The organism is Mesorhizobium sp. M0587 (assembly GCF_040320945.1).
Taxonomy (GTDB): Bacteria; Pseudomonadota; Alphaproteobacteria; order Rhizobiales; family Rhizobiaceae; genus Mesorhizobium.
Genome location: NZ_JAMYQP010000016.1, coordinates 55,275 through 110,805, shown reverse-complemented (window position 1 = coordinate 110,805; position 55,531 = coordinate 55,275). Strand labels below are relative to the sequence as shown.

Annotated in this window: 56 protein-coding genes and 1 tRNA gene (2 of these 57 only partly in view); 37 read left to right on the top strand and 20 right to left on the bottom strand. The window is 63.2% G+C overall.

Features of this window, described 5'->3' with window-relative positions; all coding sequences use genetic code 11:
• Both NKI49_RS16855 and NKI49_RS16850 read left to right on the top strand, forming a co-directional pair.
• Positions 1-1,141, top strand: partial view of a DUF6504 family protein gene (locus tag NKI49_RS16855; RefSeq protein ID WP_352603028.1) — the 3' portion only. 335 nt of this gene lie to the left of the window's left edge; the window shows 1,141 of its 1,476 coding nt (coding positions 336-1,476); its start codon lies off the left edge, out of view; it ends in the stop codon at positions 1,139-1,141.
• Positions 1,138-4,497 (top strand): error-prone DNA polymerase, encoded by a 3,360-nt coding sequence (locus NKI49_RS16850; protein WP_352603026.1) that lies wholly within the window; start codon positions 1,138-1,140, stop codon positions 4,495-4,497. The genes NKI49_RS16855 and NKI49_RS16850 overlap by 4 nt, the downstream gene beginning before the upstream one ends.
• A 57-nt stretch (positions 4,498-4,554) precedes the next feature.
• Here NKI49_RS16850 and NKI49_RS16845 read toward each other — a convergent pair whose 3' ends face one another.
• The 4 genes from NKI49_RS16845 to NKI49_RS16830 form a co-directional block, all read right to left on the bottom strand.
• On the bottom strand, positions 4,555-4,797 hold the full coding sequence (locus tag NKI49_RS16845) for a Trm112 family protein (protein WP_027025704.1): 243 nt from the start codon (positions 4,795-4,797) through the stop codon (positions 4,555-4,557).
• 73 nt (positions 4,798-4,870) lie between these two features.
• Positions 4,871-5,542 carry an LON peptidase substrate-binding domain-containing protein gene (locus tag NKI49_RS16840; protein ID WP_352603023.1) on the bottom strand — a complete coding sequence of 224 codons (672 nt, stop codon included), beginning with the start codon at positions 5,540-5,542 and terminating at the stop codon, positions 4,871-4,873.
• A 155-nt stretch (positions 5,543-5,697) separates the two neighbouring features.
• Entirely contained in the window at positions 5,698-6,690 is a 993-nt protein-coding gene (trxA, locus tag NKI49_RS16835; RefSeq protein WP_352603021.1) for a thioredoxin, read from the bottom strand.
• An 81-nt stretch (positions 6,691-6,771) separates the two neighbouring features.
• A complete protein-coding gene (locus tag NKI49_RS16830; protein WP_352603019.1) occupies positions 6,772-7,269 on the bottom strand; it encodes a prolyl-tRNA synthetase associated domain-containing protein in 498 nt (165 codons plus the stop codon).
• A gap of 214 nt (positions 7,270-7,483) precedes the next feature.
• On the opposite strand from NKI49_RS16830, the gene NKI49_RS16825 reads away from it, so the two are divergent.
• A tRNA-Gly gene (locus NKI49_RS16825) sits at positions 7,484-7,558 on the top strand.
• A 172-nt stretch (positions 7,559-7,730) separates the two neighbouring features.
• Here NKI49_RS16825 and socB read toward each other — a convergent pair.
• The 3 genes from socB to NKI49_RS33390 all read right to left on the bottom strand — a co-directional run bounded on the left by socB (position 7,731) and on the right by NKI49_RS33390 (position 9,376).
• Positions 7,731-8,441 (bottom strand): type VI toxin-antitoxin system SocB family DNA replication inhibitor toxin, encoded by a 711-nt coding sequence (gene socB, locus NKI49_RS16820; protein ID WP_502899527.1) that lies wholly within the window; start codon positions 8,439-8,441, stop codon positions 7,731-7,733.
• The gene (gene socA / locus NKI49_RS16815; protein ID WP_352603015.1) at positions 8,422-8,970 is read right to left on the bottom strand and encodes a type VI toxin-antitoxin system SocA family antitoxin; all 549 of its coding nucleotides are present in this window, start codon (positions 8,968-8,970) and stop codon (positions 8,422-8,424) included. The genes socB and socA overlap by 20 nt, the downstream gene beginning before the upstream one ends.
• A 76-nt stretch (positions 8,971-9,046) precedes the next feature.
• Positions 9,047-9,376, bottom strand: coding sequence for a helix-turn-helix domain-containing protein (locus tag NKI49_RS33390; protein ID WP_502899526.1), 330 nt, complete (start codon positions 9,374-9,376; stop codon positions 9,047-9,049).
• A 666-nt stretch (positions 9,377-10,042) separates the two neighbouring features.
• Between NKI49_RS33390 and NKI49_RS16805 the strand changes: the two genes are divergently transcribed.
• From NKI49_RS16805 to NKI49_RS16790, 4 genes are all read left to right on the top strand, one after another.
• The gene (locus NKI49_RS16805) at positions 10,043-11,134 is read left to right on the top strand and encodes a hypothetical protein (RefSeq protein ID WP_352603013.1); all 1,092 of its coding nucleotides are present in this window, start codon (positions 10,043-10,045) and stop codon (positions 11,132-11,134) included.
• Between the two features lie 959 nt (positions 11,135-12,093).
• Positions 12,094-12,732 carry a DUF1326 domain-containing protein gene (locus tag NKI49_RS16800; RefSeq protein WP_352603011.1) on the top strand — a complete coding sequence of 213 codons (639 nt, stop codon included), beginning with the start codon at positions 12,094-12,096 and terminating at the stop codon, positions 12,730-12,732.
• Positions 12,733-12,792: 60 nt separating this feature from the next.
• On the top strand, positions 12,793-13,593 hold the full coding sequence (locus NKI49_RS16795) for a DUF2182 domain-containing protein (RefSeq protein WP_352603009.1): 801 nt from the start codon (positions 12,793-12,795) through the stop codon (positions 13,591-13,593).
• Between the two features lie 261 nt (positions 13,594-13,854).
• Positions 13,855-15,099, top strand: coding sequence for a M24 family metallopeptidase (locus NKI49_RS16790; protein WP_352603007.1), 1,245 nt, complete (start codon positions 13,855-13,857; stop codon positions 15,097-15,099).
• 44 nt (positions 15,100-15,143) lie between these two features.
• Here the strand turns inward: NKI49_RS16790 and NKI49_RS16785 are convergent, their stop codons facing one another.
• From NKI49_RS16785 to NKI49_RS16750, 8 genes are all read right to left on the bottom strand, one after another.
• The gene (locus NKI49_RS16785) at positions 15,144-15,671 is read right to left on the bottom strand and encodes an NADPH-dependent FMN reductase (protein ID WP_352603005.1); all 528 of its coding nucleotides are present in this window, start codon (positions 15,669-15,671) and stop codon (positions 15,144-15,146) included.
• Between the two features lie 31 nt (positions 15,672-15,702).
• Positions 15,703-16,323, bottom strand: a complete 621-nt coding sequence (locus NKI49_RS16780) for a pyridoxamine 5'-phosphate oxidase family protein (protein ID WP_352603003.1) — start codon at positions 16,321-16,323, stop codon at positions 15,703-15,705.
• 11 nt (positions 16,324-16,334) lie between these two features.
• Positions 16,335-17,009: a septation protein A gene (locus NKI49_RS16775; RefSeq protein WP_352603001.1), complete on the bottom strand. Its 675-nt coding sequence runs from the start codon at positions 17,007-17,009 to the stop codon at positions 16,335-16,337.
• Between the two features lie 57 nt (positions 17,010-17,066).
• Positions 17,067-18,608: a signal recognition particle-docking protein FtsY gene (gene ftsY, locus NKI49_RS16770; protein ID WP_502899525.1), complete on the bottom strand. Its 1,542-nt coding sequence runs from the start codon at positions 18,606-18,608 to the stop codon at positions 17,067-17,069.
• A 389-nt stretch (positions 18,609-18,997) separates the two neighbouring features.
• Positions 18,998-20,293 (bottom strand): tRNA (N(6)-L-threonylcarbamoyladenosine(37)-C(2))-methylthiotransferase MtaB, encoded by a 1,296-nt coding sequence (gene mtaB / locus NKI49_RS16765; protein ID WP_352602997.1) that lies wholly within the window; start codon positions 20,291-20,293, stop codon positions 18,998-19,000.
• Positions 20,293-21,177 carry a diaminopimelate epimerase gene (gene dapF, locus NKI49_RS16760; RefSeq protein WP_352602995.1) on the bottom strand — a complete coding sequence of 295 codons (885 nt, stop codon included), beginning with the start codon at positions 21,175-21,177 and terminating at the stop codon, positions 20,293-20,295. Before dapF ends, mtaB begins: the two co-directional genes overlap by 1 nt.
• A gap of 218 nt (positions 21,178-21,395) precedes the next feature.
• On the bottom strand, positions 21,396-21,557 hold the full coding sequence (locus NKI49_RS16755; protein ID WP_027025692.1) for a DUF1328 family protein: 162 nt from the start codon (positions 21,555-21,557) through the stop codon (positions 21,396-21,398).
• Between the two features lie 88 nt (positions 21,558-21,645).
• Complete coding sequence (locus NKI49_RS16750; protein WP_352602993.1) at positions 21,646-22,665, bottom strand: MBL fold metallo-hydrolase; 1,020 nt, start codon at positions 22,663-22,665, stop codon at positions 21,646-21,648.
• 343 nt (positions 22,666-23,008) lie between these two features.
• On the opposite strand from NKI49_RS16750, the gene NKI49_RS16745 reads away from it, so the two are divergent.
• The 14 genes from NKI49_RS16745 to lpdA all read left to right on the top strand — a co-directional run bounded on the left by NKI49_RS16745 (position 23,009) and on the right by lpdA (position 37,123).
• A complete protein-coding gene (locus NKI49_RS16745; protein WP_352602991.1) occupies positions 23,009-23,548 on the top strand; it encodes a protease inhibitor Inh/omp19 family protein in 540 nt (179 codons plus the stop codon).
• 89 nt (positions 23,549-23,637) lie between these two features.
• On the top strand, positions 23,638-24,831 hold the full coding sequence (zapE, locus tag NKI49_RS16740; protein ID WP_352602989.1) for a cell division protein ZapE: 1,194 nt from the start codon (positions 23,638-23,640) through the stop codon (positions 24,829-24,831).
• A 345-nt stretch (positions 24,832-25,176) separates the two neighbouring features.
• Entirely contained in the window at positions 25,177-26,145 is a 969-nt protein-coding gene (gene mdh, locus NKI49_RS16735) for a malate dehydrogenase (RefSeq protein WP_352602987.1), read from the top strand.
• Positions 26,146-26,174: 29 nt separating this feature from the next.
• The gene (sucC, locus tag NKI49_RS16730; RefSeq protein WP_352602985.1) at positions 26,175-27,368 is read left to right on the top strand and encodes an ADP-forming succinate--CoA ligase subunit beta; all 1,194 of its coding nucleotides are present in this window, start codon (positions 26,175-26,177) and stop codon (positions 27,366-27,368) included.
• A 4-nt stretch (positions 27,369-27,372) separates the two neighbouring features.
• On the top strand, positions 27,373-27,744 hold the full coding sequence (locus tag NKI49_RS16725; protein ID WP_352602983.1) for a cupin domain-containing protein: 372 nt from the start codon (positions 27,373-27,375) through the stop codon (positions 27,742-27,744).
• A 2-nt stretch (positions 27,745-27,746) separates the two neighbouring features.
• A complete protein-coding gene (locus tag NKI49_RS16720; RefSeq protein ID WP_352602981.1) occupies positions 27,747-28,244 on the top strand; it encodes a DUF1579 family protein in 498 nt (165 codons plus the stop codon).
• Positions 28,245-28,323: 79 nt separating this feature from the next.
• Entirely contained in the window at positions 28,324-28,629 is a 306-nt protein-coding gene (locus NKI49_RS16715) for a hypothetical protein (protein WP_140492797.1), read from the top strand.
• On the top strand, positions 28,556-28,972 hold the full coding sequence (locus tag NKI49_RS16710; protein WP_352602979.1) for a PIN domain-containing protein: 417 nt from the start codon (positions 28,556-28,558) through the stop codon (positions 28,970-28,972). Before NKI49_RS16715 ends, NKI49_RS16710 begins: the two co-directional genes overlap by 74 nt.
• A 27-nt stretch (positions 28,973-28,999) precedes the next feature.
• Complete coding sequence (sucD, locus tag NKI49_RS16705; protein WP_027025573.1) at positions 29,000-29,902, top strand: succinate--CoA ligase subunit alpha; 903 nt, start codon at positions 29,000-29,002, stop codon at positions 29,900-29,902.
• A 127-nt stretch (positions 29,903-30,029) separates the two neighbouring features.
• The gene (locus NKI49_RS16700) at positions 30,030-33,017 is read left to right on the top strand and encodes a 2-oxoglutarate dehydrogenase E1 component (protein WP_352602976.1); all 2,988 of its coding nucleotides are present in this window, start codon (positions 30,030-30,032) and stop codon (positions 33,015-33,017) included.
• A gap of 47 nt (positions 33,018-33,064) precedes the next feature.
• Positions 33,065-34,345 carry a 2-oxoglutarate dehydrogenase complex dihydrolipoyllysine-residue succinyltransferase gene (odhB, locus tag NKI49_RS16695; RefSeq protein ID WP_352602974.1) on the top strand — a complete coding sequence of 427 codons (1,281 nt, stop codon included), beginning with the start codon at positions 33,065-33,067 and terminating at the stop codon, positions 34,343-34,345.
• Between the two features lie 115 nt (positions 34,346-34,460).
• Positions 34,461-34,940, top strand: a complete 480-nt coding sequence (locus tag NKI49_RS16690) for a hypothetical protein (RefSeq protein WP_352602972.1) — start codon at positions 34,461-34,463, stop codon at positions 34,938-34,940.
• On the top strand, positions 34,937-35,692 hold the full coding sequence (locus NKI49_RS16685; protein WP_352602970.1) for an SDR family oxidoreductase: 756 nt from the start codon (positions 34,937-34,939) through the stop codon (positions 35,690-35,692). The genes NKI49_RS16690 and NKI49_RS16685 overlap by 4 nt, the downstream gene beginning before the upstream one ends.
• 24 nt (positions 35,693-35,716) lie before the next feature.
• On the top strand, positions 35,717-37,123 hold the full coding sequence (gene lpdA / locus NKI49_RS16680; protein ID WP_352602968.1) for a dihydrolipoyl dehydrogenase: 1,407 nt from the start codon (positions 35,717-35,719) through the stop codon (positions 37,121-37,123).
• A 502-nt stretch (positions 37,124-37,625) separates the two neighbouring features.
• On the opposite strand, the gene NKI49_RS16675 is transcribed toward lpdA, so the two are convergent.
• Positions 37,626-38,693, bottom strand: a complete 1,068-nt coding sequence (locus NKI49_RS16675) for a TraB/GumN family protein (protein WP_352602966.1) — start codon at positions 38,691-38,693, stop codon at positions 37,626-37,628.
• A gap of 351 nt (positions 38,694-39,044) precedes the next feature.
• Positions 39,045-39,983: a tyrosine recombinase XerC gene (locus NKI49_RS16670; protein ID WP_352602964.1), complete on the bottom strand. Its 939-nt coding sequence runs from the start codon at positions 39,981-39,983 to the stop codon at positions 39,045-39,047.
• A 246-nt stretch (positions 39,984-40,229) separates the two neighbouring features.
• On the opposite strand from NKI49_RS16670, the gene rimM reads away from it, so the two are divergent.
• Both rimM and trmD read left to right on the top strand, forming a co-directional pair.
• The gene (gene rimM, locus NKI49_RS16665; protein ID WP_352602962.1) at positions 40,230-40,829 is read left to right on the top strand and encodes a ribosome maturation factor RimM; all 600 of its coding nucleotides are present in this window, start codon (positions 40,230-40,232) and stop codon (positions 40,827-40,829) included.
• Positions 40,826-41,524, top strand: coding sequence for a tRNA (guanosine(37)-N1)-methyltransferase TrmD (gene trmD / locus NKI49_RS16660; RefSeq protein WP_027025583.1), 699 nt, complete (start codon positions 40,826-40,828; stop codon positions 41,522-41,524). Before rimM ends, trmD begins: the two co-directional genes overlap by 4 nt.
• Here the strand turns inward: trmD and NKI49_RS16655 are convergent.
• The gene (locus tag NKI49_RS16655) at positions 41,506-42,258 is read right to left on the bottom strand and encodes a sulfite exporter TauE/SafE family protein (protein ID WP_352602960.1); all 753 of its coding nucleotides are present in this window, start codon (positions 42,256-42,258) and stop codon (positions 41,506-41,508) included. The genes trmD and NKI49_RS16655 overlap by 19 nt on opposite strands.
• A gap of 309 nt (positions 42,259-42,567) precedes the next feature.
• Between NKI49_RS16655 and rplS the strand changes: the two genes are divergently transcribed.
• The 8 genes from rplS to leuC all read left to right on the top strand — a co-directional run bounded on the left by rplS (position 42,568) and on the right by leuC (position 48,737).
• Positions 42,568-43,107 carry a 50S ribosomal protein L19 gene (gene rplS / locus NKI49_RS16650; RefSeq protein WP_027025585.1) on the top strand — a complete coding sequence of 180 codons (540 nt, stop codon included), beginning with the start codon at positions 42,568-42,570 and terminating at the stop codon, positions 43,105-43,107.
• A 158-nt stretch (positions 43,108-43,265) separates the two neighbouring features.
• A complete protein-coding gene (locus NKI49_RS16645) occupies positions 43,266-43,679 on the top strand; it encodes an organic hydroperoxide resistance protein (RefSeq protein WP_027025586.1) in 414 nt (137 codons plus the stop codon).
• The gene (locus NKI49_RS16640) at positions 43,676-44,176 is read left to right on the top strand and encodes a MarR family winged helix-turn-helix transcriptional regulator (protein ID WP_352602957.1); all 501 of its coding nucleotides are present in this window, start codon (positions 43,676-43,678) and stop codon (positions 44,174-44,176) included. Before NKI49_RS16645 ends, NKI49_RS16640 begins: the two co-directional genes overlap by 4 nt.
• Before the next feature lie 177 nt (positions 44,177-44,353).
• Complete coding sequence (locus tag NKI49_RS16635) at positions 44,354-45,151, top strand: transporter substrate-binding domain-containing protein (RefSeq protein WP_352602955.1); 798 nt, start codon at positions 44,354-44,356, stop codon at positions 45,149-45,151.
• A 107-nt stretch (positions 45,152-45,258) separates the two neighbouring features.
• Entirely contained in the window at positions 45,259-46,071 is an 813-nt protein-coding gene (locus tag NKI49_RS16630) for an amino acid ABC transporter permease (protein WP_352602953.1), read from the top strand.
• A gap of 53 nt (positions 46,072-46,124) precedes the next feature.
• Positions 46,125-46,760 (top strand): class I SAM-dependent DNA methyltransferase, encoded by a 636-nt coding sequence (locus NKI49_RS16625; protein ID WP_352602951.1) that lies wholly within the window; start codon positions 46,125-46,127, stop codon positions 46,758-46,760.
• 370 nt (positions 46,761-47,130) lie between these two features.
• Entirely contained in the window at positions 47,131-47,256 is a 126-nt protein-coding gene (locus NKI49_RS16620; RefSeq protein WP_352602949.1) for a hypothetical protein, read from the top strand.
• Positions 47,257-47,327: 71 nt separating this feature from the next.
• Positions 47,328-48,737 (top strand): 3-isopropylmalate dehydratase large subunit, encoded by a 1,410-nt coding sequence (leuC, locus tag NKI49_RS16615; protein WP_027025591.1) that lies wholly within the window; start codon positions 47,328-47,330, stop codon positions 48,735-48,737.
• A 141-nt stretch (positions 48,738-48,878) separates the two neighbouring features.
• Here leuC and NKI49_RS16610 read toward each other — a convergent pair whose 3' ends face one another.
• A complete protein-coding gene (locus NKI49_RS16610) occupies positions 48,879-49,196 on the bottom strand; it encodes a hypothetical protein (protein ID WP_352602947.1) in 318 nt (105 codons plus the stop codon).
• Between the two features lie 148 nt (positions 49,197-49,344).
• Here NKI49_RS16610 and NKI49_RS16605 point away from each other — a divergent pair, with 148 nt between their 5' ends.
• Together NKI49_RS16605 and NKI49_RS16600 are read left to right on the top strand one after the other, a co-directional pair.
• On the top strand, positions 49,345-50,541 hold the full coding sequence (locus NKI49_RS16605) for a GGDEF domain-containing protein (protein ID WP_352602945.1): 1,197 nt from the start codon (positions 49,345-49,347) through the stop codon (positions 50,539-50,541).
• A 72-nt stretch (positions 50,542-50,613) separates the two neighbouring features.
• Entirely contained in the window at positions 50,614-51,810 is a 1,197-nt protein-coding gene (locus tag NKI49_RS16600) for a GGDEF domain-containing protein (protein WP_352602943.1), read from the top strand.
• Positions 51,811-51,957: 147 nt separating this feature from the next.
• On the opposite strand, the gene NKI49_RS16595 is transcribed toward NKI49_RS16600, so the two are convergent.
• Positions 51,958-52,320: a hypothetical protein gene (locus tag NKI49_RS16595; RefSeq protein ID WP_352602941.1), complete on the bottom strand. Its 363-nt coding sequence runs from the start codon at positions 52,318-52,320 to the stop codon at positions 51,958-51,960.
• Positions 52,321-52,546: 226 nt separating this feature from the next.
• Here NKI49_RS16595 and NKI49_RS16590 point away from each other — a divergent pair, with 226 nt between their 5' ends.
• The 4 genes from NKI49_RS16590 to sdhA form a co-directional block, all read left to right on the top strand.
• Positions 52,547-52,774, top strand: coding sequence for a hypothetical protein (locus tag NKI49_RS16590; RefSeq protein ID WP_352695686.1), 228 nt, complete (start codon positions 52,547-52,549; stop codon positions 52,772-52,774).
• A gap of 164 nt (positions 52,775-52,938) precedes the next feature.
• On the top strand, positions 52,939-53,358 hold the full coding sequence (gene sdhC / locus NKI49_RS16585; protein WP_352602937.1) for a succinate dehydrogenase, cytochrome b556 subunit: 420 nt from the start codon (positions 52,939-52,941) through the stop codon (positions 53,356-53,358).
• Between the two features lie 2 nt (positions 53,359-53,360).
• Entirely contained in the window at positions 53,361-53,756 is a 396-nt protein-coding gene (gene sdhD, locus NKI49_RS16580) for a succinate dehydrogenase, hydrophobic membrane anchor protein (protein WP_352602935.1), read from the top strand.
• 1 nt (position 53,757) lies between these two features.
• Positions 53,758-55,531 carry the 5' portion of a succinate dehydrogenase flavoprotein subunit gene (gene sdhA / locus NKI49_RS16575; RefSeq protein ID WP_352602933.1) on the top strand. Its footprint extends 62 nt past the window's final position, so the window shows 1,774 of its 1,836 coding nt (coding positions 1-1,774); its start codon is at positions 53,758-53,760; its stop codon lies beyond the right edge, outside the window.

The following is a 55,531-nucleotide window of genomic DNA, read 5'->3' as shown; positions in this document are numbered from 1 at the left end:
TGCCGCGACACCGGGCGCGGCCTGGGCGGCGGCACGCTTCTCCGGTGACCGCATCGTCGATAGCGGCGAGGAGGAAGCGCTGCTCGCACCCTTGCCGCTGGCCGCGTTGCGCATCGAACCAGCGATCCGCACCAGCCTGGAAAGCGTCGGCCTGCGCACGGCGGGCGCCGTTATGGCGGCGCCGCGCGCGCCACTCGCCCGCCGCTTCGGCGCCTCGCTGCTTTTGCGCCTCGACCAGGCGCTTGGCCATCTCGACGAAGCGGTGTCGCCGCGCCTTCCCGTCGCGCCGCTTTCGGTCGAACGCCATTTGGCCGAGCCCGTCACCCTGACCGAGGATATCGAGCGGCTGGTGGGCATGCTGGCGGCGACATTGAAGACCGACCTCGAGCGTCGCGGCGAAGGTGCCAGGACGCTGGCGCTGCTGCTCTTCCGCGTCGACGGCGCCGTCAGCCGCATCGCGCTTGGCACCTCGCGGCCGATGCGCGAACCCATGCTGATCCAGAAGCTGTTTCATGAACGGCTGGCCGCGCTCGAACAGGATATCGATGCCGGCTACGGCTTCGACCTGGTACGGCTTTCGGTGCTGTCGGCCGCCGCCTTCGACATGCAGCAGGCCGACCTTGCCGGCGAGGTGACCGACGACGGCGCCGATATCGCGCTGTTCGCCGACCGCATCCGCGCCCGGCTCGGCGAGGGCGCGGTTCTCAGGCCGGTCGTCGTCGAAAGCCATCTGCCGGAACGCGCCGTCGTCACGATCCCCTTCACCGAAGCCCCGCGCCGCACCACGCCGCCGAAAAAGCCGGACAGGATACAGGCACCCACGACTATCTTCCCGCCGGAGCGGCCGATCCGGCTTTTCCGCTCGCCCGAACCCATCGAGGTGCCGGTCACCGAAATGCCTGAGGGGCCGCCGCTGAACTTCCGTTGGCGGCGCGCGCTCTACCGGGTGACGCGTGCCGAAGGGCCGGAGCGCATCGCCGCCGAATGGTGGCGCGAGGCGCCAAGCGACGAAGCGGCATCGACGCGCGATTATTTCCGCATCGAGGATGCCGACGGCCGCCGCTACTGGCTTTACCGGCAAGGCCTTTACGGCGGTTCGCAGCTGCCGCCGCGCTGGTTCCTGCATGGGGTTTTCGCATGAACGCGCTGGCCGTCATTCCCTATGCCGAATTCGGCATCCAGTCGAATTTCTCCTTCCTGCGCGGCGCCTCCAAGCCGGAGGAGCTGGTGGTCGCGGCCAAGCTTCTGGGCTTTTCAGCGATCGGGCTCGCCGACCGCAACACGGTGGCGGGCGTGGTACGCGCCTGGCAGCAGGCCAAGGTCGAAAAACTCTCCTATCATCCCGGCTGCCGGCTGGTTTTCTGCGACGGCACACCCGACATCCTCGCCTATCCGCAGGACCGCAAGGGCTGGGGACATCTGTGCCGCATGCTCACCCAAGCCAATCTGCGCGATGAAACCGAGAAGGGCGCCACGCTTCTCCAGCGCGGCGACCTCTTCGAATGGGGAGACCTGATGTCGTTGGCGGTCCTGCCCAACCTGACGGCGGGCGCGGAAGATGTCCTCGACCTGCTCCGCGAACTCAGGGACCGCTTCGGCAGGAGCCTGCGCCTTGGCGTCTCGCCCGATTATGCCGGCAATGACCGTTTCCGGGTCGAGCAGGCGGCGGCGATGGCCGAGAGTGCCGGCATCCCGCTGATGGCGACCAACGACGTCCTCTACCACACGGCCGAACGGCGTCCGTTGCAGGACGTGCTGACCGCGATCCGCCTCAACACGCCCGTCGCCGAGGTCGGGTTGCAGCTGGCCGCCAATGCCGAGCGCCACCTGAAGCCGCCCCTGGAAATGGCGCGCCTGTTCCGCCGGCATCCGCAGGCGTTGGCCGAGACGCTGCGTTTCGGGGAAGAGTTGACCTTCTCGCTCAGCGATCTCCAGTACAATTATCCCGATGAGCCGACGGAATCCGGCCTCGGGCCGCAGGCCGAACTGGCAAGATTGGCAAGGGAAGGAGCGGTCAACCGCTATCCGGCCGGTGTCCCCGAATCCGTGACGAAGCGCATCGAGGAAGAGCTCGCTCTGATCGAGCGCCTCAACTACGCCCGCTATTTCCTGACCGTCTACGACATCGTCAAGTTCGCCCGCAGCCAGGACATTCTCTGCCAAGGCCGTGGGTCGGCCGCCAATTCGGTCGTTTGCTTCTGCATCGGCATCACCGAAGTGGGACCGGAGAAAATCAATTCGCTTTTTGAGCGCTTCATTTCCGAGGAGAGAAACGAGCCGCCTGACATCGACGTCGATTTCGAGCACGAAAAACGCGAAACCGTCATCCAGTACATCTACGAGAAATACAGCGGCAAGCGCACGGCCCTTGCGGCAGCCGTCATCAGCTATCGCGGCCGCTCGGCGCTACGCGAAGTGTCCAAAGCGATGGGCTTGTCCGAGGATGTCAGGGCGTCACTGTCCGGCTCGATCTGGGGTTGGTCGACCTCGGAGCTTGGCGAGAAGGAAGCCCGGGCCGGAGGGCTCGATCGGAGCGATCCCATATCGCGGCATGTGATGGAACGGGCCAACGAGATCATGGGCTTTCCCCGTCACCTCTCCCAGCATGTCGGCGGCTTCGTCATCACCAGGGACCGGCTCGACGAGATCGTGCCCATCGTCAAGACGGCGATGGACGAGCGCAAGATGGTCGAATGGGACAAGGATGATCTCGACGCGGTCAAGATCCTGAAAGTGGACGTGCTGGCGCTCGGCATGCTGACCTGCCTGAAGCGCGCCTTCACTTTGCTCACGAACCACTATCCGAAGGCAAGGGACCCGTATGGACAACCCTATGTGCTCGCCACCTTGCCGGACGAGGACTCTCGCGTCTATGACATGATCTGCCGCGCCGACACGCTCGGCGTCTTCCAGATCGAATCCCGCGCCCAGATGTCAATGCTGCCACGGCTCAGGCCGCGCGAGTTCTACGACCTCGTCATCGAAGTCGCGATCGTGCGCCCAGGCCCGATTCAGGGTGACATGGTCCACCCTTATCTGCGCCGCCGGCAAGGCAAGGAAGAGGCCGAGTATCAAAAGCCGGAGCTGAAAGCGATCCTCGGCAAGACGCTTGGCGTGCCGCTGTTTCAGGAACAGGCGATGAATATCGCCATCGTCGCCGGTGGTTTCAAACCTGGCGAGGCTGACGAATTGCGCCGCGCCATGGCCACCTTCAAGCGCACCGGCACGATCGGCAATTACCGGCGGCGCATGATCGACGGCATGGTCGGCAAGGGCTACACCAAGGACTTCGCCGAGCGCTGCTTCAAGCAGATCGAGGGCTTTGGCGAATATGGCTTTCCCGAAAGCCATGCCGCCTCCTTCGCGCTGCTCGTCTATGCCTCCTGCTGGTTCAAGACCTTCTATCCCGACGTGTTCTGCGCCGCGATCCTGAATTCGCAGCCCATGGGTTTCTACCAGCCGGCCCAGCTCGTGCGCGACGCGCGCGACCATGGCGTCGATATCCGCGACGTCGACGTCAACTTCTCCGTCTGGGATTGCACCTTGGAAAAGGCGCCTTTCGACCCGGCCAGGATCCTTCCGCGCCATGCCGAAATGCGCGGTGTCATCGCAACGGATCACGCGCTGCGGCTCGGCTTCCGCCAGGTCAAGGGCCTGTCCGAGGAACGCATGGGGCTGTTCGTCGAACGGCGCGGCTCAGGCTACGAATCCGTCAGGGACGTCTGGCTGCGCTCCGGCCTCGATGTCGGCGAGATCGAGAGGCTGGCGCAGGCCGACGCCTTTCGCTCGCTTGGCCTCGACCGCCGCGAGGCCTTGTGGGCGGTGCGCGCGCTCGATGGCAAGAGTGCCGCCGAGAAGCTGCCGCTGTTCGACCAGCCGGCGCTACGCCTGCGCGAGCTGGAGCCTGAGACCAGGCTGCCGCAAATGCCTCTAGGCGAGCATGTCATCCACGACTACCGTTCGCTCGGCCTGTCCTTGAAGGCGCATCCGGTGGCGTTCCTGCGCGAGCGGCTCGACCGGGCCGGCGTCACGCCCAATGCCAACCTTCATTCGGTGCGCGACGGCAGGCGGGTCTCCGTCGCCGGGCTCGTGCTGGTGCGGCAGCGCCCCGGCAAGGGCAATGCGATCTTCCTGACGCTGGAGGACGACAAGGCCGTCGCCAATGTCATTTTCTGGCAAAGAACCTTCGACCGCTACCGGCCCATCGTCATGGGCGCGCGGTTCGTCCGCGTCACCGGCAAGCTGCAGTCGGAATCGGGTGTCGTCCACATCGTCGCCGAGAAGATAGAGGATCTGACGCCCTGGCTGACCGTGCTTCTGGAGAAGGTCGGCGCGGCCGGGCTGCCGGTCGCCGGTGCTCCTGGACACCCAGAGAGGCAAGAGGGGCCGGATCGCTCCGGTCGATCCGCGACACGGAGCGCACCGATCCGGCAGGATTTGGCGACGCTGTCGGAAGAAGCGGAAATGGTGATGCCCAAGGGGCGCAATTTTCAGTAGGTCTGCGTTCCGCGCCGAGGAATCCAGGGATGACGAAGTGGTGGGTGGCTCTCCTGCTCAAGACGACCCGCTCAAACGTGGCGGCGACAACACGTCCTCGGCCGAAATGGCCCGTGCCTCCGATGGCAGCATGATCGGGATGCCGTCGCGCACCGGATAGGCGAGCTTGGCGAGCCTCGAGACCAACTCACCGCGTTCCGGATCCCAGGCCAGCGGCCCCTTGGTCAGCGGGCAGGCCAGGAGCTCCAGCAGCTTGGGGTCGACATTGGTCTTCTTTCCGTCACGTCCGTCCGCCGCCATCGTGTCCTCTTCCCAGTGCCCAAGATGTGTTGAGGTTCAGGTCAGGCCGGCTTCACCTGAATAGCGGCACATCCTACTGCAAACTCGAACCGAAATCCTCATTCTCGCGCGCCAGCGCTATTTCGGTGATGGCGATCAGCGTCTCGGCCCGGGTCTTCAGATCGGCCGCCTCGAGCAGCGCCTGTTTCTCGGCGGGGCCGTAGGGCGCCATCATCGACAGGGCGTTGACCAGCATGGCGTTCTCGGCCCTGCTGACGCTTTCCCAGTCGGCTTCCAGGTCATTGGCCTGCAGATAGGCGCGAAACGCCCTGAGCAGCGCCGGGCGGTCGATTTCGTTCGCGGCCTGGTCCTCGTCGAGATCGGCGAGGAACGGCGCCAGTTTGCCCTGGCGAAACGGCGTCTTGACCGCCAGCTCATGGGTGATGCGGAACCGGCATACGCCTTGCAGCGAAATCAGGTAGCGGCCGTCACCGGTCTCGGACAAGGCGATGATGCGCCCGGCGCAGCCGACATTGCAGAGCTCCGGCTCGCCGTCGTGGCGCAACGCGCCATCGAGGCTGGGCTGGATAACGCCGATCAGACGCGGCCCTGCGACCGCCTCGTCCACCATCTGCAGATAGCGCGGCTCGAAGATGTTGAGCGGCATGCGGCCGCCCGGCAGCAAAAGCGCACCCTCCAGCGGAAAGATCGGAATCGTCGACGGCAAATCCTTGGCGAGCCGGTAATGCGCGTTTCCCGCTTGCACCTCATTCCTCCCGATCGCTTCGTTCAAGAAGCGCGTCCATGCCGCGATCCGGCTTTTGCCCCAGCGGCAAACACAACCGGACCTGCCAGGCCGGCCCTCCTAATCTGGTGCAGTCACGGCCCGCCGCAAGCCCGTGCGACGAAACAGCAACCGGCTCAGGAAAACAGCAGCGACGACAATTTGCGCCGCGCTGCCAGCGTCGCCTCGTCGGTCATGCCCCATGCCTCGAAGAATTGCAGCAATTGCGCCTTGGCGCCGTCCTCGTTCCAAGTGCGATCGGCCTTGATGATGGCCAGCAGATTGTCCGCCGCCGCCGTGCGCTCGCCTCTATCGTTCTGGATCATGGCCAGATCGAAGCGCGCCTGGTGATCTCCGGGGTTCTCGGCCAGGCGTCGCTCGAACTCGGCCGGGTTGCCGAGTTCGGCCGCTTGCGCGGCCAGCGCCATCTTGGCGCGGAGCGCCGCGAGCGCCGGCGCATCCTTCTTGGCCTCCGGCGCCGTCGCCAGGAGCGCTTCGGCGCCTTCGGTGTCGCCGGCCTCGAACAAGATCTCGCCCAGCCCGGCGATCGCCTCGACCGTCTCCGGCGCCTGCGCCAGGACGGCGTCATAGATGTCGGCGGCGGTCTGCATGTCGCCGGCGTCGCGCGCCTCGGTCGCCGCCGTCAGCGCCTCGGCCACTGCCGGGGCACCGTTGCCCTTGCCACCGACCTTGGTGATGAATTCAGCGATCTGGCTCTCCGGTATGGCGCCCATGAAACCATCGACAGGCTGGCCGTCCTTGAAGGCGATGACCGCCGGAATGGACTGGATGCCAAGCTGGCCGGCGATCGAGGGATGGTCGTCGATGTTCATCTTGACCAGCTTGACCTTGCCGCCGGCGGCCTTGACCGCCTTCTCCAGCTGTGGGGTCAGTTGCTTGCAAGGGCCGCACCAAGGCGCCCAGAAGTCAACCAGCACCGGCTGCTGGCGCGATTCCTGGATCACGTCGGCGGCGAAGCCGGCGGTCGTCGTGTCCTTGATGACGTCGGCAGGCGCTTCGCCGAGAGCGCCTTTCGCCCGCGCTGGCTCGGTTCCACCATACTGCACGGTAGCGGCATACTGGCCGCCACTGCCGCCGAATGACCCGCCAAACGGATTGTTGTCGCTCATCTCGTCATCCTTTCGGTCGCCGCCGGCCGGCGGGTCGGCGCAATGTCTCTCATGGAAGTCGGTTCGCCATCCATGTGGCGATCATGCCGAGACTTTCAAGATAGCAGCATCGTGCCCCGTTGCCTCGACGAATCTGATCAGGTCGTCCGCGGCGATCGACGTCGTTGCCTCGTTGGTCAGCGGATGCGCATTGATGACCGCATGCTCCATCAGCGCCGCGTCGAGCACGACCTTGACCCTTCCCGCCGTATCGTTGATGACGCCAAGCACGGTGACCGCGCCCGGCGCGACGCCCAGAAGCTCCATCAGCATCTCCGGCTTGCCGAAGGAAACGCGGCTGGCGGCGCCGATCACCTGGTGGATCTGCTTGAGATCGACGATTGCGTCTTCACCGACGGTGACCAGGAAGAAATTGTCCTTCTTGTCCTTCAGGAACAGATTTTTCGTATGCCCGCCGGCGATTTCGCCGCGCAGCGCCTGCGAATCGGCAACGGTGTAGAGAGGCGGATGCCGTTTCGTCGAAACGGCGATGCCGAGTTCGGCAAGGAAGGTCATCAATTCGGCTTCTGTCTTCGGCATCGATATTCTTCTTCGTCGGTTTCCTGCCATGCCCGTTTACGGCCAATCGTGCGGCCGACACAAGACTATCGCACGACGAGGCGCAAATCCGGGCTGGCGTCGGGCAGGCCCGCCGGCAGCCTAGCGTCACGTCAAAAAAAGGCTGCGATTTCCCTGTTGCAATCGCCGCGCTCTTCAGCCATATAGGCCCGGCTTGCGGCTAAGGGCCGTGTGAGCGGGTGTAGCTCAGGGGTAGAGCACAACCTTGCCAAGGTTGGGGTCGAGCGTTCGAATCGCTTCACCCGCTCCAATTTCCTTCCGGGAAATCAAGCATCGAAAAGCCGCGGTTCGCCGCGGCTTTTTCGCATTTGGAAGCGCGCGAAATCGCAGCTACCGGATATGTTTCGGAAGGTCAGGTTGCAACGTGGGTTACCTGTTTAGGGCTCTAACGCAACGCTGAGGTTCGCGGCTATGCGGCGAGTTCAAATTAACGAGCCCGTACCCGTTCCTTTGCTGCGGGTATCACGTTCGCGGTCCTCACAAACTTGCCGCCACATCTCGTAGGTGGACGAGACCATACTTTCCAGTTCGCCGAGATCATAAAGGTCGACGCCTTCATCAGTAAACAAGCGAACGGCACGCTTGTCGCCTTCCGAGTCTCCGAAACGCACGATGGCTAGCTTTAACCCAGCGAAATCCTCATCTGCAGCTCTAATCCGCTCATGCATCATGGAGAAAGCGAACCGTCTACCCTCGGCAGTTAACCCCCGAGTACGGCGAGGCTCTACGAAAATAGCGTGGGGCTGGTCTTCAATAGCCACAACCATCGGCAGCCAAAACGTGACCTTTCGTCCAATGCTCATTGCTAGCGGAAAGAATTCTTGCCTTCGGCTCATAACACGCATTTCGGAAGCAAACTCATACAGGCCGCGCGCTACTCGTTTGTTGTGTTCCAGCTCGTCGTCGGACTTGCATTGCCGTATGAGTTCTTTTTGGATTCTCGACCATTCCGTCCGAGCCGTTTCTCCAAACATCTCAGGCTGAAGGTTGAAAATATCTCCAAAACAACTGCGGACAGGCCTGTAGGAGAACGGAGGTCGCCCCACCCTCATCGCCTCCAAGCTCTTGCGCTTCATGTAATCGGGCTGCGGTGCTATCCGCGCTAGATCGATATCAGGCAAAGGGCGTATCATCACCAGGTTCTCCTGAGCGAGGTTCCGCACCTACGGATATTTTGTGATGCCGGAATCGGTCCAAGATCACAGCATCCGAGATTCTAAATCCAAAAGCAACGTCCGTTCTCGCTTTGTCCGCAATATACGCCCAAGGAGAATCCTTTGCATGGGAGAGGTCAACGAGACGACCAGGCGACATCCGACCGTAGGAATTAAGTACCTGCTGCAAAAGGGCAGTTAGACTGAGGTCGTCTAGTTTTTTGAGATCCCTCGGCTTTCCAGTTAACGGATCTTGGCCGGTAGCACGAGAAGTGATTGGTGCCGAACCACAATCCTTGAAAGCCCGATACGCTGCCGGATGAACAGGCCCGTACTGCCAAGCCTCGAAATAACCTGAGACCAGTGGCTTCTTAGTCCGCATCAGGTGAATTGCATGTGCGAAATAAAGCAGCTTCTGAAGTGCAAGGTTTGTGATTTTGATCCCAAGCCGGTCCGCTTCGTCGAGCATGAGGTTTGCAACCGCTCTTGGATCGTACGTATTGCTCATCGCTTCATGTCCAGCGCCTTATGTTCCTGATTTGTTCGCACTATGCGCGTGGCAAAATCATTTGACAAGGAATGCCCTAAGTGCGGGCTGTTGCCAACGCCTCAATCATAATGGCAACACGTTCCAGATCGTCGTTGCCAAGCGCCGCTGAGGCAGCTGCTATTCTGGTTCGGGCGAAATTCTCCGGTGATTGCTCGGCTCTGCCTGGACGCTCCATTAGCAGGTCGTTTGGCGTCGTCGCCAACACTGCGGCAATTCTCACTAGCGTCGTAAGGTCCGGTTCGCGCCGCCCACTAACGTAATTACCGTATCGTCTTTCGCTCAGCCCGGCGCGTCGTGCCACCTCCGCGTCGGAAATGCCGAGTTCCTCCGCACGCATTCTGGGGTTTGTGGCGAACAGTTCCATGCGAACGAAATGTTCATGGCATATCCACGGGTCTATGTTCGGTATGGCGTGGCGACACACGACTGGGGCACAGTGAAGCATCAACACGTTGGCGACATCAGCGACTGCCGGAAATATGCCCTGCTTTCCGAGGATCGAGCGGCGCGCTTTCATCGCGTCATGCGCCGACCGCCTCCGGTCCGTAGCTTCCGGCGCCGCGATTTGGACGTTCACCACGGCGCATGTGGTGTTCTTCCTGCTTGTCCACTCAGACAGCCGAGCACGGTTGGCCATCGCGGCGATTGAGGCCTGTGGCCAGTGGGACGTGAGCTTCATCAAAGGCGAATATCTCGGGTCGAACCACATAGCTGTCGGATAATTGACAGCAGATTCAAACTGACGACTGGCGATTGCACATCACACAGTAGGGGGAGAAGCTCTCCCGGTACGCTGTTGCGACCATGGCTGTAGACGGGCAAAGTCCATCTTGCAGGGTTCGACATCGCAGTTGTCGCAAGTGTATTGTAGTTATACTTCGCGTCTTCACGGAATCTCACCCCAAAGGGCTCTGCTCTGTGCTATATATATTCTCGACCAAATGGGAGGGCGTTTGAAATAGAACGGAAGCTCATCCATAGGGTCGTAACAATAAGCTGAACATCCGCTAATCATGGGGGATATGGGGAAATGCTGGACGTCGCATCTGCCGAAGGTCGAGCGAACATTAAGCACGTGCTTATAGCCGTTCACGGGATACGGGATTTCGGTACCTGGCGCGACGCGCTCGCACAGGCGCTCGCGCAGCACGGAATTCAGGTAGCCGGTGTACACTATGGTTTCTTTGACCTGTTTCGATTCTTGTTCCCGCTCCCCTGGTTTCGCCGAGCAGCAATTCGCAAGGTCGAAAGAAAAGTCCTCGGAATAGTGAAAGACTTTCCTAACGCGAAATTCTCGTATCTTGCACATAGCTTCGGGAGCTATGTCGTGGCGCATATGCTGCTGAATAACCCCACTTTTCAGGCGCACCGCATAATTTTGTGCGGCAGTGTTCTAAGATATAACTTTCCAATTTCCCAACTTCGATGCAACTACGAACCGCCTGTCATCAACGAAGTTGGAACACGAGACATCTGGCCCATGATCGCATCAAAGGCGACATGGGGCTACGGTTCGGCGGGCACAACCGGCTTTGGCGTCACCAACGAGGTAGTCGACCGTTGGCACGACAAAACACATGGGGAATTCCTTACCTCCCAGTTCGCTGAAAAATATTGGGTTCCGTTTATCTTGGAGGGAGTAATCGCGCCGGGCGCCGCCAAGAAAGCGAAGCCAATGCTGGCCGCTCGGATACTCGCCGAAATTCCTGTCAAATTGTTGGTTCTGTTCGTCCTGGCTGGGTTCTTGGGCTGGTTTGGATGGACCAGACCGGACCTCAGCTGCCATGAGCGCTGGCTCGGTAGCGCCGAGTTCGACAAGTGCTTTACCGCCAGTGCTGATCTGAGTCTATTTCCAATCCAGCTCGAAGCTCGGCGCAGCTTGTTCGGCTTAGGAAGCGACGACGTGTATAAAGGGGACTGGGTTTGGACACCCAGTAAAGAATGCTGGTATACGCACTCCCGCATGCGGCGTGCGGACTATCTCAGTTTCCAAGATAAATACTCGACGATGGGCTATGATTTGGTCTCCCTCCACAAGTTCGTCTCAGCCGAGGGAACCGAGCGCTTTCAAGGGACGTGGCTCTATCGCGGTACGACGCCAAGCGGTTACGAATGCTCATAATGCTTCGGGTTACCGCGGTCACCGTCTCGAGGGTGCGCGGAAATTCACGACAGTCGGCTCAAGTTCTGCACCGTTACCGATTGCTCAATGCAGGAAGTGCGTTCGCTGCCGCATTGTGGCAAGCAGCACTGAACTGCCTGCAATTCCTCGGACGCCCGGTTCTTGCCTTGAGCAGAGGTCGCGTTCTCGCGCACTTGGGAGGGTATAGAGAGTACTGCCGTGAACCCCTTGGACGGTATAATTTGTCCCTTGCCAAGGTTGGGGTCGAGCGTTCGAATCGCCTCACCCGCTCCAAATCTTCTTTAGATTTGAAAAGCATAAAGGGGCCCAGGTAACCGGGCCCCTTTGCTGTCTGGGTCCGGGGGGCGCTGGGGGAGCATTGTGCAGCCAACCTCTCTTGCCGTGTTCGCATGGCGCCGCAAACTCTCGAAACGCTGAGCCAACTGCGCCACGATGCCTTTTCCGCCCACCGGGGACGTACGGGTGGCAGCCGCATGTTTGAGGAACGCTATGCGCAACCACAGTCTCGCGGTCATCGAGGCACTCTCTATGACCTTGTGACGGCTGGCGGACATAGTGGCAAAGTCCGCGACGCTGAAGCCGATACGTTCTCGGTCGATGGATCGCTTGAACAAAAGACCGAAGCGGATTGCGTCGCGGCCAGAAATCCCCATGAGGTCACAGACGATAAGAGGGCTACACCCAGGCTCGCGGCCAAGAACACTGCGGTAAGGCCGAACAGAAGCTTGCGCGACATTCCCAACCTCACATGCCGGTGTCGATCTGGAACAGCGTCTTTGCGCCCGGCGTGCCTGAAACTACGACAGCAAGAACCGTGCCACGCAATCGCGGGGCTGGGGTTCCGGATTCAGCGGGGGATCGGCGGGCGACGCACGAACTTCTGGAGTGCGCCCAGCCTTCGATGTATAAATGGCCCTGGATTTCGAGGAGGAAGAGCCATGAATGCAGTGCCTCAATGGCGGCTCGCAGGCGACTGGTTCGACATCTGCAGCTGCGACATCCCTTGCCCTTGCGAGTTCGCCCAGCGGCCGACCGGCAATCACTGCCAGGGCGTGCTCGCCTGGCATGTGCGCGAGGGTCAGTATGGCGACGTGAAGCTCGACGGCCTGACGCTGGTGGCGCTCGGCGAGTTCGAGGGCAATCTATGGGCCGGCGAGGCAAAGGCCGTGATGGGCATGTACCTCGACGAGAAGGCGAACGAGCGGCAGCGCGAAGCCCTGCAGGCGATCTTCGGCGGCCAGGCCGGCGGCTGGCCGGCGGGCTTTGCCGCCAATATCGGCGAGATGCGTGGCATGGAGTTCGTGCCCATCACCTTCGAGGTGGCGGGCGACCTCGCTACCTGGCGGGTCGAGATTCCTGGTCTCGTCGTCGGGCGCGCGGAAGCGCTTTCCGGTCCCACAACACCACCCGGCAAGCGGGTGCAGACGATTAACCCGCCAGGCTCGGAGGTCGGCCCAGGCCAGGTTGCCACTTGGGGGCGTTCTGTCGAGGCGAGCACCAAAGGCTTCGGGCTTGACTGGACGGGTACGGCCCGCTCAAGCAAGCACATTCCGTTCGATTGGACCGGCCCCAACTAGGGCGTGCCGATGCCTGATGCGTTGCCCAGGAAATCGTGGCGGCTCCGGAATTTGAATGGCATGCCGCTCGGCCTTCTCGCATCGCTCGTCGTGCTGACAGCGGCGGCGTGGGCGCTTACCCTCTACCAGACCTTCAGCATGGATATGCCCATGGGCATTGCGGTGCGCGGCGGGATGGAGGGTATGGAAGGCATGGCCGGCATGGCGATGGCCGGAATTGCCGCCGACGGCTGGTCACTCGCCGGCGCAGCCGTCTTTCTCGCTGTATGGACGGTGATGATGGCGGCTATGATGCTGCCGGCCGCGGCGCCCATGATCTTCATGTTCGCGGCGGCGCAAGCCAGGCGCGAACGGCACGTGGCCATCCCGACATGGGTGTTCGTCGCAGGCTACATGCTGGTCTGGTCGGCGGCGGGCCTTCTCGTGTATGTCCTGGTCCAGTTCGGCAGCGAGTTTGCGACGAGCCTCGATCCGCCTCAACGTTCGAAATGGGCGCCGCTCGCGCTCGGTGCCACGCTTGGCGTCGCCGGACTCTATCAATTCACGACCCTCAAGCACATTTGCCTCAGCCATTGCCGTTCGCCGCTCGCTTTCGTTGCGCAGCACTGGCGCGACGGGCGGGTTGGCGCGCTCAAGATGGGGCTGCACCACGGGCTCTATTGCTTTGGCTGCTGCTGGGCGCTGTTTGCCGTTCTGGTCGCGGCGGGCATCATGAGCGTCGCCTGGATGCTGCTTTTGACGCTGGTCGTTTTCGTCGAGAAGCTGATGCAGCGAAACCGCCGCTTCGAAGGTGCTTTGGGCATTGCGCTAATAGCCCTCGGAATCATTGTATCGTTCGGGGCGATCGGGATGTCTGGATGAGCCGCTAACGGCTCCCATTCTCGCCAAACCGCGCCCAAGAGGTAGCTTTAGATAAATCCGGCGCGCGGGCGCCACCTACCGAACCGTCCTGCCGCATACCGGGGGCGAGCTTTCGAAGCGCCGATGCTCGGGAGAAGCTGACGGGGGGCAATTCGAAGCCTGAAGTGATTGCCCTTGCGTCCCGCGGCGGCTCGTCATCTTGCCGCTTGATTGTCCATACCCGGAATGCTCCGTTGCCGCTTTGGACATTCGGAGAAAACCATGACGGGCTTTGTCGACCGCGAGCGCGCCACGCAGCTGATGAACCGCGCCGGCATCGAGGCGCTAATCCTGTGCGCGCCCGAGGCGTTCCATTATGCGACCGGGTCATGGATCGGGCCGGCGGGGCTGTTCCGGCGCGCGGGCGCCGGCTTTGTCGTCATCCCCGCCCGGCACGACCTGCCGATCGGGGTCGTGGTGGCGGACTTCAATGCAGCTCAATTGCGAACCGTCGCGCCCGAGGCAGTCGTGCGCGCGCACCCGATCTGGATCGAATCGGCACCGGTTGAGATGGCAAGCCCAGGGAGTCCCTTGGCGGAACGCATCGAGGCAGGCCTGGCCACGCTTGCCCGCGCGCCGGATTTCGCGCGTCCCGCCACCTTCGATCTCGCGAGTTCGGTGCGCCAGCTGCAAGCCATGCTTGCCGAATTCGGACTGGGGCGCGCAACGCTCGGCATCGACCTCGACTTCATCCCGGCCGCCGATTTTGCCGCCATGCAGGCGTTGCTGCCGGACTCTTCGATGGTCGACGGCTCGGCGGTCCTCGACAGGCTGCGCGCCATCAAGTCGCAACGCGAGATCGAGCTCCTTCAGCAAGGTATCATCTTGTCGGAAGCCGGGCTCGACCGGCTGCGGGTGGATGCCATGGCCGGCATGCGCCAGGCCGACCTCATCGCGCTCTATCGCGAAGGCGTCGCCGCGGCCGCGGCAGGGCTGTCGCATCCTGTCTCGACGGCCGAATATGTGACGCTAGGCGCCCGGGCCAAGGGTGCGGATGCAAAGGCAATGCCCGGCGATCCGCTGAAATGCGACATGGTCTGCACCGTCGGCGGCTACGCCTCCGACATGTCGCGCAACTTCACCTTCGGTCCGCCATCCGCCGACCAGGCCGACCTGCACGCCATGGCCGAGCGCGCCTTCGAGGACGGGCTGGCGGCACTTGTGCCGGGAAATTCGCTCGGCCATGTGCACCGCGTCGCCACCGAAAGCCTGGCGCGCCAAGGCCTGCGCTCCTATCGCCGCGGCCATTTCGGGCACGGCGTCGGCCAATCGGTGTTCTCCGAACAGTGGCCGTTCATCGCGGCCGGCAGCGATGTCGCGATCGAGGCCGGCATGGTGCTGGCCTTCGAGATCCCGCTCTACATGGACGGCCTCGCCAGCTTCAACCTCGAGGACCAATTCCTGATCACGCCGGACGGACCTGTCGCCATGAACCGCCTGCCGCGACGGCTGGAGACGATCGGATAGCCGGGTTCGGGCAGAGGCGACGAACAGGACGTCCTGGCGGCCGCTCAGCGGCTGGCGATGAAATCCGCGAAAGCGGACAGCGCGTCGCGCATCGCCAGCTGGTTTTCCCGCAGGACGGCTTCCACGTCCGGTGGCTTGTTGCCGAGCAGGGCGATCTCGAGCGGGACTCCGTCATAAAGCGCGAACGACATGGTGCGCATGATCTCGGCCAGGGCGGCGCGGGCAAACAGCGAGCGCGGCGAGGCATGCACCAGCATGGCCGGTTTGTCGACGGCGGCGTCGCGCGACACCAGCCAGTCGAGGGCATTCTTCAGCCCGCCCGGCACGCCATGGGCATATTCCGGGCAGGAAACGATCACGCCGTCGGCGCGGGTGACCGCGTCGATCAGCTCGGCTGGTTCGAGCGGTGTCCGTTCGCCCTCCTCGTCGGGGTTGAAGATCGGCAAGCGACCCAGCCCGTCATAGACGGTTACGCGGCAACGGGATGGCGCGTTGCGCGCCAGTGCCGCGACCAGGGCGGAATTGGTGGAGGCGGCGCGCAGGCTGCCCGAAATGGCGAGGATGTTCAGCAAGGGAAATCCGGACGAATCGTGTCCGCGAAGTTTACCACATGCTCTGCTTGTAGCTGTCGTCCAGCCAGCGGTCGGTCGCCTCGGCGGTATCGGCCAGCGCCAACTGGTCGCGCAGGATCTGGCCGAGCGTTGGCAGCGTCGCGCGGTCGTACCAGGTTTCCGGCTTCCACAGATCGGAGCGCATGAAGGCCTTGGCACAATGCATGTAGGCAGCCTTGACGGCGACCACGACGACGCTTTGCGGCTCCTTGCCATCGACAGCGAGGCGCTCGCGCAATCCGGCGTCGACGGTGATGCGGGCGTCGCCATTGACGCGCAGCGTCTCGTTCATGCCGGGAATGAGGAAGAGCAGCCCGATCGACGAGTTGAGGAGGATGTTCTCCAGCGTATCCAGCCGATTGTTGCCGGGCCGGTCGGGAATGGCGATGGTCCTGTCGTCGAGCACGGTGGCGAAGCCAGGTCTGTCGCCCTTCGGCGTCACGTCGGCATTGCCGGCGCCGTCGGACGAGCCGATCAGCACGAAGGGGCTTTTGCCGATGAACGAGCGGCAGTGGCCGTCCAGTGCCTTCAATTCCTTGCGGATCGAGCCGTCGGTCGGCCGTGGCGTCTTGTAGATCGTCCTCAGCTCGTCGCGCGTGGTGACGAATTCCATGGCCCTCTCCCCTATTTGCCGGCCTTCTCCTGCCCGCCGGCCTTGTCGTCCAGCGAATGGCGCAGGATCAGCGGCATCTGGCTGAAGGTGAACAGAAGCGTGATCGGCATGATGCCCCAGACCTTGAAGGTAACCCAGGCATCGGTGGAGAAATTCCGCCACACCACCTCATTGACGAGGGCCAGGAACAGAAAGAACAGGCCCCAGCGGAAGGTCAGCTTCCTCCAGCCTTCGGCATCGAGCCTGAAGGCGGAATCGAAGACATAGCCGAGCAGCGACTTGCCGAAGAAAAGGCCGCCGAGCAGCACACCGCCGAACAGCGTGTTGACGATGGTTGGCTTCATCTTGATGAAGATGTCATCCTGGAGATAGAGCGTCAGCGCGCCGAAGATGAAGACGACGACGCCCGACACCATCGGCATGATCGGCAAGGTGCGGATCAGCAGCCACGAGGCGATCAGCGCGATGGCGGTGGCGGCCATGAACAGGCCGGTGGCGACGAAGATCGGACCGCCGAATTCGCCGAGGGCCGGGAATTTCTGCACCAGCCATCCACCGCGCGCATTGGCGAAGAAGAACACCATCAACGGCCCGAGCTCCAGCACCAGCTTGAGCAGCGGATTGACGCCTTCCTTCTTCTCTTTCTGCGGGTCGGACGGATCGCGTTCGAGAATGGGTGGGTTCATGATCTTCCTTCTTACGCACGATCCAATCGAAGGTCTGCAACCTTCGGGATCATGCCGTTACGCAACTCCAGCGATCGCCCTGGCGAATTCGCTTGCCGAGAAAGGTTCGAGGTCGTCGACCTGTTCGCCGACGCCGATGAAATAGACCGGCAGCCTGTGCTTTGCCGCGATCGCCACCAGAATACCGCCGCGCGCCGTGCCGTCCAGCTTGGTCATAACCAGGCCGTTGACGCCAGCGACATTGCGGAAGATCTCGACCTGGTTCAGCGCGTTCTGGCCGGTCGTGGCGTCGACCGTCTGCAAAACGGTGTGCGGCGCTTCCGGATCGAGCTTGCCAAGAACACGGACGATCTTCTCAAGCTCCGCCATCAGTTCGGTTTTGTTCTGCAGGCGGCCGGCGGTGTCGATGATCAGCACGTCGGAGCCGGCCTCCTTTGCCCGTTCGAAAGCATCGTAGGCGAGGCCGGCGGCATCGGCGCCGAGCTTGGAGGCGATAACCGGCGATTTCGTCCGCTCGCCCCAGATCTTCAGCTGTTCAATGGCGGCAGCGCGAAAGGTATCGCCGGCGGCGAGCATTACCGACAGGCCGCCATCGGTGAGCTTGGCCGCCAGCTTGCCGATCGTCGTGGTCTTGCCGGTGCCATTGACGCCGACCACCAGGATGACGTGCGGCTTGTGCGAGAGATCGAGCTCCAGGGGCATGGCGACAGGGGTCAGCACCTTTTCCACCTCGGCAGCCATGATGGCGCGCACCTCCGTGTCGGAAACGTCCTTGCCGTAACGGCTGGCGGCCAGCGCGTCGGTGACGCGCAAGGCCGTCTCCATGCCGAGATCGGCGCGGATCAGCACATCCTCCAGGTCCTGCAGCGTGTCTTCATCCAGCTTGCGCTTGGTGAACACGCCGGCAATGTTGCCGGTGAGTTCGCGGGAAGAACGGGCAAGCCCCTCCTTCATGCGCTGGAACCAGGAGCGCCTCGGCGCCGGTTCTGCCGCCTTCTGGGGTGCGGCCTTCTGCTCGACCTTCTTGGTGACGGTCACCTTGCCAGGCGCGGGTTGTGGCTCGGGCAGGGGTTGTGGTTCGGGCTTTACCTCTCCCTCGACAGGAGACGTCCCGAGCGCAGCTCGGGGGTGATCGGCGTCTGCGCTATCACCCCGCCCAGCCGCTTCGCTGCGACCCTCATCGAGGGGAGGGTGAGGGGCCGGCGCGGGTTCGAGTTCGGGCGCGATCTCGGCGATGATTGGCTGTGCTTCAACCGGCGATGGCTGGCGGATGGCCGGCGCGATTTCCGCAGCCGGAGCTTCCTTGGGCGCTGACTCAGCTTTGGCAATCGCAGCGGCACTCTGCGCCGGTCGGCGCTGCCCCTCACCCTTACCCTCTCCCCGTGAAGGACGGGGAGAGGGGGGCGTCGGCGTCGAGGCCTTTTCTTCAAGGTTCGCGAGAGGCGTCGCGGCGTCGCGTTCAGCTTTCTTCTCCCCGTCACTATACGGGGAGAAGGTGCCGGCAGGCGGATGAGGGGCAGCGCCAACCTCTGAGGATGGCTGCGTGACCGGCGGCACTTCGACCGGCTCGGGCTCGGGCTCCGGAGGGGGCGCAACGATCTCCGGCTCATCCGGTGCGGGCTCCGGAACCGTAGGAACGGCAGGACTCTCTTCGACCACCGGCGCTTCGGCGGGTGTCTCGGGAGTGGGTTCCTCCAAAGGCTCTGGTGCCGGCAGAGGCTCCGGCTCGGCCGGAGCGGTCGGCTCCGCTGTGGGCGGGGTGGCCGGAGCGGGCTCGGGCTTCGGCTCCTCGGGCGCAGGATGGGGGGCGGCTTCCGCCTCGCGCTTCAGGAATTCCGGAACGGTCTGCTCGGCCGCCGGCTTCAGCGTCTCCAGCGCATCCCATTTGATCGGCGGCAGCGGGGCGGTTTCGTCGACGCGCTCCTCGACAACCTCTTTCTTGCCGAACGAAAATATCTTCTTGAAAAAACCAGCCATGCTTTGCGTTCTCAGGCGGCGCGGGCAAGGGGCGCCGCGATCAGGCGGCCGTCATCGTGACCGGTGATCTCGGCCTCGACGATTTCGCCCGGCACGCCGGCGCCGAGTGCGGTCAGGGTGAACCCTTCGGTGCGGCCAAGGCCGTCCCGCTCGATCAGGATCGACTGGCGCGTTCCGGCGAGTGACGACAGGTGCCTGCCATAGGCGGCCTCGCCGGCGGCGCGCAGTCGGGCGGCGCGCTGCTTGACCAGTTCGCGGCGGACCTGCGGCATGCGCGCGGCGGGTGTGCCTTCGCGGGGGCTGAACGGGAAGACATGGAGATGGGTCAGGCCGCACTCCCCAACGATTTTTTCCGAGTTCTCGAACATTTCGTCGGTCTCGGTCGGAAAGCCGGCGATGATGTCGGCGCCGAAGACGATGCCGGGGCGCAGCTTGCGCACATCCTCGCAGAAGCGGATCGACTGGTCGCGCAGATGCCGGCGCTTCATGCGCTTCAGGATCATGTCGTCGCCCGATTGCAGCGACAGATGCAGATGCGGCATCAGCCGTGGCTCGGTGGCGATGGCGTCGAGCAGGTCGTCGTCGGCCTCGATCGAGTCGATCGACGACAGCCGCAGGCGCCTCACGTCGGGCACTTGCTTCAGGATGGTCTTCACCAGCTTGCCGAGTTTCGGCGCGCCCGGGAGGTCGGCACCGAAGCTGGTCATGTCGACACCGGTCAGCACGATCTCGGCATAACCGTTGCCAGTGAGCCGCTTGACCTGTTCGACCACGGCGCCCATCGGCACCGAGCGAGAATTGCCACGGCCGTATGGGATGATGCAGAAGGTGCAGCGGTGGTCGCAGCCATTCTGCACCTGGACGAAGGCGCGCGCGCGGCCTTCGATGGCGTCGACCATGTGGCCGGCGGTCTCACGCACCGAAAAGATGTCGTTGACGCGCGCCTTCTCGGTGTCGTTGACGCCGAAATCCGGCAGAGCGCGGTAAGAGTTCGCCTTCAGCTTCTCCTCATTGCCGAGGACCAGATCGACTTCGTCCATTGCGGCGAAATTCTGCGGCTCGGTCTGCGCGGCGCAGCCGGTGACGATGATGCGCGCCCGCGGGTTGTCGCGGCGCGCCTTGCGGATCGCTTGCTTGGCCTGGCGCACGGCCTCGCCGGTGACGGCGCAGGTGTTGAAGATCACCGCGCCGCCATCAAGCGCGCCGAGGCCGGCGGTTTCGGCCTCGCGCCGCATCACCTCGGATTCGTAGGTATTCAGCCGGCAGCCGAAGGTCACGATGTCGACACCCTTGGACAGAGCCGACATCAGGCCGCGCTTTCGGTATCGCGAGCCCATGCCCCGGTCGATGGGTCGAAGCTGCCGGAAAACTCCCATTCGGCGGCACCGGTGAGGATGACGTGATCGTCCTCGCGCCATTCGACATGCAACGTGCCGCCGCCGGGGGTCAGCAGGCTGACGCCGCGGCCGGTCCGCTTGGTACGGGCGGCAGCAACCACGGCGGCGCAGGAGGCTGTGCCGCAGGCCTTGGTCAGGCCGGCGCCGCGCTCCCAGGTGCGGATGACCATGGTTTCGGGCGACGTGACCTGGGCAATGGTGATGTTGGCGCGTTCGGGGAAGATCGGGTGGTTCTCGAGCAGCGGGCCGAAGCGGTCGAGCTCATAGGACCAGACGTCGCGGTCGACCCAGAAGATGGCGTGCGGATTGCCCATCGAGACGACCGATGGCGAATGCAGTACCGGCGCGTCGATCGGACCGATCTGCAACTCGATCATGCGGGTGTCGCGAAACTCCTCGGCCAGCGGGATGTCCTGCCAGCCGAAGCGCGGCGTGCCCATGTCGACCGAGATCGACCCGTCGACATGCTCGCGCGCGTTGAGGATGCCGGCCACGGTCTCGAAGGTGAAGGTCTTCTGGCCGGTTTCGGCGGCGAGCGCCTGGACGACGCAGCGCATGCCGTTGCCGCAGGCCTGCGCACCGGAACCGTCGGAATTCAATATATCGATGAAAAAGGCGGTGCCCGGCGTCTTCGCGTCATGGATCGCCATGATCTGGTCGAAGCGGGTCGCGGCATCGGCGTTCAGCGCAATGGCCGCCGCCGCCGTCACCCGATCGGCACGGCTGCGCATATCGGCGACGATGATCTCGTTGCCGATGCCGTTCATCTTGGCGAAAGGGGCCGTGCTTGCCATTGCTCCGCGAATTCCGTGTCCGTTTGGCGCTATATGGCGGAAACGGGCAGGAATTACCAGTGCGCAGCCGCCTTGGAGAGGGCTTCGAAATTCACTCCGGCTAGCCATATGGTGGTGGTTTCCAAAACCGGAGCGCAGCGGACGTTCGATCGGTGGGCATCAGAGGCGCTGGAGACGCCTCCAGATGGTCGAAGTGCAGATTTTCCAAACGGTCTCTCTCAGGTCACCGCGAAGACCCCAAGCACCACCAGCAGGAAGATGATCAGGACGATGCCGATGAGAATGCGCGCGCCAGTGGCGGCGGCTCCGGCCAGCGCCGGCATGCCAAGCAGGCTCGCCGCGGCGGCGATGATAAGAAGAATGACGATCCATCTGATCATTGGAATGCCTCGCAATCGACAGATTCGAAATCGTATGACAAACGCGGCTGTCGCGCTTTCGGTTCCGTTGACCGCGGGCCGATTCAATTCAGGATGTCGCCGTTTCCGGCACGTCCCAGACTTCTCCCGGCCGCAAGGCGCGAAAGTGCTCTCGCGGGATGCCTTGCCCGTCAAGCGCCTCGGCCAATTTGCGGACCGGCTCGTCGAACGGTTCGTCGGTGAGCTGGAAGGTGCCCCAGTGGCAGCCGGCGGCATGGGCAGCATTGCACAGCCTCATGCCTTCCACGGCCTCTTGCGGGTTCTGGTGCTGCGGCGCCATGAACCAGCGCGGCTCGTAGGCACCAATCGGCAGGATGGCGAAGCGGAAGCCGCCGTGCTTTTCGGCCATCAGTCGATAGTTGATGCCATCGTGGAAACCCGTATCGCCGGCGAAATAGATATTGCCGGCCGGCGTGCCGATGACGAATCCGGCCCACAAGGCCATGCGCCGGTCGCGGGCGCCGCGCGCCGACCAATGATGCGCCGGCTCGACATGGACGAAAACGCCGTTGCCGAGCTCGACCCTGTCGCCCCAGTCATGCGCCGACAGCCGCATGCCGGGCACGGCGGCATCGATGATGGTGTCGTTGCCGAACGGTGTGATCACCAGCGGATCGTGGCCGGCCTTCAGCTGCTTGAGCGTGGCGAGGTCGAGATGGTCGTAGTGGTTGTGGCTGACCAATACGAGATCGATCGGTGGCAGATCGGCGAAGGCGATACCTGGCGGAGCGACACGTTTTGGTCCGGCGAAGGAAAACGGCGACGTGCGCAGCGACCATACCGGATCGGTGAGGAAGTTCAGGCCGGCCGTCTGGATCAGCAAGGTGGAATGGCCGACCATGGTCACCTTCAGGTCGGAACCGTCGACCCGCCTGGCCGGCTTTGCCTGCGGCAAGGGGCTCGGGTCGGTGACCGGCCACTTCGAGCGTTGGCCGCTCAACTGCCATTTCAGCAGGTCGGAAAAACGCCCTGGTATCTGGCCATCGGGGTTGAAGAACAGGTTGCCGTCGAAATGATCGCTCGGCGGGCCGCTGTAATAGCGATTGGCGGCTTTCTTTCTGGCTGCCAATTTCAAGCTCCGGCGGGTTGCGTTTGCTAGACATAAGCCGTGTTCTTGCTGGCGCAAGCGTTTGCCGGCGCGGATCCCGATGCGGCAGAGGCAGCCGCGCTGGCTCACCACCACATCGTGCTGGCCGGAGCGATCGACAAGCCGCAAGGGCTATGTCGTCGGATCCGGCGAATATGTGTTCGTGCCCAGCGCTGCTGGTGCGGTGAGTGCGATAAATTTGCAACATTCTTGCCGCAAACCCTATTTTAACCATATCAGGTTGAAATTTCGCCACCTTCTCCATCTTGGTGGAGGTGATATTGCGCGGACGGCTTCCCCCCAGCCGGATCCGACGGAGGTTGGTATGACTTTTTCGAAAAGCGGCCTGGTGGCCGTATCGCTGGCGGCGCTCGTTGCAAGCGGCTGCTCGACCTCACGATTCTCGTCGATGGACGACCAGCAGCCGGCACCGCTAGAGGCCGCGCCCGCCGGCAAGGTGACCGCGAATCAGCTGCCGCCGCCAGCTTCGCCCGGCACCACCGACCCATCGCAGTTCCCGACCGCACCGGCGAATACCCAGGTAGCGTCATTGCCGCCGGACGGTTCGGCGCCCGCCGGAGCCTCGGATCTCAACGCCGCCAGTGTCGCCGGTGTCTGGAACGCCAGTGTTTCGGGCCAGAGCTGCAAGGTGGCGACACCGCAGACCAAATTCGGCGCCGGCTTCCGCGCTGGGCCGCTGCATTGCCCGCCGCCGATCGACGGCATCAAGTCGTGGAACGTCGCTGGCAAGCAGCTGACGCTCTATGACGAGAATGGCGGTTCGCTGGCGCGGCTTTATTCCTCGGGCGGCTCGAAGTTCGACGGCCAGACTTCCAACGGTCAGCCGATTTCGCTTACAAGATAGACCGACCTTCCTCTTGTTTGTTTTTGCAAAATTCCGGACGGAAAACCGCTACACACTTTTCCTGGAATTGCTCCAGAACGACGTGACCGATGCATCTGCGTGACGGCCTCCAGACCCATGCGACCGTCAGGCAGCGCTACGACCATCTGGTGGAAGGCGCCGCCATCGAACGCGATCCGGCACAGGAACGGATCGCGGCCGCGCTCGACCGGCTGATCGACGAGATCTCGGCCAAGCGGCTGGCGCATAAGTCCAGCGCGCTTGGCTGGCTGTTCGCCCGCAAGCGCGAGACGCATGAAGCCGTCAAGGGTCTCTATATCCACGGCGGCGTCGGCCGCGGCAAGACCATGCTGATGGACATGTTCTTCGAGCTGGTGCCGGTCAGGCGCAAGCGCCGCGTCCATTTCAACGATTTCATGGCCGAGGTGCAGGACCGTATCCAGAAGCACCGGCAGGCGCGCAAGGATGGCACGGTCAAGGCGGACGATCCGATCCCGCCGGTAGCCAAGGCGCTGGCCGAGCAGGCTTGGGTGCTGTGCTTCGACGAATTCTCGGTCACCGACATTGCCGATGCGATGATCCTGTCCAGGCTGTTCTCAGCGCTGTTCGCCAGCGGCGTGGTGCTGGTCGCCACCTCGAACGTGGCGCCGGAAAATCTCTATCGAGACGGGCTCAACCGCCAGCTCTTCCTGCCGTTCATCGCCATACTGGAACGGCACGCGCATGTGCTGTCGCTCGACGCCGACAAGGATTACCGGCTGGAAAAGCTTGCCCGCATGCCGGTCTATGTCACACCGGCCGACGCCGCGGCGGACCAGGCGCTCGACCAGGCCTGGCAAACGATGACGCGAGGCGCGCCGACGGTCGGGACGTCGCTGACCCTCAAGGGGCGGCAGGTCGCCGTGCCGGCTGCTGCCGGCGAAGCGGCGCGATTTTCCTTCGCCGATCTGTGCGAAAAGCCGCTCGGCGCGCGAGACTATCTGGCGATTGCCGGGCGCTTTTCGACCGTTTTCATCGACCATGTGCCGGTGCTGGGCGAAGGCAAGCGCAACGAGGCCAAGCGCTTCATCCTTTTGATCGACACGCTCTACGATCATCATGCGCGGCTGGTGATGAGCGCCGAGGCGGCGCCGCAGGCCCTTTACGCGGCCAAGCGGGGCGTCGAGGTCTTCGAGTTCGAACGCACGGCGTCGCGACTCGTTGAGATGCAGAGCCGCGACTGGCTGGAAGACTGGGCGGAGCGGCGGATGGCCAGGGCCGATGCGCAGCAGGCACAGGCCTGAAGACAGGTCAGCCTCGGCGCGTTCGATCTGCCTGGCAGCCGAAGAATTTCCCGGCAACCGGCATCACAAGGGCGTCATCGCCGCAAAGAGCCTTCTTATCTCCATCCTGGTTGTGTAAGTTCTCTTCAGTCGGCTCACAAACTTTGACGTTTACGTAAGTCCAAATGCCTCTAACCGATTGAAAATGCTCACCCCAAAATAATCGTTTGAATTTACTTTGCGCTGGAGCTATTGGGTGCGGCGAAATCTCACGGTCTCCCGCAGCATTCCGGCCTCTTCCTCGGCCCCGTCATCAAGTCGTCAAAGATTTGGGCGCAGTCACAGACAAAGGGAAAACATCCTCACATGGCACGCAACAAGATAGCGCTTATCGGCTCGGGCATGATCGGCGGCACGCTAGCCCACATGATCGGGCTCAAGGACCTCGGCGACGTGGTGCTGTTCGATATTGCCGAGGGTATTCCGCAAGGCAAGGGGCTTGATATCGCGCAGTCGTCGCCGGTCGATGGTTTCGATTCCCGGCTGACCGGCGTCAATGACTATGCCGGCATCGAGGGTGCGGACGTCTGCATCGTCACCGCCGGCGTGCCGCGCAAGCCGGGCATGAGCCGCGACGACCTTCTGGGCATCAACTTGAAGGTCATGGAACAGGTCGGTGCCGGCCTGAAGAAGTATGCGCCGAAGGCCTTCGTCATCTGCATCACCAATCCGCTCGACGCCATGGTCTGGGCGCTGCAGAAGTTTTCCGGGCTGCCCAACAGCCATGTCGTCGGCATGGCCGGCGTGCTCGACAGCGCGCGCTTCCGCTATTTCCTGGCCGAGGAGTTCAAGGTCTCGGTCGAGGACGTTACTGCTTTCGTGCTCGGCGGCCATGGCGATTCGATGGTGCCGATGATCCGCTATTCCACGGTATCGGGCATTCCGCTGCCCGACCTCGTGAAGATGGGCTGGACCTCGAAGGAAAAGCTCGACCAAATCGTGCAGCGCACCCGCGACGGCGGCGCCGAGATCGTCGGCCTGCTCAAGACCGGCTCGGCCTACTATGCGCCTGCGGCCTCGGCCATCTCGATGGCGGAAGCCTATCTCAAGGACAAGAAGCGCGTGCTGCCCTGCGCCGCGCACCTCTCCGGCCAATATGGCGTCAAGAACACCTATGTTGGCGTTCCCGTGGTGATCGGCGCCGGCGGCGTCGAGCGCATCATCGAGATCGAGCTCAACAAGAGCGAACAGAAGATGTTCGACTCCTCGGTGGCGACGGTGCAGGGCCTGACCGAGGCCTGCGTCAAGATCGCGCCGCAGCTCGCCTCGAAGTAAACCCAGCAGCCGATCTGGAGACGATCCATATGAATATCCATGAGTATCAAGGCAAGGCGCTGCTGAAGGGTTTTGGCGCACCGGTGGCCGAAGGCGTGCCGGTGTTCAAGGCGAGCGAGGCGGAAGCCGCCGCCAAGGCGCTGCCGGGTCCGCTCTATGTGGTGAAGAGCCAGATCCATGCCGGCGGCCGCGGCAAGGGCAAATTCACTGAACTTGGCCCGGACGCCAAGGGCGGCGTGCGGCTGGCGAAGTCGGTGGCGGAAGTCGTTGCCAACGCCAACGAAATGCTCGGCAACACGCTGGTCACCAAACAGACCGGCCCGGCCGGCAAACAGGTCAACCGCCTCTACATCGAGGACGGCGCCGATATCGAGCGTGAGCTGTATCTATCGATCCTGGTCGACCGTTCGGTCGGCCGCGTCGCCTTCGTCGTTTCGACCGAAGGTGGCATGGACATCGAGGCGGTCGCGCATGACACGCCGGAAAAGATCATCACCGTCGCCATCGATCCGGAAAAGGGCGTCACATCTGCTGACCTGAAGGCGCTCAACGGCGCGCTGAAGCTCGACGGCGACGCGGCCAAGGATGGCGATACGCTGTTCCCGATCCTCTACAAGGCCTTTGTCGAGAAGGACATGAGCCTGCTCGAGGTCAATCCGCTGATCGTCATGAAGAACGGCCGGCTGCGCGTGCTCGACGCAAAAGTGTCGTTCGACAACAACGCGCTGTTCCGCCATCCCGATGTGCTCGAACTGCGCGACACCACCGAAGAGGACGAGAAGGAGATCGAGGCGTCGAAATACGACCTCGCCTATGTCGCGCTCGACGGCAATATCGGTTGCATGGTCAACGGCGCCGGCCTCGCCATGGCGACGATGGACATCATCAAACTCTACGGTGCCGAGCCGGCTAACTTCCTCGATGTCGGCGGCGGCGCATCGAAGGAGAAGGTGACGGCGGCGTTCAAGATCATCACCAAGGATCCGGCGGTCAAGGGCATCCTGATCAACATCTTCGGCGGCATCATGAAGTGCGACATCATCGCCGAGGGCGTCATCGCCGCGGTCAAGGAAGTCGGCCTGAAAGTGCCGCTGGTGGTGCGCCTGGAAGGCACCAATGCCGAACTCGGCAAGAAGATCATCAACGATAGCGGCCTGAACGTGGTTTCGGCCGACGATCTCGACGACGCAGCCAAGAAGATCGTGGCGGCGGTGAAGGGCTGAGCGGATGCCTCCGCGCAAGATAAACCTGGTCGAGGCCGCGGACGCGAAGATCACAAAGGTCTTTGATCCGCACATTGCCGGCGACGTGAACGACAGCCAGGCGAAAGTCGCCAAGTTCGGCGAGGTCTTCGACTGGCACGCGCATGAGAACGAGGATGAAGCCTTTCTCGTGCTGCGCGGGCGCATTGCCATCGATTTCCGTGACGGTCCGGTCGAACTCGGCGAGGGCGACTTCATCGTCGTGCCGCGCGGCGTCGAGCATCGGCCGCGCTCGCTGACCGCCGAGCCTGTGGTGCTGATGTTCGAGCCGGCGACGACGCTCAACACCGGCAACGCCAAGAGCGACCTCACCGTCGCCGATCTGAAGCGGCTCTGACCATGAACGCGGCTTCCTTCTCCTCGCTCTCAGCCGATCACCAGCGCCTGCAGGCGCTGGTCGGCGCGTGGCGCGGCGAGGAAGAGGTGGCGGACACGCAATGGGCCGATGGCGGCACAGCGACGTCGGAAGTACTGGCAGAGGCACAGTTCGGCGGTCTGTTCGTGGTGCAGCGCTACCGCCAGCGCCGCGACGGCACGATTTCCTTCGGCGCGCACAGCGTGTTCGGCTTCGACCAGCAAAACAGCGTCGTCACCATGTATCAGTTCGATTCGATGGGCTTTGTACCGGCGTCGCCGGCCGCGGGCTCATGGAACGGGAGCGAGTTGGTTCTGGAGCGGTCCTCGCCGCGCGGCTCGGCGCGCGTGACGTATGTTTTCGACGATGCCGATGCCTATCGCATGCGGCTGCAATTCAAATCCGCCGGCAGCGACATTTGGCAAGGCATGGTGAGCGGCGTCTACAAGCGCATCTCGCCTTCCTCGGGGAAGGCTGATTGATGGAGATCGTGGGCAAGGTGGTTGAAGGAATACACATAATCACACATATAATGGCTGTGTATTTATGTGGAGACGAGCGATGAAGAACGTCACCCTGGCCATGGACGAGGCTCTGCTCGAAAAGGCGCGAGGCCTTGCCGGACGTCGCAAGACCACGCTCAACGCCCTTATTCGTTCGCTGCTTGCGCATGAGGTCGAGCAGGAAGACCGGATTGCTTGGGCCAAGGCGGGAATGAAGCGCCTCATGGACGAGGCCGCGAAACGGAGCGACAGCGCCGACACCCCTTACAAGTGGGATCGAAGGGACGCCTATGCCGACCGGGAAGATCGACTGCTTTCTCGACACGAACGTCCTGATCTACGCGGCTTCGGAGAAGAATCGTGACCCACGGCGCGCGCCAATCGCCGAAGAACTGGTATCGAGCACCGTCTTTGGCGTGTCGGGGCAAACTTTGGCCGAATTCGCAGCAGTGTCGCGAGCGAAATCCCTTCTGGGCGATGATCTGCTCGACCAGTGGCTGGTTCTCCTCGGGACCTGTCCTTTGGTGCCCGTCGATGAAAGCTATGTCCGCTCTGGGCTGGACCTCGCGCGCCGTTACGGAATTCACTACTACGACGCCGCGCTTCTCGCCGCGGCCGGGTATCTCGGCGCGCCGATTTTCTACACCGAGGACCTTAACCACAACCAGGTTTATGGCTCAGTACGAGCCGTCAATCCTTTCTTGTAATCGCTGAATTCAGAGGCGTTATCATCCATGTCCATTCTCGTCGACAAGAACACCAAGGTGCTGGTGCAGGGCCTGACCGGCAAGACCGGCACGTTCCACACCGAGCAGGCGCTGGCCTATCATGGCACCAAGATGATCGGCGGCATCCATCCCAAGAAGGGGGGCGAGACCTGGACCGGCTCGAAGGGCGAAAGCTTGCCGATCTTCGCCACCGTCGCCGAAGGCAAGGAGAAGACCGGCGCCAACGCATCCGTCGTCTATGTGCCGCCGGCGGGTGCGGCCGAAGCCATCCTGGAAGCGATCGAGGCCGAGATCCCGCTGATCATCTGCATCACTGAAGGCATCCCGGTGATGGACATGATCAAGGTCAAGGCGCGGCTCGACCGCTCGGCTTCGCGGCTTATCGGCCCGAACTGCCCCGGCGTGCTCACCCCCAACGAATGCAAGATCGGCATCATGCCGGGAAACATCTTCCGCAAGGGCTCGGTCGGCGTTGTTTCGCGCTCGGGAACGCTTACCTATGAGGCAGTGTTCCAGACCACCAATGTCGGCCTCGGCCAGACGACCGCCGTCGGCATTGGCGGCGATCCCGTCAAGGGCACCGAGTTCATCGACGTGCTCGAGATGTTCCTCGCCGATGACGAGACCAAGTCGATCATCATGATCGGCGAGATCGGCGGTTCGGCCGAGGAAGACGCCGCGCAGTTCCTCAAGGATGAAGCCAAGCGTGGCCGAAGCAAGCCGATGGCCGGCTTCATCGCTGGACGCACGGCGCCGGCCGGCCGCACCATGGGCCACGCGGGCGCGGTCATCTCCGGCGGCAAGGGCGGCGCCGAGGACAAGATCGCGGCAATGGAATCGGCCGGGATAAAAGTTTCGCCCTCGCCGGCGCGGCTGGGTACGACGCTGGTCGAGGCGATCAAGGGTTAAGGGAGTAGGGGAGTAAGGGAGTAGGGCAGTAGGGAAATAGCAGCGGCAAAAATGCCCTACTCCCTTACTGCCTTATTCCCCTACTCCCTTCCAAAAACAGGAGACGGAGCCAGGCTCCGCACAAAAAATGGCAAGACAAGATCAGGCCAACGACCAGTTTTCGCTCACCTCTTTCCTCTATGGCGGCAACGCCGATTACATCGACGCGCTCTATGCCGCCTATGAGGATGATCCTGCTTCGGTCAATCCCGAGTGGCAGGAGTTCTTCGCCGGGCTGAAGGACGATGCCGGCGACGTGCGCAACAATGCCAAGGGCGCCTCATGGGCGAAGCCCTCCTGGCCGATGCAGGCCAATGGCGAACTGGTGTCGGCGCTCGACGGCAATTGGGGCATTGTCGAGAAGCATCTGGAAAAGAAGGTCAAGGACAAGGCGGTCACCAACGGCGTCGTGCTTTCCGACGCCGACGTGCACCAGGCGACACGCGATTCCGTGCGCGCCATCATGATGATCCGCGCCTACCGCATGCGCGGCCATCTGCACGCCAATCTCGACCCGCTCGGCATCGCCAAGCCGCTCGAGGACTACAATGAATTGTCGCCGGAGAATTACGGCTTCACCGAAGCCGACTACGACCGGCCGATCTTCCTCGACAATGTGCTCGGACTGGAATTTGGCACCATCCGGCAGATGCTGGAGATCCTGACCCGCACCTACTGCTCGACGCTGGGCGTCGAATTCATGCATATCTCCGACCCCGAGGAAAAGGCCTGGATCCAGGCGCGCATCGAGGGCGCCGACAAGGAGATCTCCTTCACCGCCACCGGCAAGAAGGCGATCCTGCAGAAGCTGGTCGAGGCGGAAGGCTTCGAGCAGTTCATCGACGTCAAGTACAAGGGCACCAAGCGTTTCGGCCTCGACGGCAGTGAAGCGCTGATCCCGGCGCTGGAGCAGATCGTCAAGCGCGGCGGTCAGCTCGGCATGAAGGAGATCGTTCTCGGCATGGCGCATCGCGGCCGCCTGAACGTGCTGTCCCAGGTGATGGCCAAGCCGCACCGCGCCATCTTCCACGAGTTCAAGGGCGGCTCGGCCGCACCCGACGAGGTCGAGGGCTCGGGCGACGTCAAGTACCATCTCGGCGCCTCGTCGGATCGCGAGTTCGACGGCAACAAGGTGCATTTGTCGCTAACCGCAAACCCTTCCCATCTCGAGATCGTCGATCCGGTGGTGATGGGCAAGGCACGCGCCAAGCAGGACTATCTTTTCGGCCGCGGCCGCGAGGAGATCGTGCCGCTGGAAGAACGCGCCAAGGTGCTGCCGCTGTTGCTGCACGGCGATGCCGCCTTCGCCGGCCAGGGCGTGATCGCCGAAATCCTCGGCCTGTCCGGCCTGCGCGGCCACCGCGTCGCCGGTACGCTGCATTTCATCATCAACAACCAGATCGGTTTCACCACCAATCCGCGCTTCTCGCGCTCGTCGCCCTATCCGTCCGATGTCGCCAAGATGATCGAGGCGCCGATCTTCCACGTCAACGGCGACGACCCGGAAGCGGTGGTCCACGCCACCAAGGTGGCTATCGAATTCCGCATGAAGTTCCACAAGCCTGTTGTGGTCGATATGTTCTGCTACCGCCGCTTCGGCCACAATGAGGGCGACGAACCGGCCTTCACCCAGCCGATCATGTACCGCAACATCCGCACCCACAAGACGACGGTGCAGATCTATGGCGACCGGCTGATCGCCGAGGGCCACATCAACCAAACCGAACTCGACCAGATGAAGGCCGACTGGCGCACGCATCTGGAATCCGAGTGGGAAGTCGGCCAACACTATAAACCCAACAAGGCGGACTGGCTCGACGGCGCCTGGTCGGGCCTGCGCACGGCCGACAACCAGGACGAACAAAGGCGCGGCAAGACCGCCGTCCCGGTCAAGACGCTGAAGGAAATCGGCAAGAAGCTGACCGAAGTGCCGAAGGATTTCGAGGCGCACAAGACGATCATCCGCTTCCTCGAAAACCGTCGCCAGGCTATCGAATCCGGCGAAGGCATCGACTGGTCGACCGCCGAGGCGCTGGCCTTTGGCGCCATCCTGCTCGACGGCAACCCGATCCGACTGTCTGGGCAGGATTCCGAACGCGGCACCTTCTCGCAGCGCCACTCGGTGCTCTATGACCAGCGCGACGAGACCCGCTACATCCCGCTCAACAATCTGTCGGCCGCGCAAGCCGGCTACGAAGTCATCAACTCGATGCTGTCGGAAGAGGCGGTGCTCGGCTTCGAATATGGCTACAGCCTGGCCGAGCCGAAGGCGCTGACGCTGTGGGAAGCACAGTTTGGCGACTTCGCCAACGGCGCCCAGGTGGTGTTCGACCAGTTCATCTCGTCGGGCGAACGCAAGTGGCTCAGAATGTCGGGTCTCGTCTGCCTGTTGCCGCATGGCTATGAAGGCCAGGGTCCGGAACATTCCTCGGCCCGGCTCGAGCGCTTCCTGCAACTTTGCGCCGAAGACAACATGCAAGTGGCCAACTGCACCACGCCGGCCAATTACTTCCACATATTGCGCCGGCAGCTGAAGCGGGACTTCCGCAAGCCGCTGATCCTGATGACGCCGAAGTCGCTGCTGCGCCACAAGCGGGCGGTGTCGACGCTGCCGGAAATCTCTGGCGAAAGCTCGTTCCACCGGCTGCTGTGGGACGATGCCCAGCTGTTGCCCAACCAGCCGATCAAGCTGACCAAGGATTCCAAGATCCGCCGCGTCGTGCTGTGCTCGGGCAAGGTCTATTACGACCTCTACGAGGAGCGCGAGAAGCGCGGCATCAACGACATCTATCTGCTGCGCGTCGAACAGCTCTACCCGTTCCCGGCCAAGGCGCTGATCACGGAACTGTCGCGCTTCCGCAACGCCGAGATGGTGTGGTGCCAGGAGGAACCCAAGAATATGGGCGCCTGGTCGTTCATCGACCCCTATCTGGAATGGGTGCTGGCGCATATCGACGCCAAGCATCAGCGGGTGCGCTATACCGGCCGGCCGGCGGCCGCGTCGCCGGCGACCGGATTGATGTCCAAGCACCTCGCCCAGCTCGCCGCCCTGCTCGAAGACGCGCTTGGCGAATAAAACAGAACCGGGCTGACAAAACAGAACCGAAAGAACGGACAGGCACAATGGCTACCGAAATCCGCGTTCCCACTCTCGGCGAATCCGTCACCGAGGCGACTATCGGCAAATGGTTCAAGAAGGTCGGCGACGCCATTGCCGCCGACGAGCCGCTGGTCGAGCTCGAAACCGACAAGGTGACCGTGGAGGTCCCGGCCGCCGCCGCGGGCACGCTGAGCGAAATCACCGCCAATGAGGGCGACACGGTCAATGTCGGCGCGCTTCTCGGGTCGATCGCGGCCGGCGGTGGTGCCGCTGCCCCGGCGACCAAACCGCAAGCGGTATCGCAGGCTTCGTCGCCGAATGCGGCATCGACCGGCAAGCAGGCCGCGGCCGAGACCGCCAAGATCGCCGGCGACGCCGGCGCGGTCGAGCCGCGCACCATGCCGCCGGCACCGGCAGCGGCAAAGCTGATAGCCGAGCACAATCTGTCGGTCGACCAGGTTTCCGGTTCAGGCAAGCGCGGCCAGGTGCTGAAGGGCGACGTGCTCGACGCCATCTCCAAAGGCGCGCCGTCGCAGCCGGCCGAGACCCCCAAGGCAGCGCCGGCACCAATTGTCGTGCGGGCGCCGTCCTCGGGCGACGACGCGTCGCGCGAGGAGCGCGTGCGCATGACCAAATTGCGCCAGACCATCGCGCGCCGGCTGAAGGAAGCGCAGTCGACCGCCGCCATGCTGACCACCTTCAACGAGGTCGACATGAGCGCGGTGATGGCGCTGCGGGCCAAATACAAGGACGTGTTCGAGAAGAAGCATGGCGTGAAGCTCGGCTTCATGGGCTTCTTCACCAAGGCGGTGACGCATGCGCTGAAGGAAATCCCCTCGGTCAATGCCGAGATTGACGGCACCGACATCATCTTCAAGAACTACGCCCATATCGGCGTCGCGGTCGGCACCGAAAAGGGCCTGGTCGTACCGGTCGTGCGCGATGCCGACCAGATGTCGATCGCCGAGATCGAGAAGGATATCGGCCGGCTCGGCATCGCCGCCCGCGACGGCAAGCTGTCGGTGGCGGATATGCAAGGCGGCACGTTTACGATTTCCAACGGTGGCGTTTACGGGTCGCTGATGTCGACGCCGATCCTCAACGCGCCGCAGTCGGGCATTCTCGGCATGCACAAGATCCAGGACCGGCCTGTCGTGGTCGGCGGCCAGATCGTGATCCGGCCGATGATGTATCTGGCGCTCAGCTACGATCACCGCATCGTCGACGGCAAGGAAGCGGTGACCTTCCTGGTCCGCGTCAAGGAAAGCCTGGAGGATCCGGAACGGCTGGTGCTTGATCTCTGAGCGGAGCTGATCCGCAATGATTGGTTGGCCAGATACCGTACGCCGATTGTTTCGGCGCGGATTCGTCTGGCTTTTCTCCGATTTGCCTGTGGTCACCGCGACCGTGATCGGATGTTTGGCCGCTCTCACGGCGGCGAATTCTAGTGCCCACGCAGCCTGCCCGATCGAGCTTGCCGTCTACGGCGACCCCCAGAGCGGCACCGAGATCGAGTTCACTCCGACCGGCACGTCCGTCACAGTCACCAACAGCTTCCGCATGATCCTCGACAACAATGTGGTGCTGAACGGCATCGTCATGTGGAACGAGGGCGTGTCGCGGCCGAACGGCGCGCTGATGTACAAATGCCCGGAGGGCGACGTCACCGGCGAGGAGCTTGCAGCCTGCACGTCCTGGCACGGTGTCATCTATACGTCGGATGACAAGGGCGCCAACGGGGGCAGCATCGGGCTGCTGCCGGCCGAAGGCGTGGAGGCGCCGAAGACGCTGATTCTGCCCGACCTCGGTCCATCGCTGCGTCAATCGACGGCCTATGGAAGCGGCGGATTTTCCAAAGTGCCGTGGGATGTGTTTGCCTTGAAGGGATGCCAGGAATGAGCGGGACACAGAAGGTGTTGCTGGTCACCGGCGGCAGCCGCGGCATCGGCGCCGCCATCTGCCGGCTCGGGTCGAAGGCCGGCTATCACGTCGCGGTCAACTACGCCTCCAACCAGACCGCCGCCGCCGCGCTGGTCGGCGAAATCAAGGCCGCCGGCGGCGAGGCCTTTGCGGTCAGGGGCGATGTCGGCGTCGAATCCGATATCGTCGCCATGTTCGGCGCCGTCGATCGCGCCTATGGTCGGCTCGACGCTTTCGTCAACAATGCCGGCATTGTCGATATCAAGGCGCGCGTCGACGAGATGGATGTCTCCAGGCTTGAGCGCATGATGCGTATCAATGTCGTGGGTTCGTTTCTGTGCGCCCGCGAAGCGGTGAAACGGATGTCGACCCGCCACGGCGGGTCGGGCGGATCGATCGTCAACATCTCGTCGGCCGCGGCGATGCTGGGATCGCCGGGCGAATATGTCGACTACGCCGCCTCCAAGGGCGCCATCGACACCTTCACCGTCGGGCTTGCCCGCGAGGTGGCGCTGGAGGGCATCCGCGTCAACGCGGTGCGGCCTGGTATCATCGACACCGAGATCCACGCCTCCGGCGGGCAGCCGGACAGGGTGGAGCGGGTCCGCGACATGTTGCCGATGAAAAGAGCCGGCACCGTGGATGAGGTCGCGGGTGCTGTTCTCTATTTCTTATCCGACGCCGCGTCCTATACGACCGGCGCGATCCTGAATGTAAGCGGCGGCCGCTGAGCCCCAATCGAGAAGGACAGTATCATGGCTTATGACGTCGTTATCATCGGGTCGGGACCGGGCGGCTATGTCTGCGCCATCAAGGCGGCACAGCTTGGGCTGAAGGTCGCGGTGGTCGAGAAGAACGCTACCTTCGGCGGCACCTGCCTCAACATCGGCTGCATCCCGTCCAAGGCGATGCTCCATGCCTCCGAGATGTTCGCCGAGGCCGGCCATTCCTTCGATACGCTCGGCGTCGAAATATCAGCGCCGAAATTGAACCTGAAGAAGATGATGGCGCACAAGGATGCGACCGTGACCTCCAACGTGAACGGCGTCGCCTTCCTGTTCAAGAAGAACAAGATCGACAGCTTCCGTGGCACCGGCAAGGTGGTCGCGGCCGGCAAGGTCTCGGTGACCGGCGAGGACGGCAAGGTCGAGGAGATCGAGACCAAGAACATCGTCGTCGCCACCGGCTCGGATGTCGCAGGCATTCCCGGCGTCAACGTCGATATCGACGAGAAGGTCATCGTGTCGTCGACCGGTGCGTTGTCGTTGGAGAAGGTTCCCGGCCATCTGGTGGTGGTCGGCGGCGGCGTCATCGGGCTGGAGCTTGGATCGGTCTGGGCACGGCTCGGCGCCAAGGTCACGGTGGTCGAGTTCCTCGACACCATCCTGGGCGGCATGGACGGCGAGGTCTCTAAGCAGTTCCAGCGGTTGCTGTCGAAGCAGGGTTTCGAGTTCAAGCTCGGCGCTAAGGTGACCGGTGTCGCCAAGCCTAAAAAAGGTGCGACCGTCACCTTCGAGCCGGTCAAGGGCGGTGCCGCCGAAACCGTCGATGCGGATGTCGTGCTGATCGCTACCGGGCGCCGCGCCTTTTCCGACAGTCTCGGCTTGAAGGAAGCCGGCGTCGAGGTCGACGAGCGCCGCCGGGTCAAGACCGACGGCCATCTGCGGACCAACGTGTCAGGCATCTATGCCATCGGCGACGTCATTGCCGGGCCGATGCTGGCGCACAAGGCCGAAGACGAGGGCGTGGCGGTGGCCGAGACAATTGCCGGCCAAGCCGGCCATGTGAACTACGATGTCATTCCGAGCGTCGTCTACACCACCCCGGAAATCGCCTCTGTCGGCAAGACCGAGGAAGAGCTGAAAAAGGCCGGCATCGATTACAAGGTCGGGAAATTCCCGTTCAGCGCCAATGGCCGGGCGCGCGCCATGCTGCACACGGACGGTTTCGTGAAGATCCTCGCTGACAAGCAAAGCGACCGCGTGCTCGGGGTCCATATCGTCGGCTTCGGCGCCGGCGAGATGATCCACGAGGCGGCGGTGCTGATGGAGTTCGGCGGCTCGTCCGAGGATCTTGCCCGCACCTGCCACGCGCATCCGACGATGTCGGAAGCGGTCAAGGAGGCGGCGCTGGCCACCTTCTTCAAGCCGATCCACATCTAAAAGCGTTCAGAGCGCAAAAGCAAAACGGCCCGCTCTTCAGCGGGCCGTTCGTCTTTGATATCGAGCCTATCACTGGGCCGGTGCGGCAGGCGCAGGGGCAGGCGCGGGAGCAGGCGCCGGGGCAGGCGCGGGCGCCGGTGCAGGCGTTGCAGGAGCCGGAGTTGCGGGTGCAGGCGCCGCGGGAGCTGCCGGCTTCATCGGTTCGGCAGGCGCCGGGGCCGGAGTGCTGGCGGCCGGCGGCTCGGCAGGTGCCGGATGTTCGCCACTTCTTCCGAAAACATAATACGCGACAACCGCCAGAATAACGACGACCAGCGCAATCAGCCATGGGCTGCCGCCGCCACTCGACCTGGGGGTGTCGTTTGATGGATTCGCCATAAAAGTGTCCTCCGTGGATGAAAATGATCAATCAACGCCATCAACGCGCAACCGTTGAATAGCCTTACGCTAAGGGAGAAAAACGCCGAAAACGCGGCGCCCGGGTCCTCCGCTGCCACGCGACTCAATCGACAGCAGTGACAGTATAGCCGGCTTTGCGGAAATCCTCGACCAGTCCCTCGGGACCGGGAAGGTGGAGGGCGCCGACCGCCATGAAGGCATTGCCCTTGGCCAGGATCGGCCCGGCATGGTCGACCATCACCTTGTTGCGGCTGGTGATCATGGTTTGCTCGAATGCCGCATAACCCGAGGGGTCATTCTGCTCTTCAGGCATGGCGGCACGGAACAGCGGCCAGAACATGCCAGTGTCGCCGCGCTGGTAGAGGACGATCATGGTCTCGTTGATGTCGTTGACCTTGTCGCCCAGCTTCAATGTGTCGACCAGCCCCTTCATGTGAAACGACAGCGGCAGCGAGGCCATGGCCCGCAACTGGCCCTCGGCCGTTTCCAATCCTTCCACCGCTTTGCCGGCGGCCTTGGCGCCTTCGGCCAGCTTGACATCGAGCACCGGAGCTCCGCCCGACTGGCGGGCAAGTTCGCAAGCCGGAAGCGCCATCATGGCCGAAAGCATCCATGGCTTCATCTTGGCCACGGTTGCCGGCGGAATGCCGCGCGCGTCGAGCGCGGCATTCATGGCCGCTGCGTCGTCCGGCGACAGCAATGATGACAGCGTCGTGGAGTCAGTGAACATCATAAGGTCCGGCTCCTTGAGCATCGCCGCCATCATCTTCTGCTTGTCGAGCACGTCGGTGGTCTCGATGATGATGGTGCCGGCGGCGTCATAAGCCTTCTGCGCGGCCAGGGGCAGCACGGTGACGCGCGGGTCTGTCATATGCATCGTGCCAAACAGGAACGATGGCGTCTCGCCAGGTTTTTCCAGTTTCCACAGCAGCCCCTTGCCGTTTGGCGTAGCGGCGGCATCCGCCTCGATCTTGCGATACGCGGCCGCATCGTTCTTCTGCAGGGCAGACAGCATGTCGGCGCCGGTGCAGGACGGGATTTCGGCATGCGCCCTGCCGGCCGAAAACAGCAGGACGGCAAGGAAAGACAGGAAAAACAGCACGTTGAGTGCAACCAGCAGCTTCAGCGATAGGGAAGCTGCGCGGTCGGCAATGGCAATGACGCGTTTCATCATGCTTTCCTACGACCGAAAAGCGGCAAAACGGTTAATCGGGAGAATGAAATTGTCTCCGGTTCAGTCAGTTTTGACCATCGCTTGAGTTGCTGGATCGAATGTTTTTGACGGTTAGTTGAGCCGCCCATCCCATCGTCATCCTATGGCGCAGCAAGGAGCGAAGCGACGCGGCGCAGACCATAGGATCCCGTACCGTTACCTCCGGGGCGATGCTACGGTGCCGAATTCTCCTCCGTTGCGCTCTTCGCCCTGGTTCGCGGCATGGATGCCAGGGTCTCCGCGACGTCGCTTCGCTCCTGCCCCGCCCTGGCATGACGAAGTCCGCAAGCCTCGCATAACCCAAATGCTTCACGCCCTCGGGTGAGCCGATTCATAGATTTCCAGCAGCCTCGCGGTGTCGACGCCGGTGTAAATCTGCGTCGTCGAGAGACTGGCGTGGCCGAGCAGTTCCTGGATGGTGCGCAGGTCGCCGCCACGGCCGAGCAGATGGGTGGCGAAGGAATGGCGCAGCGCATGTGGCGTCGCGGTGTCGGGCAGGTTGAGCACCGAGCGCAGCTTGGCCATGTCGCGCTGGATGATGGCCGGGTTGAGCGGACCGCCGCGCGCACCGCGAAACAGCAGCCCCTTCGGGTCGAGATGATACGGGCACAGCCGGCGATATTCGGCGATCGCCCGCAGCGCCACCGGCAGCACCGGCACCAGCCGCGTCTTGCCGCCCTTGCCGGTGATGCGCAGCACGGTGTCCGTTTCCGACGCCAGATCGGCGCCGGTGAGGCCGAGCGCTTCCGAGATGCGCAGGCCGGAGCCGTAAAGCAGCGTCAGGACGGCGGCGTTGCGGGCGGCAATCCAGGGTTCCTCCGCCAGCTGGCCCTCGACGGACACGACATGTTTGGCGTCGCTCGCCGTCAGCGGCTTGGGCAGGGATTTGGGCTGGCGCGGTGCGCGTAGGGCTGCCGCACCTGCCGCATTGGCCATGCCGCGCCGTTCGAGAAAGCGCAGCAGCGAGCGGATGCCGGCCAGCCCACGGCCAAGCGTGCGGGCGCCGGCGCCAGCGTTGCGGCGGGCGGCGAGGAAGCCGCGCAGGTCAGCCGGGCGCAGATCGGCGATATCGGAAATCCCGGGCGAGCCGCCGCAATGGCCGGTAAGGAAATGCAGGAACTGCCTGGTGTCGCGCTCATAGGCTTCGACTGTCTCGGGCGACAGCCGGCGTTCGCGTGCCAGCATCTTCAGCCAGCTTTCACGCGCCGCCTGGAGATCAGGCTTTGCCGGGATGAGGAATTCCTGCATGGCGGCATTTTCGGGGATTCAGGTTAGGAAGCGGTGAAGAGCGCGTCATTGAAATGACAACCGGCTGGGGCTAGGAGTCGACTGGTAACTTTGCAGCGGAGACCGTGTGGAGTGTCCGCAAATAGAGAGTTGCAGGAACGAGACCTTTCTGAAATGCCGTGGGTTTCGGTCACCGTAACGGAATGGATCCTCGGGTCTGTGCAGTCGCTTCGCGCCTGCTCCGCCCGTGGATGACGAAGGTAAATCATGAGCAAGCCCCAAAACCCTGTCCAGATGGCCGTGATCGGCGCCGCCCACGGCATCAAGGGCGAGCTCAGGGTGAAAACCTTCACCGGCGAGCCGATGGCGCTGGCCGACTATGGCCCGCTCTACGCCAGGGACGGCCGCGCCTTCCAGATCATCGACATCAGACCCGCCAACACGGTCGTCGTGGTGCGTTTCAAGGGCATCAGCGACCGCAATGCCGCCGAGGCGCTTGCCGGCACCGAGCTTTTCGTTGACCGCTCGATGCTGCCCGACGATGGCGAGGAGGACGAGTTCTACCATGCCGACCTGATCGGGTTGGAAGTCAGGGACGACACGGGTGCTGCGATCGGCAAGGTGGTCGCGGTTCACAATTTCGGTGGCGGCGATATCCTCGATGTGACGTTGGGCGGGCGCAAGGGCGTGCTGATCCCGTTCACGCAATCCGCCGTGCCTGACGTGTCGATCGCCGAAGGCTTCGTCCGTGTCGACCCGGCATCGGCCGGACTCGTCGAGGACGAGGATGGCGAGCCGCCGCGCGAGGACGATTTCGACCCGAAGGGCAGGCCGCGCGGACCGCGCGACGCCGGGGGCAACCGGTGAGTTTCTCCGCCTCGGTGCTGACACTCTACCCCGAGATGTTTCCGGGTGCACTTGGCCTGTCGCTGGCCGGGCGGGCGCTGGAAGCCGGCACATGGTCGCTGGAAGCGATCCAGATCCGCGACTTCGCCACCGACCGCCACCGCACCGTCGACGATACCCCGGCCGGCGGCGGCGCCGGCATGGTGATGCGCGCCGACGTCCTGGCCAAAGCCATCGACCATGCCTCGCCCGAAGGCGATTTGCGGCCACGGCTGCTGATGAGCCCGCGCGGCAGGCCGCTGACGCAAGCCCGCGTGCGAGAACTGGCCGCCGGGCCGGGCGCCGTCATCCTGTGCGGCCGCTTCGAAGGCGTCGACCAGCGGGTGATCGACGCGCGGAATTTGGAGGAAGTCTCGATCGGCGATTTCATTCTCTCCGGCGGCGAGCCGGCCGCCCTTGTGCTGCTCGACGCCGTGGTGCGGTTGCTGCCTGGGGTCATGGGCAATGCCGTGTCGGGCGAGGAAGAGAGCTTCGAAAACGGCCTCCTCGAACATCCGCACTACACCCGGCCGCAGGAGTTCGAGGGACGAGAGATTCCCGAGGTGCTGATCTCGGGCAATCACAAGAAGATCGCCGCGTGGCGGCGGGCGGAGTCGGAGAAGCTGACCAAGGAGAGGCGGCCGGACCTCCTGGCCGCTCAGCCCTTGGTGAAATAATAGAAGGCGAGGAACAGGCCGACCGCGACGACGAAGCCGCGCACCAGATTTTGCGGCACGCGCTTGGCGATCCAGACGCCGGCATAGCCGCCCAGCGCGCCGCCCGGGATCATGATGATCGCCTGCGGCCAGGCAACCACGCCGCCCGAGACGAAGACGACGATCGCGACAGCGGCGATAACCACGGCCAGCATGTTCTTCAAGGCGTTCAGCCGGTGGTAGTCGCCGGCTTGGGTGAGACCGAGCGTTGCCAGCATCATGACACCCATGCCCGCGCCGAAGAAGCCGCCATAGATGGCGGTGACGAACTGCGCCAGCGAACCGGCAAGCGACCCGACGGACGCCTCGTGCCCCGGCTTCGGCGACGGCTTCAGCCATGGCCCGGCGGCGAACAGGCCGGTTGCGCCGAGCAGCAGCCACGGCACCATGGCGCGAAACGACGGGTTGTCGAGCGCCAGCAGGACCAGCGCGCCGGCCAGCGCGCCGATCGCCGAGATCAGGCAGAGCAGCAGGGCGCCGCGCCAGAAATGCCTGATGTCATCCCAATAGGCGAGCGTCGAGGTGATGTAGCCCGGAAACTGCGTGACCGAGGAGGTTGCGTTGGCGACGATCGGCGGCAGGCCGACCAATGTCATGGCGCCGAAGGTGATGAAGGTGCCGCCGCCGGCGACAGCGTTGGCAGCGCCTGAAAGAAAGCCCGCGACGAAAAGCAGGATGGCATCGAAGACTGACATGGAAGGCCGCCACGGAGAACTGTGCTATGTCAGCCTTAGGGAGCCTGAAGAATGCACGCAACCGGCACGGCGGGATTACCATGGGGCCATGCCGGCAAAAAAGACTCCGGCGCAGGCGTGACAAACTGGTGAAATAGCTGTATGTGCCCGCCGTACTGGCGAGAAAACTTGCCGGACCCGTCAACAATGACGGTGTAGTCGCCCCTGCCCGATGTCTTTGGACAAAAGGCATAGCCGAGCGGTCGATGGAACTGCAAGGCGAGCGCAGGGCGCTCTGACTGTCGAAAGAACAAGAAGTGGATTTTTGAGATGGATCTTATCCGTCAACTCGAGGCCGAGCAGGCCGCCAAGATCGAGGCCAAGCGCAAGCTTCCCGAATTCCAGCCCGGCGACACCGTGCGCGTCCAGGTCCGCGTGACCGAAGGCACCCGCACCCGCGTCCAGGCCTATGAGGGCGTCGTCATCGCCCGCGCCGGTTCCGGCTTCCAGGAAAATTTCACCGTCCGCAAGATCTCCTACGGCGAAGGCGTGGAACGCGTGTTCCCGGTCTATTCGCCGATGGTCGAGGGCGTCGAGATCGTTCGCCGCGGCAAGGTGCGCCGCGCCAAGCTCTATTACCTGCGCGATCGTCGCGGCAAGTCGGCCCGCATTTCGGAAAATACCGGCGTGCGCGCCCGCAAGCTCAACGATGAGGAGCGCGACGCGCTGAACGCCGAAAAGGCTCGCATCGAGGCCGAGAAGGTCGCTGCTGCCCAGGCTCTGGCCGCCGAGACAGCCGCCAAGGAAGCCGCCGAGAAGAAGGCTGCCGACGAAGCCGCCAAGGCCGCGGAAGCGACCCCCGCCGAATAAGCTTTCGACGAAGGATTTCGAAAAAGGCGGCTTCGGCCGCCTTTTTTTGTTTCACCAGACTGTGAACGCTTTCGTCCTCGGGAGCGGCGGTCGTGTGTTGACAGCTAATTACAGTGTACACTAAATAATCGTGTACAAAGTAACTGGAGACGCATGATATGGCACTTTACACGACACAGGCTCACGTCACCGGTGGCCGCGCCGGCCATGGCGAGACCAGCGACGGTTTGCTCAAGGTCGATCTGGCGATGCCCAAAGAGCTCGGCGGGCCAGGCGGGGCCACCAATCCCGAGCAGCTTTTCGCCATCGGCTACGCCGCCTGCTTCGAAAGCGCCATTCGCTTCGTCGCGCGCAAACAGAAACTGCCGCTCGAGGATGCCGCGGTAACCGCCACCGTAAGCCTTCTTCCCAATGGCGAGGGTTTCAAGCTCGGCGTCGCGCTCGCGGCAGAGACGAAAGGCCTTGATCAGGCGGCGGCGGAAGCGCTTGTATCGGCGGCGCACCAGATCTGCCCCTATTCCAACGCCATCAAGGGCAATGTCGAGGTGGCGCTTTCGGCAAAGGCAGCATGATCGCCAAAACCATAAATTCGCCTCCGGACGTCCTGGCGGACTTCGCCGGGATACCGAAGCTCGAGCAGCATCTATGCTTCGCGCTCTACACCGCGAGCGGGCTGATGACCCGGCTCTACCGGCCGTTGCTCGAGCCGCTCGGCCTGACCTATCCGCAATATCTGACCATGCTGGCGCTGTGGGAGCACGCACCGCGCAGTGTCGGCGAGCTCGGCGAGACGCTGGGGCTGGATTCGGCGACGCTGACACCGCTGCTCAAGCGCTTGGAAGCGAACGGTCTGGTCACGCGCCGGCGCGATGCCGCCGATGAACGCCGGGTGTTGGTCGAGCCGACACAACAGGGCCGGGCACTGCGCGAAGGCGCAAAAGAGGTGTCGGCGGCGATGCGTTGCCACTCGCCGCTCGATGGCGATGAACTGAAGTCCCTCCATCAAACCTTGACGCGGCTGATCGACGGATTGCGTCAGGCCGGCACCGATGCGCCGGGCCGAGATTGACCGGAGATCGCAAAGCTCGTTCCTGAATCCTGGGAAGGAGGGCATTGGAATCCGTTTTCACCCATCCTGACGCGGCGGACCGTCTTGCATGCCGCTTGCGGAAAGCTAAAGTCGGCGCCGGATTTTCCTGCAAGCCCGGTCTTTAGCCGGGCGCCTTCAATCCTTGGGGAATGTGTCATGACCAAATCGAAACTGCTGTTGGCCGGCCTGCTTGCCCTTGTCCTGGCGCCCGTTGCCGCCTTCGCTCAAGCGCTGCCCGATCTCGCTGGCAAGAAGGTGGTGGTGGTGACCGAGAACGCCTATCCGCCGCTGCAGTTCATCGATGCCAAGACCGGCAAGCAGATCGGCTGGGAATATGACGCGATGAACGAAATCGCCAAGCGGCTGAATTTCACCGTCGAGTACCAGAACACCTCCTGGGATGCGATGATCCAGGCGGTTTCCGACAACCAGTACAACATCGGCATGACCGGCATCACCATCAAGGACGACCGCAAGGAGAAGGTGGATTTCTCCGACCCCTATATGCGTTCTGAGCAATTCATGCTGGTGCGCGGCGACGAGAGCCGCTTCACCGACGCCAAGACCTTCGGTGCCTTCAAGGACGGGCTGGTCGGCGCGCAGGCCGGCACCACGCCCTTCTACACCGCCGTCTACAGCGTGCTCGACGGCAATGAGCAGAACCCGCGTATCAAACTGTTCGAGACGTTCGGCGCGACGGTGCAGGCGCTGAAGTCGGGCGACGTCGATGTGGTGCTAACCGACGGCACCGCCGGCAAGGGCTATGTCGACGCTTCCGACGGCAAGCTGAAGCTGATCGGCGGACCGCTCGGCACCGAGGATTTCGGTTTCATCTTCCCGAAGGGGTCGGATCTGGTGAAGCCGGTCAACGCGGCGATCGCGGCGTTGAAGGCGGATGGTACGTTCGATGCGCTGAACAAGAAGTGGTTTCTCGACTACAAGATGGGACAGTAGTTCGTCTTGATGCCGATGTGGGGTGATGCGCGCGAAGTCACGCTGACTTTGCGCTTGAACGCCTTGGCGCCCGCCTTGCGCACTACCTACCTGGCCGGCCACGCCTGATGGCACCCCCGCCGTCCTCCGCCAAACCCGACTTCCCGTGGTGGCTGGCCGCCGCCTTTGTCCTTGCCTTGGTCGCCGCGCTCTCGATCGCGGCCAGCGATCTCTATGCCCAGGTCTTCGCCACCGTCGCCAAGGGGATCGGCATCACCATCTTCGTCACGATGATCGCCTTCGCGCTGGCGTCGATGATGGGTCTCGGCGTCGCGCTGATGGGACTGTCGGGCTCGCGCTGGCTGCGGCAGATCGCCCGTTTCTATGTCGAGATCATCCGCGGCGTGCCCATCCTGGTGCTGTTGTTCTGGATCGCTTTCGTCGGCGCACCGGCTTTCGTGGCAGCGTGGAACGCACTGACCGCGCCGCTGCAAAGTGCAGGCTATCTCGGCGAACTTCTGGTGCGCGATGTCTCGCTGTTGTGGCGCGCCATCATGGCGCTGACCATCGGCTATTCGGCTTTCATCTCCGAGGTTTTCCGGGCTGGGATCCAGGCGGTGGAGAAGGGCCAGATCGAAGCAGCGAAGGCGCTCGGGCTGACGCGCGCGCAGCGCTTCCGGCTGGTCGTCTTCCCTCAGGCGATCCGCACCATCCTGCCGCCGCTCGGCAATGATTTCGTCGCCCTGGTCAAGGATTCCTCGCTGGTCTCGGTGCTTGGCGTCGCCGACATCACCCAGATGGGCAAGGTCTATGCCGCCGGCTCGTTCCGCTTCTTCGAGACCTATTCGATCGTCGCCTACATCTACCTCATCCTGACGGTCGGCCTATCGCTGGCGCTCAGGGCGTTGGAGCGGAGGCTGCGAAATCAGCACCAGGAATAGCCCTGAGTCGCAGACAGCGTTACGATTGCAACACAGTCTCGGAGGGTCGGTTCATGATCATCGACAAAGCCAATGCGGCGCTGGATTCCGTCTATGGCGCCGACACGCCGGAAGCGCTGGCGGATGCTTACGCCGCGTGGGCCGCGACCTATGACGGCGAGACCGCCTCGCTTGGTTATCTCTTGCCGTTCCTGATCACCGCCTGGGTGGCGCGCCATGTGCCGGCGGGCGACGGACCGTTGCTCGACGCCGGCTGCGGCACCGGCCTGTCGGGCCCGTCGTTGAAAGCGCTGGGCTATGGCGACATCGCTGGGCTCGATCTCTCGGGCGACATGCTGAAGATCGCCGGTAGCCGAAACGCCTATAACGACCTGAAACAGGCGATGCTGGGCCGGCCGCTGCCGTGGCCGGACGGCCATTTCCGTGCCTTCTTCTCGACCGGCGTGTTCACCATCAGCCATGCGCCGGCTTCTAGCCTGCACGAGTTGGTGCGCATCACCAGGAAGGGCGGCCATGCCATTTTTACCGTGCGCGACCAGGTTTTCGAAAGCGGCGGATTTCAGGCCGTGTTCGATGAACTGGAGCAGGCGAAGAAATGGCGGTCGGTCGAGGAAAGCCCATGGTTCCGCTGTTATGCGATCGCCGAACCCGACGCTCTGGTGAAGACGTTCGTGTTCGAGGTAATCTGAGCCGCGAGTCCGCCAAGCTTGGCGCCCTTCCTCTCCCTCCGGAGGGGGGGAGAGGTGGCGCTGCGCAGCAGCGACGGAGTGGGGGAAGCCATTCGCCTGACGCGCCGCCGCAAAGACGCCAACCACCATCCAACCCCCCGCCGGTTGTGTCACTCTGGTGTACTAAAACTTGGTTAAAAGATCCACCCCCACTCGGTCTTGCTTCGCTCCACACCTCTCCCCCGATCGACGGGGGAGAGGAAGGCGCGAGTTCCCCCACCTTGTTACCCTTCCTCTCCCCTGAAGGTGTGGAAGTGAGGACGAGGTACCCAAGTGCTACGAAGACACACCGCAATTGCCGAAAACCCAAAACATTGGTATGAGCCACGCCATGGAAGAGCTTTTTGGCGATCCGGCTTACAAGGGGTTCGTGCTGCAGGACAGAAAACGCCTGCCGTCGCGCTTCTCCGCGCGGGTGTCCGGTGCGCTGACCAGCCGACTTAGCCAGGCCGACTGATCCAGGTCGTTCGCCGGCCCGAAATTGCCGGCTTCTGTTCTTCCCATTCTCATATCGACGGATTTACGCACATGAGCGCACCGCGCACCCTCTACGACAAGATTTTCGACGATCACGTCGTCGACCGCCAGGACGACGGCACCTGTTTGCTCTACATCGACCGCCACCTGGTCCATGAAGTGACCAGCCCGCAGGCCTTCGAAGGCCTGCGCTTGAGCGGCAGAAAAGTTCGTCATCCGGAAAAGACGCTGGCCGTGGTCGACCACAATGTCTCGACCTCGCCCGAACGCAAATTCGGCATCAAGAACGAGGAAAGCCGCATCCAGGTCGAGGCGCTGGCCAAGAACGCCAAGGATTTCGGCGTCGAATATTATTCCGAGAACGATATCCGCCAGGGCATCGTCCACATCATCGGACCGGAGCAGGGCTTCACGCTGCCCGGCATGACCATCGTCTGCGGCGACAGCCACACCTCGACGCACGGCGCCTTCGGCGCGCTGGCGCATGGCATCGGCACGTCGGAGGTCGAGCATGTGCTGGCGACCCAGACGCTGATCCAGCGCAAGGCCAAGAACATGCTGGTGCGCGTCGACGGCCAACTGCCGGCAGGCGTCACCGCCAAGGACATCATCCTCGCCATCATCGGCGAGATCGGCACCGCCGGCGGCACCGGCTACGTCATCGAATATGCCGGCGAGGCGATCCGTTCGCTGTCGATGGAAGGCCGCATGACGATCTGCAACATGTCGATCGAGGGCGGCGCCCGCGCCGGCCTGATCGCCGCCGACGAGACCACCTTCGCCTATGTCAAGGATAAGCCGCGTGCCCCGAAGGGCGCGGCCTGGGATGCGGCCCTCGAATACTGGAAGACGCTGCGGTCCGACGAGGGTGCGCATTTCGACAAGGTCATCGTGCTCGACGCGGCGAAATTGCCGCCGATCGTGTCCTGGGGCTCGTCGCCCGAGGATGTCGTGTCGGTGCAAGGCATCGTGCCGAACCCGAACGACATCGCCGATGAGAACAAGCGCACCTCCAAGCAGCGCGCACTCGACTATATGGGGCTTACGCCGGGGACCAAGATCACCGACATCGCGCTCGACCGCGTCTTCATCGGCTCCTGCACCAATGGCCGTATCGAGGATCTGCGTGCCGTCGCCAAGGTGGTTGAAGGCAAGACGGTCAGCCCGCATGTCGATGCCATGATCGTGCCGGGTTCCGGCCTGGTCAAGGAACAGGCGGAAGCCGAAGGTCTCGACAAGATCTTCCTCGCCGCCGGTTTCGACTGGCGCGAGCCGGGCTGCTCGATGTGCCTGGCCATGAACGACGACCGGCTGAAGCCGCATGAACGCTGCGCCTCTACCTCGAACCGAAATTTCGAGGGCCGGCAAGGCTTCAAGGGCCGCACCCATCTGGTATCGCCGGCAATGGCGGCGGCCGCCGCGATCGCCGGCCACTTCGTCGACATCCGCGATTGGAAATAACCTAGAGCGGTTCACCGTTTCACGGAAACGACGAACCGCTCTAACTCTTTGTTTTTACGCAATTCCGGACGGAAAATCGTTTCACACTTTTCCTGGAATTGCTCTAAGGTCGAATAGAACCCGGGCCGCACGCGGCCCGGGTCAAACCTTGTCGTCGCGCCGGACGAGCTCGTGGAAATCCTCGCGGCGTCCAGGCTGGTCGGCCGCGACCACCAGCGCCAGCTGCTGCTCTTCAAAGAGCCTGAACCATTCGTCCCATTCCACGAGTTCATAGCCGCCCGCGTTGATCGGCCGTTCCGGCTCGTCCTGATCCTGATAGGCGCGCTGGTCGAAGACCAGCCTCAGCATGGGCTGCGTTCCCGCCTCCGGCGACACATCGACAATTGCCGGAAAGCCGGCGCGCGCGGCGACCCACGAGCGGATTGCATCGTGGTCGGTCAGTGGGATCGTGTCGGCCATGGGCTGCTCCTGCTTGTGCACTGAGGAACGCTGGCGGAAGGTCCGGGTTCCCTGACAACATATCGCGGCACCCGAGGTGCTTAACCGCTTGTTTGGGCTTGCGCCCTAAGGTCTCCCCTGACGTCAAGCGAGGGGAAGTCACGGTCCATTGGACACCGGTCTGCTGATAGCGCTGCTCAATCCGACGATCGCGCTGGCGCTCGGCGCGGCGTTCCTCGTGCTGTGGTTCCATCAGCGCCATCGCCCGTATCTCGCCGTGCTGGCGCTCAGCTACTGTGTTTCGGCACTCGGTTTTCTGTTCCAGTATTTCACCTTGCCCATCGGCATGGCGCTTACCAAGCTGGTGTCCAACACCTTCTTCACCATCGCCGGCTGTTGCCTGTCCAGCGCCATCGTTGCCCGCTATGGCCGCAAGGTGCCTTATGTGGGGATCGGCGTGTTGGCAGGCGGTGGCCTGGCATCATTTTGCTGGTTCCTTTTCGTCGAACCCGATCTCACCTGGCGCATCCTGGCGATGAATTTCGGATTCGGCGGCCTCAGCCTTCTGGTCGCCGCCGAACTGCGACCGGTGCGCGACAACGGCCCGACGGAAAAGATCCTGTTCGTGCTGTCGCTGCTGTCGGTGCTCAACTTCTTCGTGCGCACCCTCGTCGTCGTCATCGCGCACGGACCCTTCACCAGCTACGATGGGTTCTACGGCTCATCCTACTGGACGACGGCGCTGCTGTCGCACGCGCTTCTGTCATTGCTGATCGCGCTTTGCCTGTTCACCGCCGCGGCACTGGATGTGATGAAGGCGCTGAAGACCGAGACGCATACCGATCCGCTTTCGGGTCTGCTTAACAGGCGCGGTTTCGAGGAGCGCGCGATCCATCTCCTGCAACGCTGCGCGGCGGCGAAATTCCCGGTGGCGCTGGTGCTGGCCGACCTCGACCATTTCAAGGCGCTCAACGACCTGCACGGGCACCCAGCGGGCGATCGCGTGATCGCCGACTTCGCCGCCAAGCTCCGATCGGCCGCCGGTGCGCGCGGCGTCGCCGGGCGTATCGGCGGCGAGGAGTTTGCGGTGCTGCTGCCCTGGAGCGATCTTGCCGCGGCGCGATTGTTCGCGGAAGCCGTGCGCACGCTCTATTCGGCCGGCAACGTCGACGGGCTTCCCGCCGGCACCAAGGTCACGGCCAGCTTCGGCGTTGCGGCCCGCAGCGGCGACGAGGCGCTGGAGCCATTGACGCGCCGCGCCGACGATGCGCTGTACAAGGCCAAGAAGAACGGCCGCGACAGCGTGCGCCTGTCGTACGAACGGCCGGAAACGGCGTTCGTGCCGGAGCCGTTCAAGACCGGCTGATCCCGCACCGCGGCCGGCGTTAACATCTTTTTCGCCCGTCGATGTTAGGTGAGACGCGGGGTGCGAAAAGACATGAGCGGTGCCAACTTCATCCTGCTGATCAACCTGTCGGTCGCCGGCCTGCTGGCGGCGTCCTTCATGGCTGTTGCGTTCCAGGATGCCAGCCGCGTGCCTGCGCGGTGGCTGGCCTTCGGCTATCTCCTGGGCATGGCCTATTTCGCCATCGAATTCAGCATTCCAGCTTTCGACAATGCACGGCCCGTGGTCGTTGCCGCCTTCGCGGTGTTCCTTGGCGCCACAATTGCCTTCAATGGCGGGCTTGCGCGCAAATACGGCATGGCCCCGCCGTGGGCACCGATGCTGTTCTTTCTGTTGGCCGCCACCATTGCAGTCTATTTCGTGCAGGATCTGCCGCGCCAGTCGCTGGCCCGCATGATGGCCTACCAGCTTCCCTATGCCGCCATGCAGGTCGTCGGACTGGCCATCGTCTGTTCATCCAGGCAAAGGCGCGGCCGGCTCGACCGCATTTTGATGGCCGTGCTGGCCGCCAGCAGTGCCCAGTTTGCCTCAAAGCCGTTCATAGCGCACGCGCTGGGCGGCTGGGGCGGTAACCCACAGGCCTATCTGCAAAGCAGTTACGCGCTGGTCTCGCAGTCGCTGGGCACCGTCTTCGGCCTGGCGCTGGCGCTGCTGATGCTGGCCATACTGGTTCGCGACGTGCTCGCCGAAGTGATGTCGAAGTCGGAGATGGACACGCTTTCCGGGTTGCTCAACCGCGGCGGTTTCGCGCGCCATGCCGAGCTGGCAATGCTTGGCGCCACGCGGCAATGCGTGCCGGTCACCCTGGTCATCGCCGATCTCGATCATTTCAAGAGCGTCAACGACAGCTTTGGCCATGCCTCCGGCGACCGGGTCATCGAGACCTTCGCCGGCCTGCTGCGCGAGGCCGCCGCCGGCCACCAAGTCACGGGCCGTATCGGTGGCGAAGAGTTCGCCATTATCCTGCCGGGAACCAACCTTGCCGCCGCCCGGCTGTTCGCCGAGGGAACACGCAGTGCCTTCGGCACATTGCCCATCGACGGGCTGCCGCTCGACAATCGCTGCACGGCAAGCTTCGGCGTCGCCGAACTCCATGCCGGCGAGAATTTTTCCGACCTCATGCGGCGCGCGGATGACGCGCTCTACCAGGCGAAGAATCGCGGGCGCGACTGCGTTCGCGTTTCCACCGGACCTGCCGCCCGCGAGATCACGGCTGCAAACACCCGATAGAAAAGCCTTCGACGTTGAACCGCGCCAGAGCGCTTCACCTGTTCACGGCAACGCCGAGCCGCTCCATCTCTTTGTTCTACGCAATTCCCTTGGGAAAGCGCTACGCGCTTTTCCCGGGAAAACCGTCTCACACTTCCTGGAATTGCTCTAGCGGCAGGGACTGAGGTCCGGCATCTCGCCGTCGGAAAGCCCGTACATGTAGCTGCGCCCCTTGACGAACACCGGCGGGCGGTAGCAATCGCCGTAACCCGATATCTCGTCGGCTTCGTTCTCGTAGATCACCTTGGGCTGGCCGGCACCGGTATAGTCGGACAGCTGCTTGGCCAGCCTGCCTTCGCCGACGAGGATGCGTTTGTAGCCGGCGGCGCTGTCGATGACGAGATTGCCGAAAGAATCGGCGTAGACCCGGTCCTGATGGCGCGCTCCGGCGAGCGCGGGTGCCGCCAGGCCCGCGACCGAAGCCGCCACTATGAGCGCCGCAAGGCGCGATCTGCCCGAATTCGAACGCATGGCGTCCTCCGTGTTAGGCCAAAGCGCGTCACGACGCGTTTCTGGTCCCTGGTTGGATGCATGTCGTTGGCCCAAAACCGCCGCCCTGCTTTTTGGGCGACATGCATGCCTCCTCGAATCGGAAATTAACCTTTTCTTAACCTTTGTTAAGAGGCTTGCGCGCCGCCCGGCGATGTCTTGACAAACATGGTTAATATTCGACTGGGGAAGCCCTTTTCGACCACCCTTGCCCGACGGGCGCCAGCAAGGATCTGCCGGCCCCGCCGCCAACCAGAACAGCCGTTTCGAGCGAGTGCATGACGCGATTGTGATCGATGGCGGCGAAGCGCTGGTGACGGAGGCTGGATCGACACCGATTACCTGGAACCGCCAGGCCGGAATGGCAGATGCCATGCACATGCTGCACTGCAGCGATATCGAGCCGGCTTCGGGCCGCCAGCCGCTAATCGATTGAAGCTCAAGCCTGCCTTTTAGTCAGACTAAATTACGTTTTCGAAACGGTTTTCCGGCTTTGACGCGGTGCAAAAAGAGCATTAGAAACCGGCTGTCCGAAGTCGCAACCGGAAGCGGTGATGCCGCATTTCCACCTGAGGCAGGAGACGCCGAACTGGGGGAGCCATGAGCAAATCACCAGCCACCCGCGATTTCGCCAGACGTGAACGGCCGCTTTCGCCGCACCTCACCGTGTACAGGCCGCCGATCACGATGACGATGTCGATCATCCATCGCATCACCGGTGGCGCGCTTTACTTCGGCACGCTGCTGGTCGCCGTCTGGCTGATGGCGGCGGCAAGCTCTCAGGCGACCTTCGATTGGGTCAATTGGGCGTTCGGCAGCTGGCTCGGCCGGCTTATCCTGTTCGGCTACACCTGGGCGCTGATGCATCACATGCTGGGCGGCGTGCGTCATCTGATCTGGGATACCGGCGCCGGCCTCGAGAAGCACACCGCCTCGAGAATAGCTTGGGCAACGCTGGTCGGCTCGATCCTGCTCACACTGCTGATCTGGATCGCCGGCTATATGGCGCGGGGAGCCTGACCATGAGCGCTGGCAAGACCGACATGCGCACGCCGCTGGCGAAGGTTCGCGGCCTGGGCTCCGCCCGCGAAGGGACCGGACATTTCTGGCGTCAGCGGCTGACGGCGATCGCCAACATCCCGCTCATCCTGTTCTTCGTCGGATTCCTGATCGCGCTCAACGGCACCGGCTACGTCCAGGTTCGGGCAGCGCTTGCCAATCCCTTGGTGGCTCTGGTGCTGGCCTTGGTGCTGGTCTCCGGTCTCACCCATATGCGGATCGGCATGCAGGCGATCATCGAGGACTACGTGCACGGCGAAGGCACGAAGCTGGCGCTGATCGCGCTCAATACATTTTTCACGGTAGCGGTCGGCGTCGCCTCGATCTTCGCCCTGCTCAAACTGGCATTCGGAGGCTGAGTTGGCCAAGGACGCGAAATCAGCCAACACGGCGGGCTATACCTTTGTCGACCACAAGTTCGACGTGGTGGTCGTCGGCGCCGGCGGTGCGGGCCTGCGTGCCACGCTTGGCATGGCCGAACAGGGCCTGCGCACCGCCTGCATCACCAAGGTGTTCCCGACGCGCTCGCACACGGTGGCCGCGCAAGGCGGCATCGCCGCTTCGCTTGCGAATATGGGGCCCGATAATTGGCAATGGCATCTCTTCGATACGGTCAAGGGTTCGGACTGGCTGGGCGATATCGACGCGCAGGAATACATGGTCCAGCAGGCGCCCGCCGCCGTCTACGAACTCGAACATTACGGCGTGCCATTCTCGCGCACCGAAGAGGGCAAGATCTACCAGCGGCCGTTCGGCGGCATGATGATGAATTTCGGCGAGGGTCCGCCTGTGCAACGCACATGCGCCGCCGCCGACCGGACCGGCCACGCCATGCTGCACACGCTCTACGGCCAGTCGCTGAAGAACAACGCGCAGTTCTTCATCGAGTATTTCGCGCTCGACCTGATCATGGAGCCGGACGGCACCTGCACGGGCGTCGTTGCCTGGAATCTGGATGACGGCACCATCCACCGCTTCTCGGCAAAAATGGTGGTGCTGGCGACAGGCGGCTACGGCCGCGCCTATTTCTCGGCCACCTCGGCGCATACCTGCACCGGCGACGGCGGCGGGATGGCCGCTCGCGCCGGTTTTCCGCTGCAAGACATGGAGTTCGTGCAGTTCCACCCGACCGGCATCTACGGTGCCGGCTGCCTGATTACCGAAGGCGCGCGCGGCGAGGGCGGCTATCTCGTCAATTCCGAGGGTGAGCGCTTCATGGAGCGCTATGCGCCGTCGGCCAAGGACCTTGCTTCACGCGATGTGGTGTCGCGCTGCATGACGCTGGAAATACGCGAAGGCCGCGGCGTCGGCCCGAAGAAGGACCACATCTTCCTGCATCTCGACCATCTCGACCCGGCCGTGCTGCACGAGCGGCTGCCCGGCATTTCGGAATCGGCCAAGATCTTCGCCGGCGTCGACCTGACCAAGGAGCCGATCCCGGTGCTGCCGACGGTGCATTACAACATGGGCGGCGTGCCGACCAATTATTGGGGCGAGGCGCTCAGTCCGACGCCGGAAGCCCCCGACCGGGTATCGCCAGGGCTGATGGCGGTGGGCGAGGCGAGCTGCGCCTCCGTGCATGGCGCCAACCGGCTGGGCTCCAACTCGCTGATCGATCTCGTCGTGTTCGGCCGCGCGGCGGCGATTCGCGCCGGCCAGGTCATCGACCGCAAATCGCAGATCCCGTCACCCAACGAAGCCTCGGTAGAAAAGATCATGGACCGCTTCGACCGGCTGCGCCACGCCAATGGCTCGACGCCGACGGCAAGCCTGCGCGAGAAGATGCAGAAGGCGATGCAGGACGACGCGGCGGTGTTCCGCACGCAGGAATCGCTGGAAAACGGCTGCAAGCGCGTTTCGGAAATCTGGACCGACCTGAAGGACGTAAAGGTCTTCGACCGCTCGATGATCTGGAACTCCGACCTGGTGGAGACGCTGGAGCTGGAAAACCTGATGGCCAACGCCATCACCACGGTCTACAGCGCCGAGGCCCGCAAGGAGAGCCGTGGCGCGCATGCGCGCGAAGATTTCTCCGCCCGCGACGACGCCGGCTGGCGCAAGCACACGCTGGCCAGGGTGAGCGAAGACGGCAAGGTGACGCTCTCCTATCGCCCGGTGCACACCGAGCCGCAGC

Bases quoted from the DNA above. Each gene is read 5' to 3' on its own strand.
- NKI49_RS16850 (WP_352603026.1), top strand. From the start codon at position 1,138: ATGAACGCGCTGGCCGTCATTCCCTATGCCGAATTCGGCATCCAGTCG.
- NKI49_RS16845 (WP_027025704.1), bottom strand. From the start codon at position 4,797: ATGGCGGCGGACGGACGTGACGGAAAGAAGACCAATGTCGACCCCAAG.
- trxA (WP_352603021.1), bottom strand. From the start codon at position 6,690: ATGAGCGACAACAATCCGTTTGGCGGGTCATTCGGCGGCAGTGGCGGC.
- NKI49_RS16830 (WP_352603019.1), bottom strand. From the start codon at position 7,269: ATGCCGAAGACAGAAGCCGAATTGATGACCTTCCTTGCCGAACTCGGC.
- socB (WP_502899527.1), bottom strand. From the start codon at position 8,441: ATGATACGCCCTTTGCCTGATATCGATCTAGCGCGGATAGCACCGCAG.
- socA (WP_352603015.1), bottom strand. From the start codon at position 8,970: ATGAGCAATACGTACGATCCAAGAGCGGTTGCAAACCTCATGCTCGAC.
- NKI49_RS33390 (WP_502899526.1), bottom strand. From the start codon at position 9,376: ATGGAACTGTTCGCCACAAACCCCAGAATGCGTGCGGAGGAACTCGGC.
- NKI49_RS16805 (WP_352603013.1), top strand. From the start codon at position 10,043: ATGCTGGACGTCGCATCTGCCGAAGGTCGAGCGAACATTAAGCACGTG.
- NKI49_RS16800 (WP_352603011.1), top strand. From the start codon at position 12,094: ATGAATGCAGTGCCTCAATGGCGGCTCGCAGGCGACTGGTTCGACATC.
- NKI49_RS16795 (WP_352603009.1), top strand. From the start codon at position 12,793: ATGCCGCTCGGCCTTCTCGCATCGCTCGTCGTGCTGACAGCGGCGGCG.
- NKI49_RS16790 (WP_352603007.1), top strand. From the start codon at position 13,855: ATGACGGGCTTTGTCGACCGCGAGCGCGCCACGCAGCTGATGAACCGC.
- NKI49_RS16780 (WP_352603003.1), bottom strand. From the start codon at position 16,323: ATGGAATTCGTCACCACGCGCGACGAGCTGAGGACGATCTACAAGACG.
- NKI49_RS16775 (WP_352603001.1), bottom strand. From the start codon at position 17,009: ATGAACCCACCCATTCTCGAACGCGATCCGTCCGACCCGCAGAAAGAG.
- mtaB (WP_352602997.1), bottom strand. From the start codon at position 20,293: ATGTCGGCTCTGTCCAAGGGTGTCGACATCGTGACCTTCGGCTGCCGG.
- dapF (WP_352602995.1), bottom strand. From the start codon at position 21,177: ATGGCAAGCACGGCCCCTTTCGCCAAGATGAACGGCATCGGCAACGAG.
- NKI49_RS16755 (WP_027025692.1), bottom strand. From the start codon at position 21,557: ATGATCAGATGGATCGTCATTCTTCTTATCATCGCCGCCGCGGCGAGC.
- NKI49_RS16745 (WP_352602991.1), top strand. From the start codon at position 23,009: ATGACTTTTTCGAAAAGCGGCCTGGTGGCCGTATCGCTGGCGGCGCTC.
- zapE (WP_352602989.1), top strand. From the start codon at position 23,638: ATGCATCTGCGTGACGGCCTCCAGACCCATGCGACCGTCAGGCAGCGC.
- mdh (WP_352602987.1), top strand. From the start codon at position 25,177: ATGGCACGCAACAAGATAGCGCTTATCGGCTCGGGCATGATCGGCGGC.
- sucC (WP_352602985.1), top strand. From the start codon at position 26,175: ATGAATATCCATGAGTATCAAGGCAAGGCGCTGCTGAAGGGTTTTGGC.
- NKI49_RS16725 (WP_352602983.1), top strand. From the start codon at position 27,373: ATGCCTCCGCGCAAGATAAACCTGGTCGAGGCCGCGGACGCGAAGATC.
- NKI49_RS16720 (WP_352602981.1), top strand. From the start codon at position 27,747: ATGAACGCGGCTTCCTTCTCCTCGCTCTCAGCCGATCACCAGCGCCTG.
- NKI49_RS16715 (WP_140492797.1), top strand. From the start codon at position 28,324: ATGAAGAACGTCACCCTGGCCATGGACGAGGCTCTGCTCGAAAAGGCG.
- NKI49_RS16710 (WP_352602979.1), top strand. From the start codon at position 28,556: ATGCCGACCGGGAAGATCGACTGCTTTCTCGACACGAACGTCCTGATC.
- sucD (WP_027025573.1), top strand. From the start codon at position 29,000: ATGTCCATTCTCGTCGACAAGAACACCAAGGTGCTGGTGCAGGGCCTG.
- NKI49_RS16700 (WP_352602976.1), top strand. From the start codon at position 30,030: ATGGCAAGACAAGATCAGGCCAACGACCAGTTTTCGCTCACCTCTTTC.
- odhB (WP_352602974.1), top strand. From the start codon at position 33,065: ATGGCTACCGAAATCCGCGTTCCCACTCTCGGCGAATCCGTCACCGAG.
- NKI49_RS16685 (WP_352602970.1), top strand. From the start codon at position 34,937: ATGAGCGGGACACAGAAGGTGTTGCTGGTCACCGGCGGCAGCCGCGGC.
- lpdA (WP_352602968.1), top strand. From the start codon at position 35,717: ATGGCTTATGACGTCGTTATCATCGGGTCGGGACCGGGCGGCTATGTC.
- NKI49_RS16675 (WP_352602966.1), bottom strand. From the start codon at position 38,693: ATGAAACGCGTCATTGCCATTGCCGACCGCGCAGCTTCCCTATCGCTG.
- NKI49_RS16670 (WP_352602964.1), bottom strand. From the start codon at position 39,983: ATGCAGGAATTCCTCATCCCGGCAAAGCCTGATCTCCAGGCGGCGCGT.
- rimM (WP_352602962.1), top strand. From the start codon at position 40,230: ATGAGCAAGCCCCAAAACCCTGTCCAGATGGCCGTGATCGGCGCCGCC.
- NKI49_RS16655 (WP_352602960.1), bottom strand. From the start codon at position 42,258: ATGTCAGTCTTCGATGCCATCCTGCTTTTCGTCGCGGGCTTTCTTTCA.
- rplS (WP_027025585.1), top strand. From the start codon at position 42,568: ATGGATCTTATCCGTCAACTCGAGGCCGAGCAGGCCGCCAAGATCGAG.
- NKI49_RS16645 (WP_027025586.1), top strand. From the start codon at position 43,266: ATGGCACTTTACACGACACAGGCTCACGTCACCGGTGGCCGCGCCGGC.
- NKI49_RS16640 (WP_352602957.1), top strand. From the start codon at position 43,676: ATGATCGCCAAAACCATAAATTCGCCTCCGGACGTCCTGGCGGACTTC.
- NKI49_RS16635 (WP_352602955.1), top strand. From the start codon at position 44,354: ATGACCAAATCGAAACTGCTGTTGGCCGGCCTGCTTGCCCTTGTCCTG.
- NKI49_RS16630 (WP_352602953.1), top strand. From the start codon at position 45,259: ATGGCACCCCCGCCGTCCTCCGCCAAACCCGACTTCCCGTGGTGGCTG.
- NKI49_RS16625 (WP_352602951.1), top strand. From the start codon at position 46,125: ATGATCATCGACAAAGCCAATGCGGCGCTGGATTCCGTCTATGGCGCC.
- NKI49_RS16620 (WP_352602949.1), top strand. From the start codon at position 47,131: ATGGAAGAGCTTTTTGGCGATCCGGCTTACAAGGGGTTCGTGCTGCAG.
- leuC (WP_027025591.1), top strand. From the start codon at position 47,328: ATGAGCGCACCGCGCACCCTCTACGACAAGATTTTCGACGATCACGTC.
- NKI49_RS16610 (WP_352602947.1), bottom strand. From the start codon at position 49,196: ATGGCCGACACGATCCCACTGACCGACCACGATGCAATCCGCTCGTGG.
- NKI49_RS16600 (WP_352602943.1), top strand. From the start codon at position 50,614: ATGAGCGGTGCCAACTTCATCCTGCTGATCAACCTGTCGGTCGCCGGC.
- NKI49_RS16595 (WP_352602941.1), bottom strand. From the start codon at position 52,320: ATGCGTTCGAATTCGGGCAGATCGCGCCTTGCGGCGCTCATAGTGGCG.
- sdhC (WP_352602937.1), top strand. From the start codon at position 52,939: ATGAGCAAATCACCAGCCACCCGCGATTTCGCCAGACGTGAACGGCCG.
- sdhD (WP_352602935.1), top strand. From the start codon at position 53,361: ATGAGCGCTGGCAAGACCGACATGCGCACGCCGCTGGCGAAGGTTCGC.